This is a genomic window from Paenibacillus timonensis, assembly GCF_022427145.1.
Classification (GTDB): domain Bacteria; phylum Bacillota; class Bacilli; order Paenibacillales; family Paenibacillaceae; genus Fontibacillus; species Fontibacillus timonensis.
This window is the reverse complement of record NZ_JAKSXN010000047.1, coordinates 1-44,101: the sequence shown is the minus strand read 5'-3', so window position 1 is coordinate 44,101 and position 44,101 is coordinate 1. Positions and strand designations below refer to the sequence as shown.

At 55.5% G+C, this 44,101-nt stretch carries 43 protein-coding genes and 1 riboswitch; of the genes, 10 read left to right on the top strand and 33 right to left on the bottom strand.

Features of this window, described 5'->3' with window-relative positions:
• Window positions 1–226 precede the first annotated feature (226 nt).
• A complete protein-coding gene (locus tag MJ257_RS17850) occupies window positions 227–1,105 on the bottom strand; it encodes a nucleotidyltransferase-like protein (protein ID WP_240270502.1) in 879 nt (292 codons plus the stop codon).
• A 147-nt stretch (window positions 1,106–1,252) separates the two neighbouring features.
• Here MJ257_RS17850 and MJ257_RS17845 point away from each other — a divergent pair, with 147 nt between their 5' ends.
• On the top strand, window positions 1,253–1,633 hold the full coding sequence (locus MJ257_RS17845; RefSeq protein WP_240270501.1) for a YgzB family protein: 381 nt from the start codon (window positions 1,253–1,255) through the stop codon (window positions 1,631–1,633).
• 86 nt (window positions 1,634–1,719) lie between these two features.
• On the opposite strand, the gene MJ257_RS17840 is transcribed toward MJ257_RS17845, so the two are convergent.
• The 10 genes from MJ257_RS17840 to uptA all read right to left on the bottom strand — a co-directional run bounded on the left by MJ257_RS17840 (window position 1,720) and on the right by uptA (window position 12,265).
• Window positions 1,720–3,450 (bottom strand): glycosyl hydrolase family 18 protein, encoded by a 1,731-nt coding sequence (locus MJ257_RS17840; protein ID WP_240270500.1) that lies wholly within the window; start codon window positions 3,448–3,450, stop codon window positions 1,720–1,722.
• Window positions 3,451–3,588: 138 nt separating this feature from the next.
• Window positions 3,589–4,017, bottom strand: a complete 429-nt coding sequence (perR, locus tag MJ257_RS17835) for a peroxide-responsive transcriptional repressor PerR (protein WP_240270499.1) — start codon at window positions 4,015–4,017, stop codon at window positions 3,589–3,591.
• 144 nt (window positions 4,018–4,161) lie between these two features.
• The gene (locus MJ257_RS17830; protein WP_240270498.1) at window positions 4,162–5,979 is read right to left on the bottom strand and encodes a DUF4097 family beta strand repeat-containing protein; all 1,818 of its coding nucleotides are present in this window, start codon (window positions 5,977–5,979) and stop codon (window positions 4,162–4,164) included.
• 181 nt (window positions 5,980–6,160) lie between these two features.
• Complete coding sequence (locus MJ257_RS17825; protein ID WP_240270497.1) at window positions 6,161–6,625, bottom strand: GNAT family N-acetyltransferase; 465 nt, start codon at window positions 6,623–6,625, stop codon at window positions 6,161–6,163.
• Window positions 6,626–6,710: 85 nt separating this feature from the next.
• Window positions 6,711–8,150 carry an Asp-tRNA(Asn)/Glu-tRNA(Gln) amidotransferase subunit GatB gene (gatB, locus tag MJ257_RS17820; protein ID WP_240270496.1) on the bottom strand — a complete coding sequence of 480 codons (1,440 nt, stop codon included), beginning with the start codon at window positions 8,148–8,150 and terminating at the stop codon, window positions 6,711–6,713.
• A gap of 34 nt (window positions 8,151–8,184) precedes the next feature.
• On the bottom strand, window positions 8,185–9,639 hold the full coding sequence (gene gatA, locus MJ257_RS17815; RefSeq protein WP_240270495.1) for an Asp-tRNA(Asn)/Glu-tRNA(Gln) amidotransferase subunit GatA: 1,455 nt from the start codon (window positions 9,637–9,639) through the stop codon (window positions 8,185–8,187).
• A gap of 68 nt (window positions 9,640–9,707) precedes the next feature.
• Complete coding sequence (gene gatC, locus MJ257_RS17810) at window positions 9,708–9,995, bottom strand: Asp-tRNA(Asn)/Glu-tRNA(Gln) amidotransferase subunit GatC (protein ID WP_240270494.1); 288 nt, start codon at window positions 9,993–9,995, stop codon at window positions 9,708–9,710.
• A 183-nt stretch (window positions 9,996–10,178) separates the two neighbouring features.
• On the bottom strand, window positions 10,179–10,562 hold the full coding sequence (locus tag MJ257_RS17805) for an ATPase (RefSeq protein ID WP_240270493.1): 384 nt from the start codon (window positions 10,560–10,562) through the stop codon (window positions 10,179–10,181).
• 340 nt (window positions 10,563–10,902) lie between these two features.
• Window positions 10,903–11,529, bottom strand: coding sequence for an MBL fold metallo-hydrolase (locus tag MJ257_RS17800; RefSeq protein WP_240270492.1), 627 nt, complete (start codon window positions 11,527–11,529; stop codon window positions 10,903–10,905).
• A 124-nt stretch (window positions 11,530–11,653) separates the two neighbouring features.
• The gene (gene uptA / locus MJ257_RS17795; RefSeq protein ID WP_240270491.1) at window positions 11,654–12,265 is read right to left on the bottom strand and encodes an undecaprenyl phosphate transporter UptA; all 612 of its coding nucleotides are present in this window, start codon (window positions 12,263–12,265) and stop codon (window positions 11,654–11,656) included.
• Window positions 12,266–12,437: 172 nt separating this feature from the next.
• Here uptA and MJ257_RS17790 point away from each other — a divergent pair, with 172 nt between their 5' ends.
• Window positions 12,438–12,749 (top strand): dehydrogenase, encoded by a 312-nt coding sequence (locus MJ257_RS17790; RefSeq protein ID WP_240270490.1) that lies wholly within the window; start codon window positions 12,438–12,440, stop codon window positions 12,747–12,749.
• A 72-nt stretch (window positions 12,750–12,821) separates the two neighbouring features.
• Here MJ257_RS17790 and MJ257_RS24835 read toward each other — a convergent pair whose 3' ends face one another.
• Entirely contained in the window at window positions 12,822–14,456 is a 1,635-nt protein-coding gene (locus tag MJ257_RS24835) for an O-antigen ligase family protein (RefSeq protein ID WP_275693882.1), read from the bottom strand.
• A 55-nt stretch (window positions 14,457–14,511) separates the two neighbouring features.
• Here MJ257_RS24835 and MJ257_RS17780 point away from each other — a divergent pair, with 55 nt between their 5' ends.
• Window positions 14,512–14,775, top strand: a complete 264-nt coding sequence (locus MJ257_RS17780) for a hypothetical protein (RefSeq protein ID WP_240270488.1) — start codon at window positions 14,512–14,514, stop codon at window positions 14,773–14,775.
• 577 nt (window positions 14,776–15,352) lie between these two features.
• Here MJ257_RS17780 and MJ257_RS17775 read toward each other — a convergent pair.
• From MJ257_RS17775 to yyaC, 4 genes are all read right to left on the bottom strand, one after another.
• Window positions 15,353–16,534: a class I SAM-dependent methyltransferase gene (locus tag MJ257_RS17775; protein ID WP_240270487.1), complete on the bottom strand. Its 1,182-nt coding sequence runs from the start codon at window positions 16,532–16,534 to the stop codon at window positions 15,353–15,355.
• A gap of 41 nt (window positions 16,535–16,575) precedes the next feature.
• On the bottom strand, window positions 16,576–17,223 hold the full coding sequence (locus MJ257_RS17770; protein WP_240270486.1) for a DUF6483 family protein: 648 nt from the start codon (window positions 17,221–17,223) through the stop codon (window positions 16,576–16,578).
• A gap of 147 nt (window positions 17,224–17,370) precedes the next feature.
• On the bottom strand, window positions 17,371–18,177 hold the full coding sequence (locus MJ257_RS17765) for an alpha/beta fold hydrolase (protein ID WP_240270504.1): 807 nt from the start codon (window positions 18,175–18,177) through the stop codon (window positions 17,371–17,373).
• 546 nt (window positions 18,178–18,723) lie between these two features.
• Complete coding sequence (yyaC, locus tag MJ257_RS17760; RefSeq protein ID WP_178021982.1) at window positions 18,724–19,251, bottom strand: spore protease YyaC; 528 nt, start codon at window positions 19,249–19,251, stop codon at window positions 18,724–18,726.
• A 138-nt stretch (window positions 19,252–19,389) separates the two neighbouring features.
• Here yyaC and MJ257_RS17755 point away from each other — a divergent pair, with 138 nt between their 5' ends.
• Window positions 19,390–19,617, top strand: a complete 228-nt coding sequence (locus tag MJ257_RS17755) for a DUF1128 domain-containing protein (RefSeq protein ID WP_178021983.1) — start codon at window positions 19,390–19,392, stop codon at window positions 19,615–19,617.
• Window positions 19,618–19,640: 23 nt separating this feature from the next.
• Here the strand turns inward: MJ257_RS17755 and MJ257_RS17750 are convergent, their stop codons facing one another.
• On the bottom strand, window positions 19,641–20,651 hold the full coding sequence (locus tag MJ257_RS17750; RefSeq protein ID WP_240270485.1) for an asparaginase: 1,011 nt from the start codon (window positions 20,649–20,651) through the stop codon (window positions 19,641–19,643).
• Between the two features lie 170 nt (window positions 20,652–20,821).
• Here MJ257_RS17750 and MJ257_RS17745 point away from each other — a divergent pair, with 170 nt between their 5' ends.
• Window positions 20,822–21,043, top strand: coding sequence for a hypothetical protein (locus MJ257_RS17745; protein ID WP_240270484.1), 222 nt, complete (start codon window positions 20,822–20,824; stop codon window positions 21,041–21,043).
• 45 nt (window positions 21,044–21,088) lie between these two features.
• On the opposite strand, the gene MJ257_RS17740 is transcribed toward MJ257_RS17745, so the two are convergent.
• From MJ257_RS17740 to MJ257_RS17705, 8 genes are all read right to left on the bottom strand, one after another.
• Window positions 21,089–21,862: a sigma-70 family RNA polymerase sigma factor gene (locus MJ257_RS17740; protein ID WP_240270483.1), complete on the bottom strand. Its 774-nt coding sequence runs from the start codon at window positions 21,860–21,862 to the stop codon at window positions 21,089–21,091.
• The gene (rsbW, locus tag MJ257_RS17735; protein WP_178021987.1) at window positions 21,859–22,308 is read right to left on the bottom strand and encodes an anti-sigma B factor RsbW; all 450 of its coding nucleotides are present in this window, start codon (window positions 22,306–22,308) and stop codon (window positions 21,859–21,861) included. The genes MJ257_RS17740 and rsbW overlap by 4 nt, the downstream gene beginning before the upstream one ends.
• 18 nt (window positions 22,309–22,326) lie before the next feature.
• Window positions 22,327–22,665, bottom strand: coding sequence for an STAS domain-containing protein (locus MJ257_RS17730; protein ID WP_240270482.1), 339 nt, complete (start codon window positions 22,663–22,665; stop codon window positions 22,327–22,329).
• A 62-nt stretch (window positions 22,666–22,727) separates the two neighbouring features.
• Complete coding sequence (locus MJ257_RS17725; RefSeq protein WP_240270481.1) at window positions 22,728–23,591, bottom strand: sensor histidine kinase; 864 nt, start codon at window positions 23,589–23,591, stop codon at window positions 22,728–22,730.
• Window positions 23,564–24,718 (bottom strand): PP2C family protein-serine/threonine phosphatase, encoded by a 1,155-nt coding sequence (locus MJ257_RS17720; protein ID WP_240270480.1) that lies wholly within the window; start codon window positions 24,716–24,718, stop codon window positions 23,564–23,566. The genes MJ257_RS17725 and MJ257_RS17720 overlap by 28 nt, the downstream gene beginning before the upstream one ends.
• Window positions 24,719–24,952: 234 nt before the next feature.
• Complete coding sequence (locus MJ257_RS17715) at window positions 24,953–25,453, bottom strand: DUF948 domain-containing protein (protein WP_240270479.1); 501 nt, start codon at window positions 25,451–25,453, stop codon at window positions 24,953–24,955.
• Between the two features lie 165 nt (window positions 25,454–25,618).
• Entirely contained in the window at window positions 25,619–26,905 is a 1,287-nt protein-coding gene (locus tag MJ257_RS17710; RefSeq protein WP_240270478.1) for a C40 family peptidase, read from the bottom strand.
• 460 nt (window positions 26,906–27,365) lie between these two features.
• Window positions 27,366–28,235: a cation diffusion facilitator family transporter gene (locus tag MJ257_RS17705; protein ID WP_240270477.1), complete on the bottom strand. Its 870-nt coding sequence runs from the start codon at window positions 28,233–28,235 to the stop codon at window positions 27,366–27,368.
• A 230-nt stretch (window positions 28,236–28,465) separates the two neighbouring features.
• Between MJ257_RS17705 and MJ257_RS17700 the strand changes: the two genes are divergently transcribed.
• On the top strand, window positions 28,466–28,654 hold the full coding sequence (locus MJ257_RS17700; RefSeq protein ID WP_240270476.1) for a hypothetical protein: 189 nt from the start codon (window positions 28,466–28,468) through the stop codon (window positions 28,652–28,654).
• A gap of 108 nt (window positions 28,655–28,762) precedes the next feature.
• Here the strand turns inward: MJ257_RS17700 and MJ257_RS17695 are convergent, their stop codons facing one another.
• On the bottom strand, window positions 28,763–30,388 hold the full coding sequence (locus tag MJ257_RS17695; protein ID WP_240270475.1) for an ABC-F family ATP-binding cassette domain-containing protein: 1,626 nt from the start codon (window positions 30,386–30,388) through the stop codon (window positions 28,763–28,765).
• Window positions 30,389–30,756: 368 nt separating this feature from the next.
• Between MJ257_RS17695 and MJ257_RS17690 the strand changes: the two genes are divergently transcribed.
• The gene (locus tag MJ257_RS17690) at window positions 30,757–31,662 is read left to right on the top strand and encodes a transposase (protein WP_240270474.1); all 906 of its coding nucleotides are present in this window, start codon (window positions 30,757–30,759) and stop codon (window positions 31,660–31,662) included.
• A 261-nt stretch (window positions 31,663–31,923) separates the two neighbouring features.
• Here MJ257_RS17690 and MJ257_RS17685 read toward each other — a convergent pair whose 3' ends face one another.
• The 4 genes from MJ257_RS17685 to MJ257_RS17675 all read right to left on the bottom strand — a co-directional run bounded on the left by MJ257_RS17685 (window position 31,924) and on the right by MJ257_RS17675 (window position 35,513).
• Window positions 31,924–32,946, bottom strand: a complete 1,023-nt coding sequence (locus MJ257_RS17685; protein WP_240270473.1) for an MBL fold metallo-hydrolase — start codon at window positions 32,944–32,946, stop codon at window positions 31,924–31,926.
• A gap of 82 nt (window positions 32,947–33,028) precedes the next feature.
• On the bottom strand, window positions 33,029–33,130 hold the full coding sequence (cydS, locus tag MJ257_RS25005) for a cytochrome bd oxidase small subunit CydS family protein (RefSeq protein ID WP_416277384.1): 102 nt from the start codon (window positions 33,128–33,130) through the stop codon (window positions 33,029–33,031).
• 5 nt (window positions 33,131–33,135) lie between these two features.
• The gene (locus MJ257_RS17680) at window positions 33,136–34,167 is read right to left on the bottom strand and encodes a cytochrome d ubiquinol oxidase subunit II (RefSeq protein WP_240270472.1); all 1,032 of its coding nucleotides are present in this window, start codon (window positions 34,165–34,167) and stop codon (window positions 33,136–33,138) included.
• Window positions 34,164–35,513: a cytochrome ubiquinol oxidase subunit I gene (locus tag MJ257_RS17675; RefSeq protein WP_240270471.1), complete on the bottom strand. Its 1,350-nt coding sequence runs from the start codon at window positions 35,511–35,513 to the stop codon at window positions 34,164–34,166. The genes MJ257_RS17680 and MJ257_RS17675 overlap by 4 nt, the downstream gene beginning before the upstream one ends.
• A 286-nt stretch (window positions 35,514–35,799) precedes the next feature.
• Here MJ257_RS17675 and MJ257_RS17670 point away from each other — a divergent pair, with 286 nt between their 5' ends.
• Both MJ257_RS17670 and MJ257_RS17665 read left to right on the top strand, forming a co-directional pair.
• Window positions 35,800–36,945 (top strand): virulence factor, encoded by a 1,146-nt coding sequence (locus MJ257_RS17670; RefSeq protein WP_240270470.1) that lies wholly within the window; start codon window positions 35,800–35,802, stop codon window positions 36,943–36,945.
• A gap of 162 nt (window positions 36,946–37,107) precedes the next feature.
• Window positions 37,108–37,306: riboswitch (Lysine riboswitch) on the top strand.
• A gap of 135 nt (window positions 37,307–37,441) precedes the next feature.
• Window positions 37,442–38,914, top strand: coding sequence for an amino acid permease (locus MJ257_RS17665; protein WP_240270469.1), 1,473 nt, complete (start codon window positions 37,442–37,444; stop codon window positions 38,912–38,914).
• Window positions 38,915–38,980: 66 nt separating this feature from the next.
• Here the strand turns inward: MJ257_RS17665 and MJ257_RS17660 are convergent, their stop codons facing one another.
• Entirely contained in the window at window positions 38,981–40,114 is a 1,134-nt protein-coding gene (locus tag MJ257_RS17660) for a transglutaminase domain-containing protein (RefSeq protein WP_240270468.1), read from the bottom strand.
• Between the two features lie 296 nt (window positions 40,115–40,410).
• On the opposite strand from MJ257_RS17660, the gene MJ257_RS17655 reads away from it, so the two are divergent.
• On the top strand, window positions 40,411–40,608 hold the full coding sequence (locus MJ257_RS17655) for a hypothetical protein (protein WP_059040849.1): 198 nt from the start codon (window positions 40,411–40,413) through the stop codon (window positions 40,606–40,608).
• A gap of 71 nt (window positions 40,609–40,679) precedes the next feature.
• Here the strand turns inward: MJ257_RS17655 and trxB are convergent, their stop codons facing one another.
• Window positions 40,680–41,630, bottom strand: coding sequence for a thioredoxin-disulfide reductase (gene trxB / locus MJ257_RS17650; RefSeq protein WP_240270503.1), 951 nt, complete (start codon window positions 41,628–41,630; stop codon window positions 40,680–40,682).
• Window positions 41,631–41,796: 166 nt separating this feature from the next.
• Complete coding sequence (locus MJ257_RS17645) at window positions 41,797–43,743, bottom strand: heavy metal translocating P-type ATPase (RefSeq protein ID WP_240270467.1); 1,947 nt, start codon at window positions 43,741–43,743, stop codon at window positions 41,797–41,799.
• Window positions 43,744–44,101 lie beyond the last annotated feature (358 nt).

Here is a 44,101-nt window from a genome sequence, read left to right as displayed (position 1 = left end):
ACTTTTCATTTCGTCGCTGAATTTTGTTTCAGCAGCGACCTTTATAATATATCACAATTGCCTCTTTTAAGTCAAGAAGTTTTTTTCAAAGCCTTTCGGCTTTCGCCGATTTACGCTTCAGAACTTCACTGCCTTTTTAGGGGCGAGATATAATTTAACACAGATCCAATAGGGGCGTCAACCCGTTTGTCCCAGGTATAATATGGAAACCGGGATTCCGCCGCATTTACACTCTATACCTCAGCTCCCGGCTATCGCCTGCGCCCTCCTTATGGGCTTTAGTGATCTCTTGCGCCAAGGAACGGGTCACCATTTTACGAAGCAATAACGGAAGCTCATCCTTGACATGCTCCAGATCGGGGACCTGCGCCAATTCCTGAATACTCCACGCTTCCTTCCGGCTGCCCAATATCCTTAGCAGTAAACTGCAGCAATCCGCCATCTTACTGGCCAAAGTAAACTCGCATGCCAATAGAACAAGCTGAATCCGCTGCTCCAACGTTTCGGAATTTTCCGTCAGTTCATCAAACAACTTATAAACAACCGAATTCAAAGGGCGTACCTGCTCCCATACGCTGCTTTCCGGCAGGATCCCTTGCTCGATCAATTCGAGACGTGCATAATGCTTAAGTGCCTGCAGTACGCAAAAATAAGCATCCAGCAAATCCTGCTCCGCGGTATAGCGTTTAGCTTCTCCATAAACTTTAAGGAATTTGGCGAACTCCTTCAGCTTTCGCCGTTCCTTCATCGGTTCGCCGAACTCATTGATATAAGAACGAAATGCCGATAACTTTCCTTCAATGTCCCAAATGATCTCCCCGTGCAAAAAATATTTAACGGAATCCCGCTGATCCCCGATCAATATCCCTCGTTCAATGTCGCGGCTGCCGACATGCAGCAGTTGATAAGCCGCTTCGCCGCTCATGCCGTGTTCGATGCGCTGTTCCGTCTCCTCCAAGCCATGGTGCACAACCATAATGAGAAATTCGAAATCATGCAGCAGCGAGTCGTGGGAGCCGGATTGATCCAGGCGATATCCGACCGCTCCAATGGCCCCATGCCCGGCTTTCTCCTCGTCCAAGATCGAAAAAATGGTTGTTTCCACGGATACCCTCCCAGCTTGGCGTATTCCTGCCGATTCGTTATAATATAGTTCTACGCCTAGTCTGAGTTTCCTTCTTGTTTTTTGGAGCACTTGGAAAAAGTCGAGGGGATTCTCCCCTATGAATAGCTAAAGAATCGAGGTGGCCCAATGTTCTTTAAATCGAGCAAAATTAATGAATTTCGTTTATGGGGCTTGCTGCTGACCATGCTTGGAATGGGCTTGATGGTCCTGGGAACCGCCGGGATCGTGTTCTGGGGGCAATCGGGAAAAGTGGTAGCCGCCATCGGACTTGCCATCGGCTTGATCGCGATGCTGGCGAGCTTGGCCATCTATTTTTGGGCGGGCATGCTGTCCACCTCTGCGGTGCAGTTGGAATGTCCGGAATGCCACAAACTGACCAAAATGCTAGGCAAGACGGATCGTTGCATGTTCTGCAAAACCATCTTGACCCTGGACCCGGCGCAGGCGACGATCACCGCGGACCAATTGGAACAGCAGCAAACTTCAGGTGTTTCAAGCCAAAGCTAATCATCTAACCAGCCATGACCGGATTACAACGAAAAAAAGCGGACCCTGCGTATCAGCAGCGGTCCGCTTTCTTTAGGAGCAAGCCTCTATTTTTCAACTTGCCGCAGCGTCTCCCAGGCGTCGTCGGACGCAAAGCTGCGGTTCCAGGTGGCGATCCCGCCGAGCTTCAACGACTTGGCCAATTCCACGCGACGTTTTAACGATTCCGCATCCTCCAGCCAAATCCGGTGCAGCCCTTCCTTATCTTCGTATTCCACGTAATTTTGTCCCGTCTCTTCGGAGAAGCGCGGCTTCAATTTTTTCTCGGCAAGGATTTGCTGGGCTTTGTCCATCCCAATCGCTTTGGAATCGACCTCCGTTTTGCCGTCCTTTACGGTTTCCGTCCAGATGCGGGTGTAGAGCGGAATGCCTAGGATCAGCTTGCTTGACGGCACACCGTCCTCCTCCAGAATTCGGGTCACCGACGACCGTACCCAAGGCAGCGAAGCGACGGAGCCGGACACCGGGCTGGCAGCCCAGTGCTCATCGTAAGCCATCAAAACGAGGTAATCCACCACTTGGCCTAAGGCGCGTCGATCCAAAAACGCCGACCACATCTCGCTGTTCGATTTCGGAGTCACGTCGATCGAGACGATCAATCCCTGCTCCTCTGCCAACGGGCGAAGCTCTCGCATGAACTGGGTCAGATTGTCCCCGTCTTGGGTATAGACATTTTCATAATCGATATTGATGCCGTCCAAATCGTAGATTTTCGCGTAATGAAGCATTTGCAGGATAGTCGTCAGGCGATTCTCGAAACTGGACAACGCTTTGGATGTCAAATCCGGCTCAAAGCTGTTGCTGAATAATCCCCAGACCTGCATTCCCTGGCCATGAGCCCATTTAACATAAGCGCTGTCCGCTTTGCTCTGCACGTTTCCATTGCCGTCCACCAGCGAAAACCAGGTAGGACTAACCACGTTCACGCCCGGCAGCTTACCGATGGATGACGGTTTCGGGGCGACCTGATACACGGCTTCCCAGGTCATGTTGACCGTTTTGGACTGCCATTTCTGTTTAGCCGCGGACAATTCCAGCTTCAGCTCAGGGACGAAACGCTTCTCGCCCGTCACCACGCTCTTCTGGCGGACGTAACCGGTATACCCGTTGTCCAGTTGGACATAATACCATTCATCATCCGGCGCCTGCAAAATCCGCAGCTCGGTATCGGCCTTCATATCGGCCAAGATGGGCTGATGAATGCTGGGACCGGTTCGAAGCGCAACGGTGTCGTTCTTGCCGGAGCCCGCCTTCACCGCAGCAGGCATGATGCTCTCTCCCGCCCGGTACAGCAGCACGGCGCCGGAAGAAGCATCCTCGCGAACCTCGGCTCCGTACAATTCCTGGAGCAGATGTGCCGGAAGATAGAGAACGCCGTCTTTCTCCTCGGGAGCAAAACGCAGCTCTGTTGGCTTATTGTTGATTTTGGCGATCTTCTCGTCCGCCTTGAGCAAGACCAATTTCCGCGGCGTCGTCAAAATAACCGACTTGGTGTCTTCCTCGTAACGAATCGTTGGCTCAATGATCTGTTGGATGACTGGAAGCGGCAGCTTCAAGCTGTCTCCCGATCCGATCCCGGTCCCGTCCAGCAATTGCCCATCGGCAAATAAGGGCTTATCCACTTGGCCCAGCCATTCGGGTTCGACATGTTCGCGGTTGGGCAGCCATACCGATTGAGCCCAATAAAGTCCTGCTATGATAAGGATCAGTCCGAAAAACCACTTGGTTTTCCTTCTTCCGGTTCTTTTTCTTCGATACGTGTCTCTTCTGCTTTTCAAAGACAACCCTCCGTATTACAATCTCCGTCTATTAATAATAACTGATGAAGCCTGCCGAAAGTTACCGTAAAAATAAAAACGTGAAGAACTCCAGAAGGAATTCCGCACGTTTTCTGATTCTCGCAGGTTTCGTACTCTTTAATGTTCGATGCGGCACTCGCTGCATACCCCATGTAACTCCAGCCGGTGTCCGTGAATTTCAAAGCCGGTCGCCTCAGCCGCTTTATGCTCCACGTCCTCCAAGGAAGGGTACATGAAGTCCTCGATCTTCCCGCATTTCTCGCAAATCACATGATAATGGTTGGACACGTCGGCATCAAAACGGCTCGAATTGTCCCCGTATGTCAATTCCCGGACCATGCCGGCTTCGATTAGCATTTTCAAGTTGTTGTATACCGTAGCTACGCTCATGTTCGGGAAGCGGGGCTCCAAGGACCGGTAAATCTCGTCCGCGGTCGGATGGCTCATCGATTCCATGAGATACGTAAGTATGGCGTGACGCTGCGGCGTGATGCGGACACCATTGTTCTTCAGTTGGTCCAGGGCATGCTGTACGCGCGTTGTCATCTCGTCCACCGCCTTCTAAATGCTCATTCCTTATTAATAGTTATGCTAAAAAAGCTCGCAAGATTATTGTACGTTTAGGCCAAAACTTTTGTCAACGCAAGATCAACGCCAAGGCGCTGGTGCATCGCCTGATTTTTCCGGTGTTCAGCTTTTATTCACATATAGATCGCTATTGCCGTCAATCTTGAGCTTGTATTCGCCGTTTCCGAGCGTACCATGAATTTCCTTATGATCGACCGCAAAAGGCAGCTCGGTGAAAATATCGCCATACCCGCTGGAACCCTCCAGTTCGTAATTCCCTTCCTCCGGAAGCTCCAGCCGGAGTTCGCCGACCGCGCTGTACACGTCCCAATCGCCGCCAACGAGGCGAGAGGTGATATAAATTTTGCCGTTCAGCGATTCCGCCTGCAAATCTAACGGAACGCCGTCAATCCGGATATTTCCGTTTTTCGTATGCGCTTGAATGCCGTCCTGAGCATCGGTCAACGTAATATCGCCGACCAAGGTGGACAAGGATGCCTTGCCGGTAATCCCCCGTCCCTTGATGTTGCCGCCTTGCGTATCGACTTGGGCCGCCCCGAAGATCCGGTACAGTTCCACGTCCCCGTTCAGCGTCTTGGCCGAAACATCCCCGATCACGTCCCATAACCGTAAATCGCCATTCCCGGTTTGCAGCTTCGCCTGCTTCATCGTCTGGACGCCGGTTAAAGTGATCCCGCCGCTTGACGTCGTGATGTCCAGATCCAGAAACCGGTTTGCGGGGACGATCAAGGTCAAATTCACGCGCGGGTGGCGGCGGCCGGTCTCGCCGTATGCCTTGTCCTTGACGGATAAGCCCAACGTTTTGCCTTCGTCGGCTTCGACGGATGTCACGGACGCGATTTTACGGGCCTCCTCCGTACCCAACTGGTCGATCCAAACTGTGTAGCGGACGATGACGTGATCGATCTCCGCCTTGCGTACCTCGATATCCCCGTTCATCCCGTCAACGACGATCCGCTCGGTGTCCAGGTCGATCGGGATGTCCAGTTGAGGCTTTTCGACGCGATACCCTTCCGCCGCGCTATATTCCGCCCCCGCTGCCGTCAAATCCAGGCTGACCCGGTTCCATACGTGCATATATTGATCCTGCTGCGTTATCGCGAACACGGAGAAGGCCATAAACATGGAGAGCAGCAGCCCTCTTACGTCCACATGCGGCCGGCGTCTGGCTTGCGTCTTTTTCATCGCGCTCCATGCCATTATTAAAATATGCTCGATTCCCCATAAAACGAACGCCAACGGCCACCATTGAATGAGCAGCCGCATTTCGTCACGACCGGTCATCGCGTCGCGCAGGAGAATCACCGCAACCGCCAGCAGTAACGCGGCGGCAGTAAAGCGTCCCGACCGCAAGAACGCGCGTTTCGATTCGCGCAAAATCAGCACAACCGCCGCCAAGGCCAACGCGAACGAGACCAGGTAGGACCCGGCGTATTGCACCAACAGCTGCAACCAGAACGGCTTCATCCGAAACATGAACAAAACGGCACCACCGCCGATCAGCAGCGCTCCGGCTCCGATCCCTTGTTTGATGTTGCTGCCGGAGGGCGTGTCTGCTATGGGAGCCGGATTCCCCTCGAGTTCCTTTTTCAGGCGGGCATTATGCGCATCGGTGGATTGAAGGACATCATAGATGCTGAAGAAATACGCCGCAGGAATCAACAAGCCCAACCAGATTAACAGCGGTACATTAATCGCCATGCGAACCGAAGAGAAATAAATCAACGCCGAAGCATCGATCAAGACGAAATACATGAAGCAAAGGCCGCGTAAATAGAGACGCAAATACAAATGGCCCAAACCCGGAAGCAGGGCGGAAAGCAGGCAGGCCACCAGCTTACGCTTGCGCCGCCGGGGCCGATATCCTTGGGTTCGCGTCTGCATCGGCGTCTGGCCGATAGGCTGCATATCCGGCGTCATCTCCTCCACCCCTTTCTCTATCGTTTGGATTCATCTGCGCGGATATCCCTGTTTTCTTAATTTTAACCGAAATAAACTTCATCTGTAACGTGGAATGAACTGGACCTGCCGCCCCCCTACAATCTTTCATGAAAAAAAGCACGCCTTCAAACCCGGGAACGCGGTTCAAAAGCGTGCTCGATCACTCTAGCATGTCCATTCGAAATATCGTCAGTTCAACGCCTGCGGCGGAGTTCACCTGTTTCACCGGTTGAAAGCCGAACTTGCGGTACAAAGCCACCGCAGGGGCGTTCAGCGTACTAGCCGTTACGGTAAACCCTTGTTTGTCGCGGTGTACCGTAAGGACGTACTGCAGCAGCTTGGCCCCGATCCCCTGGCGCAAATGGCCCGGGTGAACCATCAAACGGGTGATCTCGAGGGTTCCGGGCAGCTCGTCGCGAACCGCAATCGCCCCGAGCAGCTCATCGTCCTCCGACAGTTCGCCGAAAAACACATCGCGGCTCGTGCGGATGGAGTCAAACGTATCCGGCAGCGGCGGCGTCTCCGTCAGACCAACAGCCTTGGCCTCCAGCCGGTAAGCCGAATGCTGCAGGCTCCACAGCTGTTCTACCATATCCGTGTCCTTCAGCATTAATTGCTTGATCACCGGCTGTCCCCCCTCGGATCGACCTTGGCCTGTCGAATACGCCCTCCGCAGTGAATGCGGCAAGCACTCCGTGCGCCGTAAGCCCTTAGCCCTTCAGCACTTCCACCAACAGTTTGTTGACCAACCCCGGGTTGGCTTTCCCTTTGCTTTGCTTCATGACCTGGCCGACGAGGAAGCCGATGGCTTTCTCCTTACCCGCCTTGTAATCCTCGACGGAAGCCGGGTTGTTTGCCACGACCTCTTGAACGATCGCCAAAATAGCGCCTTCGTCGCTGATTTGCACCAGTCCTTGCTCCTCAACGATCTGCTGCGGCAGCTTGCCGCTTTGCAGCATTTCTTTAAACACCGTTTTGGCGATCTTGGAGCTGATCGTGCCTTTCTCCAGCAGGCCGATCATCTCGCCGAGACCTTGACCGGTGAGCTTCACGTCGGACAATTCCAGCGAATTGCTGTTCAGGTAACCCAGCAGGTCGCCCATGATCCAGTTCGACACCGCTTTGGCATCCTTCGTATAAGCAAGGCTGCTTTCGAACAGATCTGCCAATGCTTTGGACGACGTAATGACGCCGGCATCGTACTCCGGCAAGCCGTATTCCGAAGCATAACGGGCCTTTCGGGCATCCGGCAACTCCGGAATCGTCTCGCGGATCCGATCTTTCCACGCCTGGTCGATATGCAGGGTGACCAGATCGGGATCCGGGAAGTAGCGGTAATCATGCGCTTCTTCCTTGCCGCGCATCGAGAAGGTCTTGCCTTGCGTTTCGTCCCAGCGGCGCGTCTCTTGCACGACTTCTCCGCCCTCGTCCAAAATCTCGGCCTGGCGCAGCTGTTCATACTCCAGTCCGCGAACCACGCCGCGGAACGAGTTCATGTTCTTGAGCTCGGCGCGCGTGCCGAACTCCTTCTGACCCTGCGGCCGCAAGCTGATGTTGGCGTCGCAGCGCATCGAGCCTTCCTCCATTTTCACGTCGGAAACCTCGCAATACAGCATGATCGCCCGCAGCTTCTCCAGATATGCCCGCGCTTCTTCCGGCGAGGAAATGTCCGGCTCGGACACGATTTCCACGAGCGGCGTACCGACGCGGTTAAAGTCCACCAGCGATGCGTACCCGCCGTCCACGTGCGTCAGCTTGCCGGCGTCTTCCTCCAGGTGCAAACGGGTAATCCCGATCCGTTTCGTCTTCCCGTCCACTTCAATATCGATGTATCCGTTCAAACCGATCGGCTGATCGTATTGGGATATCTGATACGCTTTAGGCGAATCGGGGTAAAAATAGTTCTTCCGGTCGAACTTGCTGACATCGCCGATTTCGCAATTCAGCGCCATCGCCGCTTTCATCGCGTAGTCGACGGCCTGGCGGTTCAGCACCGGCAATACGCCGGGATGCCCCAGGCAAACCGGGCAGGTATGCGTGTTGGGCGGAGCGCCGAACTCGGTGGAGCAGCCGCAGAAAATTTTCGTTTTCGTATGCAGCTCCACGTGCACCTCCAACCCGATCACCGTTTCATATTTGGATGTTGACATGGCCTATCCTCCTGCAAAACATTGATATGGAAACCTACAAGGCGGGACGTTGTTCGTGATGATCCGTATTCGCTTCAAAGGCGTGAGCCACGCGCAGAACCGTGCTTTCGTCGAACGGTTTGCCGATGATTTGCAACCCGACCGGCAGGCCTTCGGCAAATCCGCACGGGACGCTGATGGCGGGAACCCCGGCCAAGCTCACCGGTATCGTCAAAATATCGTTTAAATACATCGTGAGCGGATCGTCAACCTGCGAGCCCAACGGGAACGCGGTGGTTGGAGCCGTTGGTCCGAGAATCACGTCGTATTTGGCAAAGGTCTGATCGAAATCCTGTTTGATCAGCGTTCTGACCTTTTGGGCTTTCAAATAGTAGGCATCATAATAACCCGAGCTGAGCGCATAGGTCCCCAGCATGATCCGGCGTTTCACTTCCGGGCCGAATCCTTGGCTGCGCGAATCGTAATACAGGTCCAGCAGGCTGCCGGCATGGTCGGCGCGGACGCCGTAACGAACGCCGTCGAAACGCGAAAGGTTGGACGAAGCCTCCGAGGAAGCCAGCAAATAGTAAGCGGCTACCGCGTATTCCGTATGCGGCAGCGATACTTCTTCCCATACGGCGCCTAGACCTTCGAGCACGCGCAAAGCGTCCATGATGGAAGCCTTGACCTGCGGGTCAACGCCGTCCAGATATTCCTTCGGCACGGCGATGCGCAGTCCGGAAATGTCACCGGTGAGGGCGCTCAAATAGTCCGGCACCTCCACGTCGGCGGAGGTGGAATCCTTCGGATCGTGACCGGCGATCGCCTGCAGAACGTAGGCAGCATCCTCGACGTTTTTGGTAATCGGCCCGATCTGGTCCAGCGATGAAGCAAACGCCACGAGGCCGTAGCGCGATACCCGGCCATAGGTTGGCTTAAGACCAACCACGCCGCAATACGACGCGGGCTGGCGAATCGAACCGCCGGTATCGGAGCCGAGCGTAAAGAAGGCTTCGCCTGCGGCTACCGCAGCTGCCGAACCCCCGCTGGAACCGCCCGGTACGCGGCTTAAATCCCACGGGTTGCGCACGGGATGGAAACTGGAGTTCTCGTTGGAGCCGCCCATGGCGAACTCGTCCATGTTCAGCTTGCCGATCGTGACCGCTTCCGCTTCCTTTAGCTTGGTCACCACCGTAGCGTCATAAATCGGATCGTAGTTTTTCAAAAATTGGCTGCCGCACGTCGTCAGCAATCCCTCGGTTACCATGTTGTCCTTCACGCCTACGGGAAGTCCGAACAGCAACCCGCGGGCTTCCCCTTGTGCCAGCTTGGCGTCCAAACGGGATGCTTCCGCGCGAGCGCCCTCTTCGTTCAACGTCAAATAGGCGCCGATCTTTCCGTCGAATTCCCGGATTTTGGCGAAGGCTTCGCCGACCAAATCGGAAACGGACAACTCCTTGTTGTGAAGCCGATTATGTATCTCCTGCAAACGCAAATCAAAAAGCGCCAATCTAAGCTTCCTCCTTTGTGTACCCTAGTTATTTCAATAACGATCGTTGGTCTTCGTGACGATAGGGCCTATTCCAGTACGGCCGGCACCTTAAACTGCCCGTCTTCTTCGTCCGGCGCATTGCGGAATACCTTCTCCGGCGGCAGGCTGTCCTTCACCACGTCCTCCCGCATCACGTTGCTTAAATGAAGCACGTGCGTCGTCGGCGCGATCTCGTCCGTATTTAGTTCGTTCAACTTCTCGGCGTATTGTAAAATCGCGTTTAATTGTTCCGTGAACCTATCCCGCTCTTCGTCGGACAGGTGCAGGCGGGCCAGCTTCGCCACATGTTCAACGTCTTTCGTCTGGATACTCATGCCATGGATGCCTCCTTTAGTGATGCGTTCCCGCACTATTCGTACATTCTACCATGCTTGTACAATTGAATAAAATTATATTGTAGATTCCGGTTCAATTCAATCCGTTAAAGCGGAAAGGAGGAATCGGCGCCCTTCGTCCGCAGCAAAAAGAAAAAGAGCCGGCTTATGCCGACTCCCTTCTTATATCCATGCCCGCAGGTTCACTTGCTTAATGAACTCCGCTTGGGACATTACTTCCTTTGTTGGTTCCTGCTGCCCGTCTGCGTCGCTGTCCTCGCCATTCATGATTTGCTTGAACAGCTTCTCGTTATGCGTAGCCAGCGCGAAATCGATTAAAGCTTCCTGTGTCGCGCGTTCCGCTTCCTGCTCGATCAGCCGACTTTCGGATTCTATATCGCTCTGCGGAACGAAGTAATTCCGCCCCGTCTTCGGAGACCGGATGACGTAGTCAAAAGCATTGTCCGGATTGCGGTCGTAAGCAATAACGTAGCCATATTCCCCAACAGGAAGATTCTGCTCAAAAGCATCACCGACGATAACGATTTTCTCTCCCAAATGAAGCATCGTCTACCTCCCTGAGTTATTTGGTTGCTAAGATTCCTCATAAACTTGCATTGCTTTATATAATCCTACTAAAAGAGACGGAGATTGGTCAAGTTCTTCACCGGAATCCCGGATATGAATAGCGTATGCAGTTTGGCGGTCAGGTGTCCGTCCCTTAACCATCCGAGGGACAAAGCAAAAAAAAGAACGCAAACCGGGATGATTCCGCAGCTTGCGTGCTTCGCAAAGATTACAATGTTTTAATAAGTACATCCTATCAAAGGGTTGCACTTTTGTCCACTATTTTTGTACCTTTTCGTCGATTTTATTTGAATTGCGGCAGCCGGGGATCCATCCGTCTCTAGGAGACGTACGGATTGTTCGCCCGTTCGAAGCCGATGGTCGTTCGGGGCCCATGCCCGGGGTAGACCTTCACCTCGTCCTTCAGCCGATACAACTTCCCGCGAATCGAATTGTACAGGTCCGCTTCACGGCCTCCCGGCAAGTCCGTCCGCCCAACGCCGAGACGGAACAGCACGTCTCCGGAGAATAGGTCGTCCCCGCACAGAAAGCTGACGCTACCCGGCGAATGGCCCGGCGTATGGTATACGGTAAACTCGTGTCCGATGAGGTGTAGCTTCTGTCCTTCAGCCAAGTCGAATTCCGCCGGATCCGTTGCGACGGGCGGTCCCACCTCGGGCCACATCAGCGAGCCGTTCAGCTTCGGCGTCGTCAGCCAGTCGCTTTCCAGCGGATGGACATAGACCGGACAATTCTTCGCCTTGCGAATCGAGTCCAGGCCTCCGATGTGGTCGAAATGGGCATGGGTGAGCAGAATGGCCTCAATCTCCAAGTCTTCGATTTTGCGCAATAGCGGCCCCGGGTTCGTACCGGGATCGATAATAATCGCCCGCCCTTCGTCTTCTCCCCGCAGCAAATACGCATTGGTTTGCAGAGGACCCAAGGCAAAACTTTCGATTTTCAACATATCTATCGCTCGGAATAAGCTTGCGCCGTCTAATGACAGCAATCCAGCCTATTCCGCCTCCTCCCTCATAGGTTCTTAACCGGGTACAGCCTGTCCGGTTTATCGCAGCACGGAGCGCCGCGGCTTAAGCGTCGCCCTTCTTCCGGCTTCCGAAGGTTTTGACGATCAAATACACGATCAACAGCGCCAAAGCGCCTAACAATATCGGCATGATGTAAGGCCCGGCCTTCTCGTCAACATGCTGCCACTGCTCGCCCAGCAGCATCCCCAAATAAACGAACAGGACCGACCATGGAATAACTGCCAGCGTCGTGAGCAGCAGGAACTTGCTGACCGGCATTTTGGCCATCCCTGCGGGAATGGAAATCGCATGCCGCGCGACCGGGATAAACCGTGCGGTAAAAATCACCCCGGGCCCGTATTTCAGGAACCAGGCTTCGGATACGTCGATATGTTTCTTTTGAATCAAAATGTACTTCCCGTACTTCTCCAAAATCGGCCTGCCGCCGTAACGCCCGATCCAGTAAATGAACAGCTGGGCAATCACGCCGCCCACCGTGCCGAAAAAGACGGCTCCGATGAAATTGATATGCCCCTGATGCACGAGGTAACCGCCGTAAGCCAGCACGATTTCGCTGGGGATGATCTCGATCATCAGTCCCAGCATAATGCCGACATACCCCAATTGCTGCACCCAATCCAATAGTACGCTCACTAAATTCGATATCCAATCCACAGCTTCGTCCTCTTTCCCGTTAGCTTTCCATCCCGAAAGACAGCAAAATCTCCCTTTAATCTCAGTCTATTCTATCATAGCCGGGGACATGCGTTCTACTTCGCTCTTGCGCCCCGGTGACTCCGGGAAATCCGCCCGCATATGCTGGAGCAAAAGGAGGCGACTTAAAGCCATGACAAACTTACCGGCAAAACATCGGACTTCCCTCCCGACCCCGCGCAAGATTCGCCGCAGCTGCAGCAAAGAGCTGTACCGGACGGTCAAGCGGCTCGGCGTTTACATTCCGGAGGAACGGATCAAGCAAGGCGAAGCCTTGTATTACAAGAAGGTGATCGGCAACCTGCTGTGGATCGGCGAAAACATCAGCAACCGCAAGCTCTTGGCGGATTGGTGGGACGAGGCCGTCAGCGCCGAGCTTGCCGAATTATGGGAGATCGACCGCGAAGCGTTATCCTCAGCCTTTCGCGCGGCGTTCGGGGGCTAGGCAGTAAGCCGAATGGACGTGACTGGCGGGAATGCCGCTCCGCGAGCTTGGCATGTAGATAGGCGCAGATACCTACCTCAGGGCGTCGCTCGTTAAAGGGTGAGACGGCTGTTGCAGTTTCCGGCCCAGCTCCATGGCTTCCGCCGTCAACCGGAACGCTCGGTCATTACGCGGGGCAGGGGCATCGGCTAGCGCTTCGGCCAGACGCGAATAGTCTGCGTACAGGACGGCCCCGACCGATGCGGCGGCTTCGGCCTTCTCCAGATGACCGTTTGCTCGCAAGGTTTGAGTTAACTGCCACAGCTCGCGCAAGGCCGCCGTTTGCTTGACCCGGTCGAACCGGTCCAGCTCCACGCTTCGCCGCAGCGCCTCCGCGGCGGAGGGGTCTCCCTCCCGGGCCAGCGAGCGGCCCAAGGCTAGCCACAACTCGGCGCGCTCCGGCTCGTAACGCAGGCCCTCCCGCAGGAGCGCGGTCGCCTCCTGCGGCGCGAAGCGTTCCGCCAGCTCTACCCGTACCGATGTGCGGTACGGAGAAAGCGCCAGCGAGTGCCGAAGCAACTCCGTCGCCTCCCGGTTCGCCTGTGGCGGCCGGTCTAGGGCTTGGCGGTGCAGCCGCTGGCTTTCGGCATCGCGGAAGCCGGACACGCTAAGCACGAGCAGCGCGGCGGCAGCCAAGCCGCAGAGCAGCGGACGCAGCGAAGGCAATGAGCGCCGTGCGCGCAGGCGGGGCGCGAAGCGATGCTTAAGGCGGACTAGACGGGGGAGGAGCAAAGCGGCGCGGGTTTGCGGCGTCCCGGTAGGCGAGGCGGGGCTGAGCGAAAGAGCTAGGCGTCCGTCGCGCGCCTCGGCGATCCCGATGGCCGCCGCCCACAGCAGCAGCAGCCAGACGAGACCGTAGCTGAGGTCAAAGTCGATGGCGCTATGCAGCAGCAGCGCGAGGTAAGGCGGGAGCAGCGCGCTGCGGGTTCGCAGCAGGGGGATCATCATGACCCCCAGCCAGAGCAAGGCGAAGGCGAGCCCAAGCAGGCCCAGATCGAGCGCCAGGTCCAGGTATCCGCTGTGCACCTCGCTGCCGACGTAAGGCCGGCTTTGGACGCTGCGGAACGCGTGGCGCCAGACATCTCCGCCTTGGCCGAGCCACGGCGACCGCCGGAGCAGCTCGGCGGCGTCGGCGTACATCGTCGCGCGGGCGGACGCCGTTTCCGGGCGGAACCATCGCCCGAGGAAACCGGCGGACGCCGGCAGCGCGGCCAGCGGCGCCGTAAGCAGCAACGCCGCTCCGGCGCAGGCGCAAGCCGCGCGGTGCAGCCCCGCGGCGCGTGGGCGCGCGGGCGGCGCGAGGCGGCGCGGGGCGCTGCGCGGGCGCTGGCGCGGCGGCGCGCCGGCCGCGAGCCCGGACGCGAGCAGCGCTGCGGCCAGCACCGCGGCGAGTGCCAGCGCGCCGGGCCCCGGCGCCGGGGCGAGCTGCGCGGCCGCGAGCCAGCGCGCCAGCACGGCGGCCGCGCAGGCGAAGACGGCGCTGTGCCGGGCGTAGCGCCGCCGTTCGGCGCCGCGCAGCTGCGCGAGGCCTGCGGCCCAGCCGCCCAGCGCGGCGGCCAGCGCGCCGCGCGACTCGCTCAGCAGCAGGCCGAGGGCAAACAGCAGGGCGAGCGCCCCTGCCCTCTGCCCGCGCCAGCCGCCTTCGCGCGTAAAAGCGGCCCGCTCCATCCTCGCGAGCCGCATCAGCCGCTCCAGCAGGAACGCCGCCATCACCGCACCGAAGGTGTTCGGGTACTGGAGCAGCCCGCCCAGCCGGGACCCGGTCGCCGAAACGGCTGTATTCGCGGTGCGTAATATCGCTCCCGGCAGCGGCAGCACACCGTATACCACGGCCAGCGCCGTGACGGCGAGCAGCCCGCCGATCAGCAGCCAGCCGGCCTCCAGCGCGCGGCGGCCGAGCAGGGATTTAGCTGTCGCCAACGCACCTAGCGCCGCGGCGAATACGCCTAGAAACGCCCAGAGCCGCAGGGACTCCACCGTCGATTGAACCGACAACGGGCCGGCCGCGAGCCTGCCTCCGTACCCAGCCGCGATGGCAAAGGGGCCGACGGACAGTACAAGGGCGTATCGATTAACCGGCTCCGACCGCAACGGGCTAGGTTCTTTCAGCAGCGGACTTGACTTTGCGTTGCGGCCTCCCCCTCGCAGGATTACCCATCCTCCCGCAGCTACCGCTCCGGCGACCAGCCAGGCGGACGCCAGCAGCAGCGTTTCTGGACGATCCGTCCAGAACAGCCCTTGATTCAAGCAGACCCACACGCTGCTCAGCCAAACCGCCCCCGTTACTCCCCAAACTCGCCATTGCCCCACAGCCTCCACCTCACCCTCATATTTTGCCATTTCAACTTAGCTAGTTGACCTTAGTCCAACTCACTTTACTCATTCATTGGCAAGTTTAAGGCAGGGTATTCTCAGGAGGTGACGAGCAGCAAGCTGAAGCAAATGTCAAAGTACAGTTATTTTCCGACTTTGGCGGGTATTACCTCGTTTCATACTCCACCGACCCAACCAGTTAAAACTAAAAAAGCCGGTCGGGAACATCCCCGGCCGGCTACTCGACTCCATTATTTTCCCTCTGCCGCCTCCGGCAGCAGATCGCGACAAGCACGCTCCAGGTAAGGATCGGCGTTTAAAAAATCGCGGAACGCCATATACTCCCTCCAAAGCTCCGAAACGTTCGCACCGCCCGATTTCACGGCACGGATCAGAATGTTTTTCGGCGTATGCTCCATGTCGATGAACTCCAGCAGCTGCGTTTTGTAGCCCATCACATCCAGCAGCTTGGCGCGAATCGCATCGGTCGCCAGCGCGGAGAAGCGCTCCTTCAGGATGCCATGTCCCAGCAGCGGCTGCAGCACCTCGTTTTGCACTTGGTTAAACAGCTCATGCTGACAGCAAGGGACGGACAGGATGACCGAAGCGCCCCAGCGGACCGCCTTCTCCAGCGCAGCATCCGTCGCCGTATCGCAGGCGTGGAGCGTAACGACCATGTCAACCGCGCTGAGCTCGTCGTAATCGGCAATGTCGCCGACGAGAAAACGCAGGTCTTCATACTGCAGCTTGCGGGCTAACCCGCTGCAGTGCTCGATGACGTCGGCCTTCAGGTCCAACCCGACCACATTTAGTTTTCTCTGCTGCTGCACCGCCAAATAATGATACAGCGCAAACGTCAAATAGGATTTGCCGCAGCCGAAATCGACGATCGTCAACGGCCGGCCTTCCGGCAAATGGGGAAGGACATCCTGGACCATTTCGAGGAAGCGGTTGATCTGCTTGAACTTATCGTATTTTTTGGCGAGGACCTTGCCTTCCGCGTTCATGATCCCGAGCTCCACCAAAAACGGGACCGGCGTCCCTTCCTCCAGCACGTATTGCTTTTTCCGGTTATGGGTCAGCGTCCCCAGCGGCTTGCGGGACGGTGCTTTTTTCAGAATCGTCACTTTAAACTTCTTGCTGATCAATAGCTGAAAATCGGCCTCTGCCGTGCAAAGCAACCCTTGCCGGAACGTTTCCGCAAACAGCTTCGTCAGTTCGTCCGCAAACGCAGCGGCCGGAATGTTTTGATGCAGCACCTTGTTAGGGTAATGGTAAGCAAATTGATAGTGCAGATTTTTTTTGATTTCGACCGGCTTGATCTGCACTTTGCTGTATTCCGTATCCCCCGGTTTGCGGCGGCCGCTGATCGTGGCCGTGATCAGGGTGCCCTTCTCCGCTAGTTCGTTTGCGAGTTTGCGCAGTGATTCCATTTTTGTTTAACAGCTGCCTTTCTGCATATGAGTAGTTACGGTCAAAACCGGGCCTCCACTTCGGCAAGCCCCTCCTCGACTTCCTCTGCCGGCAAACCGCCGGCCGCAAGTGTATCGCGCGGAAGCGTCAGCAACCGCCGATAAAACCCGGCCGCGTCCTCTTTGGTTGCATGGCCCTCCTCCAGCAAGCGGTACAGCGCGTTTTCCGCTAGGTCATACCGGCCTTCGCCTTCTTCCCAGCGAAGCACAAGCCATTCGGTATCCGGAGGAAGACGGTAAGTTTTTAGCAGCGCTTGCAGCTCGGATATAGCAGCATACATGTCCCAAAGGGAACGATCCGCACCATGCAGCGCGGCGGTCAAGTAAAGATGGAGCGACTTGAGCCATCGCGAAGCCCCTTCGTCAGGCTCCCCGGAGTTCTCGTACACGTCGCCCTCTTCTTTGAGCAGCCGGGCCAGGCTTTGGAGCTTGTCCGCCTCTACCTCTCCGCCGCTTTGAAATAAGCGCACGATGTCTTTGGCGGAGAGGTTCTCCAGCAGTTGGGAGCTCAAGCGAAACTGCCCTTTAAACAGCTCGTCGAGAGCCCATAATGCCTCAACCTTCTTTTTCTGCTGTTTCAGCATAAACACTTTCCCCAACACTTCGGTCATTTCCTCGATCATCCGAACGAGATAATCCCTTCGCAGCATGGATACTCCCCTTTCGTCCCGTATTCAGGCACGGCTCCGCCAATTTTGAAAAAGCCGAAAACCGGAGATTCAAATGGAAGCTCCGGTTCCTTTTGGCTTCGGTTCAACTAGGTTAAAAATGCGAAACGTCCTCGAAAATGCTTAGCCTTAAGCTTCCTTCGGCTCTCCCGTTACGCTGCGCATAAAATCGGAGATGACCGCCGCCAACTGCTCCGGTGCTTCATACATGCTCATGTGACCCGCGCCTTTGATGACCGCTTTCGTGACGTTCGGGCCTTCGGTCGTAAACAGCCGGGCCATCGGCACGACGGCGTCGTCTTCACCAGCGACCAGCAGCAGCGGAAGCGGCGTATCCGCCATTACATCCCGGCGGTCGGGCCGCTCGCGCATGGCCAGCGCGGCTCCCGTCGCCCCTTGGGGCGGCGTCTTGTAGCCAATCTCTTTCACGCGATCTACATCGGCTCCAAGCTTGGTCACGTTGTCCGGAGAAAACAACCCCGGCACCAGGCCGTCCACAAAATGGGTGATGCCTTCGGATCGAATGCGCGAAACCGCCTCAAGCCGTTTCGCCTTCGCTTCCTCGCTGTCCGGGAATCCCGTGGAATGGATCAGACCCAAAGCGTTCAAGCGCGACGCATAACGCTGAGCCAGAGATAGGGCGGCATATCCGCCCATCGAATGACCTAGCAGCGTATATTGGTTTACCCCCAGCGCCTCCATCAGGCCTGCGACATCGTCGGCCATTTGATCGATCGTATAGGCGCCCATCGGCGCAGCCGTGGCCCCGTGGCCCCGAAGGTCGGGGGCGATGACCTGATATTGTTCGGCAAGCAGCGGCTGAACCTTCTCCCAGTAAGCGGAGCTGCCGCAGAAGCCATGCAGCAAAACTATCGTTTCGCCCTGTCCTTGCTGTTCATAGGCGATCGTTGTTCCGTTGACCGTTACTTTGTCCATTACGCTACCCACTTTCATCCCATATTTTAGAGGTTGTTCAAAAAGTCATCTTCGGTTCACGAAGCAGCTCAATGAAGGTGTATCGGCTTCGAATCTTGAATTCACCCGGGACTTCCGTTGCTCACGTAGATCTATCTACGCTCCGCTACTCACTCCCTAGCTTCATCCAACCTTCTCGGTGCTCCAAACCTGACTTTTTGAATCTTCTTTTGAACCGGTTGTTCAAAAAGTCATCTTCGGTTCACGAAGCAGCTCAATGAAGGTGTATCGGCTTCGAATCTTGAATTCACCCGGGACTTCCGTTGCTCATGTAGATCTATCTACGCTCCGCTACTCACTCCCTAGCTTCATCCAACCTTCTCGGTGCTCCAAACCTGACTTTTTGAATCTTCTTTTGAACCGGTTGTTCAAAAAGTCATCTTCGGTTCACGAAGCAGCTCAATGAAGGTGTATCGGCTTCGAATCTTGAATTCACCCGGGACTTCCGTTGCTCACGTACCCAAAACGTACGCTCCGCTACTCACTCCCTAGCTTCATCCAACCTTCTCACCGAAACGCCGATGCCGCGGCGCCCGCGATTTCATCGGCCATTTGCATGACCTTGTATAGCGAGGTCATCTGCAGCGTCCAATAAGGCTTGGGGCCTTTGACGTTGACGACTGCTGCGATGCTGTAGTGTCCGACCTCCGGCAAGCTTGCCCCTACGGACTGGGCCGGCTGCAAAGGCTGGCCGGAAACCAGGTAATACCCAACCGAATCCGCCATTCCCAGGCAGGCATCGATGGCGATGATCACGCGTCCTTCGGGAATCTCAGCCATGCGCTGCTCCAGATTCGTCGCGTCACACGGTTCGCGAAGCGTCCCGATCACGTGCCCGAACCCCAGCTCCGTCAATTTCGTCCCCACAAGCGGACCTAATGCGTCCCCCGTAGATCGATCCGTCCCAATACATAGAAAGGTGACGGCATCACGGATATGCCGGTCGCGAATGCCTGCAAAAAAAGCCTCCAGCTCTCCGGCGCTCAGCCTTTTCCGGTTCAAGCCCGCCCCCGGCCATCCCTTCTGTTCCTGCATGACCTAGACACGCTCCCTCCCGGTATTCCGTATCCTGATTGTAACGCATCCGGACAGTCGACCGCAAAACTTCATGAACCCGCTTCCCTCATGATACAATAGCTAATAACCCATAACCCGGAAGGATGAATAATAACCATGGATCTATCCACGAAAAGCCAGGAAAATATCGAATACATGATCGAAGCGATCAAAAGCAAGCTGAAAATGGCCTCCGGTGCGGCGATGTCGGCCTCCGCGTTCCACGTTAACCAATATGACGATATCCGCGACGTTTATGACATCGTCATGAGCAAAGAGCGGCTGAGCATCTCCGAGGTCGAAGCGCTCGCCCAAGAGCTTGGAAGACTGCGCAACCAAGCCTAAAGGAAAGCCGCCTCGGGTCTGAGTTAGCTTTCCAACCGAAATGCCGTTTCGGCTTGCCCCACTTGCCAGCCCTCATCATTCAAAATCGAAGACGGGAACGCTTCGCGCAGTTTTCGCAGCGTTTCCTCGTTTTCGTACCCCAGCTGCTCCAGCACGGACAAAGCGATCATTCCCCACTCTTCCTCGGAACCATCCTGAATTTTGAAAGTCACGCCTACGCGCTCGCGGCGCAGAGCAAATGCATAAACTCCTTTAAATCCACCCTTGGCGACGATATTCGGATCTCCCAGCAAGATCGAATCAATCCGCCCGGTACCGGCAACGAGCAAGGGATGGCGGTTCATTGCACCGGTAATGACCTTGGCCGCTTCGGCTGTCGCCGGATCTTCGATCAAATCCGGGCAAGCCAGCTTCAAATAGGCGGCAGCCAGAGCGGATAACGGCAGCGCAAAGACAGGGAAGCCGCAGCCATCCGTCCCCAACGAGATCTGCGCCTCGGAAATCCCCGCCAAACCGGCCAGCGTCGCCAATATTTCACGTTGAACCGGATGATCCGGGTGATTGTAGCTTTCCAGCGGGTATCCTTTCATTTGGCAGTAAGCCAAGACACCCAGATGTTTGCCCGAACAATTATGGAAAATCCGGCGATACGCTCCACCTTGACGGAGCAACCGCTCTTTGGCCGCCTCGTCCAAGGGCAAGCTGGGGGCACAGACCAGCCGCTCTTCAGCGAGTCCTGTTTTACCTAGCAGGCTCTCCAGCGTGCCAACGTGGATCTCCTCGGCCCGGTGGGAAGCGGTCATGATGGCAATCTCTTCGTCCGTCAGCCCGTAAGCCTCTTTGATCCCCGCGCGGATGCCCGGTATCGCCTGAATCGGTTTGGCCGAAGAACGGGTAAATACGGTTGCGTGGGGATTCCCGGCCCGCTTGGCGACTCTCCCTTGTTCATCAATGATGCAGATATGGCCATAGTGGGCGCATTCCAGCAGCCCTCCACGATATTCATTCACCAGTAACGCTTCGTTGTTGTTCATCTCTTCGTTCTCTCCTTAATCCGGTTCCGTTCCTTCACAGTATAGTACAGCGGAAGCCCGCTGGCTATAGAACCACCCGCAGGCCTGGCCGCCGATTCGCCGGTATATGAAGCGGGGGCATTAGCACAAACTATCTACGGTTTCAGACAAAGAGAAAGGAGACATCCCCTATGACCCAACCCGAAGACCGGCAGGAACAGTATGTTGCCAAGCAAATCCGGGCTGCCCAAGCCGGCGAATATCCGGAGCACAAAGAGATCGCCGAAGCCGAAAACGGATCCATGGTAAACGACATGGAAGATTTGATTCAGCTGGGAGAAGAGATGGAAGCTATGAAAACGAGCCGAGAGGACCTGGAGAAAAACGGCTTGTTGTCCGATCCGGGCCAATAGATCGTTTCAAAAAAAGCGCTGCCCCGAATTTCACAGGCAACGCTTTCAAGTGGTGTTCATATAATCCATGATCTGCTTCAGCTTCTCGGTTGCCCGCTTCTGGATCCGGGATACGCTCATTTGGGACATCCCCAGCTTCTGGGCGATTGCCCTTTGGGATTGTCCCTCTTGAAATGCCATCAACAGGACTTGCTGCTCCTGGGCCTTCAATTGGTTCAGCGCTTGCTGCAAATCCATCCGGTTCTCCACCGCATCGTAATCGTCGGCATCCATGCTGATCATCTCGCCCAGCGTTGCGGCGCTCTCGTCCGGCGACAACGGCGAATCCAAGGACACGTAATGATAACATTCCCGTCCGGCCAGCACCTCGACGGTTTCTTCAACCGAGAGCTCCAGATACTCCGCGATCTCCTTGATGTCGGGAGATCGCTCCAGCTTGACGGTAAGCTCGTCGATCGCCTGCTGGACCAACGCTCCCTTTTCCTTGATTCTTCGCGGCACCTGAATGTACCAGGACTTGTCGCGCAAATAGTTTTTCATATGCCCGATCATGCTTTTCATCGCATACGGTTCAAAGGGAATACCCAACTCGCTGTCGTATTGCTGCAGCAAACGAACCAAAGCCATTTCGCCTACCTGGTATAAATCCTCGTACAAATCCGGCCGATTGCGGGCAATTTTGCCGGCAGCCATTTTGACCATCGGATCGTATTTCCGGATTAACCGGGTGGCGATTTCGTTGTCCTTGGTTTCCTGATACAGCCGAATCAAGCGGGTTGACTCGTGAAATGACTCTTGGGGAGCCGTTCGATCGGTCATACCTTCTCCTCGCTCTTCTGGAGTCGGCGGACCATCATCACCTTCGTTCCTTTTCCGGCTTGCGTCTCCACGCTGACGTCGTCCATCAACGCCTGCATCAGATAGAAGCCTAGTCCCCCGATCGGAGCTTCGCTTAATTCCTTCTCGTGCAGCGTAACGCCGCCCGCCTGCCCCCACGGTTCAAAGCTCTCCCCTTCATCTTTGACCGTAATCGACAAAGCATCCGTTAATACTTCGAACGTAATTTCCATTTTCCCAATGTCCTGCCGGTAAGCATACAACACGGAATTGTTGCAGGCTTCCGATACCGCCACTTTCATGTCTTCAATTTCCTCATACGAAAATCCCATTTTCGAGGCTACGCCGTATAAATTCAACCTAACAATATCCACATATTCCGCTGTAGCCGGAAGGCTGATGACGATTCTCTCTACTTCCTCTATCATTAATACTCGATCCTTTCCTTATTGGGAGTTCTCCTGCTCCGCGAAAAACCTAGCTATCCCGGTCATTTCAAACAGCTTCCGGATGTGGTCCGGCACTTCCCGCACATAAAACCTCGAGTTCATTCCTTGTCTTGCTTTCAAGATGGACAGGAAAATCCCGATCCCGGTGCTGTCGATGTACTTCAATTCTTTCAGGTTCAGGACCAAATCGGCATCATCTTTTCCTACCAGCGGGTCCATTACCTTACGAAAATCAGGGGCTACGGACAAGTCCAGCTCGCCGTGCAAAGATACGGTGCAAATCCCGTTTTCCAGTTGTGTCGTGGTGGAAAATTTCAAACTTTTTCTCGTGTTCATGAAATACTCTCCCTGGAATAGGTTTTCTTAATACAACATAACCCAGCTTGTCCTCCGCTGAATCAACGGGTTTCGGCTTCACCGGGGGCCATGCTGCGAAACGTGAGCGCAAAAGTGAATGCCGTGCCGTTCTCCTCCAGCGGCTTCGCCTGAAGCTCGCCGCCCAGCAGGTTCACCAGTTTCCGGCAAATGGCCAGCCCCAGCCCGAGGCCGCCATATCTCCTCGTCATGGAGGAGTCGAACTGCGCAAACGGTTCAAACAACTGGAGCATCCGATCTGCAGGAATACCGATCCCTGTATCGCCGATCGTGAAGCTCAATCCAATGTTTCCGCTTCCGACAGGTTGGTTTGAGGCTACGACCATATAGATCCTGCCTTTATCGGTGAACTTGACGGCATTAGCCAACAAGTGAATCAGCACTTTGCGCAGCCTCCGGATATCGCCATAGAGCAGATCCGGTAGCCGCTCATCGATGAGGAAATACAGGTCCACCCCTTTGCCTATGGTCTCTTGCCGGAACAAGGAGAAGATATCCTGAATCGCTTCCCGAAGCGCAAACGGGGTTTCCTCCAATTCCAGCCGATCTTGACCCAGCCGGGTAAAATCTAGGATATCATTAAATATCGATAACAGGGTATTGGAGTTGGCAAAGATCAAGCTGGCGTATTTCTTTTGCTCCTCGGTCAGTTCCGTTTCCAGCAGCAGCTCGCTCATCACGAAAATTCCGTTCAGCGGCGAACGGATTTCATGGCCCACCATCGCCAGGAAATCCCGTTTGGCTTGTTCGCTGGCAGCCGCGGCCGCCTGAGCTTTCGCGAGCTCGCGGTTCAGGTGCTCCAATTCGCGTTTCTTTTGTTCCAGCTCCAATTCCGCCCGCTCCTTGCCGCCCGTATCCTTCATTTGAGCGAGATCCAGACCAGGCATTTATCGTCCTCCCTATTCCGCGGAACGGTCTCTTCAAAGAACAACCGGCTCATCGCGTCGCGGTCGAAGTCATGGCCGCAGGTGTTCAGTTGATTCTCCAGCCAGGCCTGCCGCGCCTCCGCCGATTCTTCCTGCGCATCAATCAACCCGTCGGTGTAGAGCACCAGATGGCCCGGTCCTTCGTAATGAAGCGTCTGCGGATCGGTTTCGATGCTGTCGAACAAACCTACGGGCGGACCCACCTTATCCAAACGGACGGATGGTCGGTTCTCCGTAAACAACAGGGCAGGCGGATGTCCGGCATTCACGTATTCGATGATTTTGCTCCGGGTATCTACAACGAGATAAATGGCCGTGAAATAATATTGAATCAATTTGCTTTCGATATGCAGCTGGATAAATCGGCGGTTGAGCTCTTGAATGACCTTCTCGGGTTCCACGAAGGTATGTACGGTATCTTTCAAAACGGAGGAGATGAACATGCAGAAAAGGGATGAGGAAATGCCATGACCCATCATATCAAGCAAAATAATCGCGTATTTCCCCCCTCCAAGCGAATACCAGGAATACAAATCTCCCGCCAGCTCGTAGGAAGGCTTGTAAATGGCGTCGATTTCGACTTCCGAATCACGGATTGGGGCGCTTAGAACGGCATTCTGGACAAGTGACGCCAGCTTCAATTCCTCCTGGATGCGTTGATCCCGGTTACGGTGCCAGTCCTTCTCCAGCTTAAGTCTTAATGCCAGGCGAATCCGCGCCATCAGCTCCACCTTATTGATCGGTTTCGTCACATAATCGACGGCCCCGGCATCCAACGCTTCCGCAAGCTTGTTGGAATCCCCTACTGCCGTGACCACGATGATCGGGATCTCCCGAAGATGTTCGGAACGCTGCAAAATCCGGCAAGCTTGAATCCCGTCCATCTCCGGCATCATCATGTCGAGCAGAATCAAATCCACGTCGGATGGCCCGCTCTCCTCAACTTTGTCCAGATTCTTCACGCCAAGCCTCTCGAACATCTCCCGGGCGGAAGTTACCGCAACCGTGTTCCGGTAGTTTTCCTTCTTCAAGATCTCGCGGATGATAATGGTGTTTGTCGGATTGTCGTCAACGATCAATATTCTCATGTTTATCTCCTTAGAATGAGCTTGAGCTATGAGTCATTTTAGTTCGGCGCAAAAACGCGCCCGTCCTGCCCGATAACGCAACCCGATCACACTCAGCAGCGAAAAAAGGAACGGGGCACTTGCCCCGTTCCATATTACTCGAATATCAACACGGGCAAGGCATGAGTAACAGGGTACATTACCCCTTTTCCCCCCGATTGAAACGGCCATCGAAGCCGCCGTGAAAGGATCGCCTTAATTCCGGTATTTCTGCCAGACGTCGGCGGCTACATCCACCCATTTGACCCAACCGGCGGATTTGCGGTTTGCGTCCGGTGCTGGAAGCTCCGTTTCGGCTTGAACCTCTCGGACCGGAGCCTCCGGCGCTGCCGGGCTTGCGGCCGGAACCTTACGTTTCGCCGGCCGAGGCCGACTTGCAATCCGGCTCGCCAAGGCGGCCGAAACCTGCTTTGTCGCCAGCGTGACTTCGTTCAGCACCTCGCCGGCATGTTGGACCGATTCCATCAACGGATCGAATTGCTTCAGTTTATGCTGGATATCGCCGGTCAAATCGTTCGCCTGCCGAACGGCGTGCCGGACCTCGGTTCCCAGTTCATCAATCGTTTTTTGTACTTCCCGCAGCGTCTCCGACGTGGTCTGGAGCGACCGCTCTGCTGCGATGAGCGTTTTGACCAGATAAACGACAAGCACCACAAAGGCAGCCGCGGCAACCGCCACACTGATCTCCCAAATCATACAACTTCCTCGCTTTCCGTCCGTATGCGTTACCCGTTCTTTCCTTAACTATACACGAAAATGTGCGGAAGAACAGTCGTTTCTTTATACGGTTTTAGCGAGACAACAAAGCCGCTTTGTCTTCCCCATAGACGGGAACAAACCAAAGCGGCCTAGTTTTTTCGTTTATTTTAAGACGCTGCCGCCAAACATGAAGCGGTGTACCCAGGAGCCGTCGAGCTGATCGACGATGACCCCGCCGGACTCCGTTGAGTACGTGTGGAGCAGTTGGCCGTTGCCAAGGTAGATCGCCACGTGGGTGATCCGCTGGCTTTGCTTGTCGATTCCCTCGTAGGATTTGGCCGAAGAGCCTTTATAACTCATGAAAAAGACCAAATCGCCTCGCTTTAAGCTGTCGATGCTGTAAACTGCGGTGCCGTTGTCTTTGATGTAATCCCCTTGCTGGCGGGAATCCGCCGGAAGCGTAAGGCCTAATGCATCCTTGAAGGCTTGTCTCACGAAATCGGAGCAGTCGAACGTTGACGTGTTACTGCGGCTCGAACCGTATTCATACGGCGTCCCCAGGTATTTCATGCCGGCCGCTATCACCTGTTCGATTTGCTGGCTGATCCCGTTCGATGGTGCAGGGGCTGGGGCTGGCGTTGGAACGGGTTCCGGTGCAGGAGCTGGAGTTGGAGTTGGCGCCGGCGTTTGGGACTCGCCAATTTCCAAATATTTCTCCATCGTGCTGACGTAACCTATCGTTCCATCGGACGTCTGTACTTTATAGAAATAATCATTGCTTTGTTCCAGGATCGTCAGCTGCGTGCCCGTACGCAGCATCGTGATGACGCTGCCCGAAGTGGACGGTTCATTCCGCATATTAACGCCGTACGCTACCGTGGCTGGCCAGCCAAGCGACGGTTGGGAAGGCGCAGGGGAAGCCGCATCGATCTGAAGGTATTTCTCGTTTGTGCTTACATATCCGATCTGTCCGGCGGATGTTTGCACTTTATAGAAATATTCGTTGCTTTGTTCGAGAATCTTCAGCTGTGTGCCTTTGCTCAGCATGTCGATAATCTTGCTCGAGGAAGACGGCTCATCGCGCATATTGACGCCGTATATAACCGTTGCTGGCCATCCCAAATAAGGTTGGGAAGGGGCGGTTACCACCGTTTCCACTTGAATATACTTGTCGTTGGAGCTGACGTAACCAACCGTTCCGTCCGCGGTTCTCACTAGATAAAAGTAGTTATTGCTTTGATCCAATACAGTCACTTCGGAACCCTCTTTAAGGAATCCGATCACTTTGCCCGAAAGGGAAGGTTGGTCACGAAAATTGACCCCGCCGACAATATGACCTTTGGTTATCGTCTGGGCGGTAGAGGTTGCGGCCGCAGCCTGATGAGGAACAGCTGTATAAGTAGAGAGAAGAATGGCACTCAACAATGTGATCGCTATGCTTCGTTTCATGTTTGATGTCCTGCCTCCTTAAGTAAAATCTGGTTGTTAACCTTCGTTCCAACGTTCTCCTTTCTTTGGTCTTGCCCCCATTATATCCCTTGTCGAAATTGGTCTAAATCAGTCGAAGATCACATTATAGGAAAGCGCATTCAACGACATTGGGCCTAGTTTCCATCATCCAAAAATAGAGGCAGTCGACCTATAAATTCAGGCTAAAACCAACCGATGAAAACGCCTCTCCTTGCAAAAACGCTTGATTTTTATAACGAAAGTACCTGATTTCGCTAAACCCTAAACAGGTTTCAAAATAAACCCATTTTATCCAATCGGCCTATTTTGTAGGGATAACCGCCCGGTTTTTGCGCAAAAAAAACCAAGCGGATAGGCCTGGTAATTGTTTCCTTTGGCCTGCCTGCTTGGGCAACGAATTGCCGCGATGGCTTGTCTTCTTATTTCCTATGTATGGGGCTTATCCTTCTTTGGGCTCCACATGAACGTGAACATGCATGACGTTTTGCTTGCTTCTCATCCGTTCCTCAACCCGGTCGCTGATTTTATGGCTTTCGATCACCGTCAGCTGCGGATCGACTTCAATGACGACGTCAACCAGCACATGATTGCCGTGAACGCGGGCCTTCAGATCCTTGATGCCTTCCACGCCTTGGGTCCTGGCAATCGTGCTGCGCAGGTCGCCCAGCTCCTTCTCGTCAAACCCGTCAGTAAGATTATGCGTCGACTGGCGGAAGATGTCCCACGCCGTTTTGCAAATAAGCAGGCCCACCGCAATCGCCGCCACTACGTCTAGCCATGGCAATCCGAATTGCGCCCCGATGATCCCGATGGCGGCACCTACGCTCACCATGGCGTCCGACAGGTTGTCCTTCGCAGCGGCCATTAACGCCTGGTTGTTGATTTGCTGGGCCAGTCTCCGGTTGTAGGCATAAACGCCGCCCATCGCCACGGCGCAAACAGCGGCAACCGCGGCCGAGAGAATGTCGGGCTGGCTATGCACGCCTGCAGCCAATGAACGGATCGCGTCAAGAATCACCTGAATGCCGACCATCGCCATAATAAAAGAGGCAACCAACGCGGCGATCGTTTCCGCCCGGAAATGACCATAAGCATGATCCGAGTCCGGCGGTTTCTGCGAGATTTTGAGGCCGATCAACACGGCCACCGAAGCCACGATATCCGTGAGATTGTTAAAGCCGTCGGCCAACAGCGCGTTGGAATTAAAATAAAACCCGCTAACCAATTTAAAAGCGGACAGCAGCAAATAAGCGGCAATGCTTACCCAAGCCCCGCGTTCCCCTTTGCGTATATCGTCGTAAATATCCAAGCCCCGCACCTCCAGACTTCTCCCCGAAGCCAAATACCTATTTCTTCGAAATCCCTAGATCTGCTTTCATGAAAAGCGTTTAATCATCGTAGCAAATAAACCCCGTGTAAGTCTAGAGAAACAGTGTTGCCTCCGGGAAAAGCAGCCTTCATCATTATTCCCGTTGTACGCGCTTTTAAAAACGTATAAAATAGGGACAGCCCCTTTCTACTTACGAGGAGATGATATCGGTGACGGAAGCGAAAGAACCGCGCAAAATCGATTTGGCCGAAGCGATGCGCCAAAAGCTGCAGCAGAAGAAACAACAGCAGCAAGCGGCGAACAAGCCTGGGATGAAGGACAATCTTCAAACCAAGGCGCTGAAGAGCCAAAATAATAAAAAGCCGAACAATCAGCGCCGCCGGACAGGCGGTTCGTAAAAAATCCAGGCAACGCAAAGAAGCCGCACGGAGCAGGTCCCCTAAGACCCGCCCGTGCGGCTTTTGTATGATCCGTTCATCGCAGCTTCGCTGCCGATTTTAGACCTTTTAGACCTCTTCCGGATACATCGATTTCCGCAGGTTTTGGATTTCTTCGCTCTCCAGGTACTCATCGTACGTCATGACGCGGTCGATGATCCCGTTTGGCGTGATCTCGATAATCCGGTTAGCGATGGTTTGGATAAACTGATGGTCATGCGACGTGAACAGGATCGTCCCGTCGAAATCGATCAGCCCATTGTTGAGCGCTGTAATCGATTCGAGATCCAAGTGGTTGGTCGGCTCGTCGAACAGCAGCACGTTGGCGCCGTTCAGCATCATTTTGGCCAGCATGCAGCGGACCTTCTCGCCCCCGGACAATACGCTCGCCTTCTTCAACGCCTCCTCGCCGGAGAACAGCATCCGTCCAAGGAAGCCGCGCAGGAACGTTTCATCCTGGTCGTTCGAATATTGGCGCAGCCATTCGACCAGATTCAGTTCCACGCCGTCAAAATAACGGGAGTTATCTTTCGGGAAATACGCCTGCGAGGTCGTAACCCCCCAGCTGTATTCGCCGCCGTCGGCTTCCAGTTCGCCCATCACGACCTGGAACAGTGTGGTTTTCGGCAGGCTGTTCGGTCCGACGAACGCAATTTTGTCGCCTTTGTTCACGACGAAGCTAACGTTATCCAGCACCTTGTCGCCTTCAACGGTTTTGGTCAGCCCGTCAACCGTCAGCAGCTGCTTGCCGGCCTCGCGTTCCGCCTTGAAATGCAGAAACGGATATTTCCGGTTGGACGGACGGATGTCTTCCAGCGTGATTTTATCCAGCTGCTTCTTCCGGGAAGTCGCTTGCTTCGATTTCGAAGCGTTCGCGGAGAAACGTTGAATAAACGCCTGGAGTTCCTTGATTTTCTCTTCCTTCTTCTTGTTCGCGTCCCGCTGCATTTGCAGCGCTAGCTGGCTGGACTCGTACCAGAAGTCGTAGTTGCCGACGTACATCTGGATTTTGCCGAAGTCGATGTCCGCGATGTGCGTGCACACCTTGTTCAGGAAGTGCCGGTCATGGGATACGACGATAACCGTGCCTTCATAATCCATCAGGAAGTTCTCGAGCCACTGGATCGATTCGAGGTCCAAGTGGTTGGTCGGTTCGTCCAGCAGCAAGTTGTTCGGGCGTCCGAACAACGCCTGCGCCAACAGGACGCGGACTTTCTCGTTGCCGCTAAGCTCGGCCATCTTCTTATCGTGCAGCTCGCGAGGGATTCCGAGGCCGATCAGGAGCGCTGCCGCATCCGGTTCAGCGTCCCAGCCGTTCAGCTCGGCGAATTCGCCCTCCAACTCGCCGGCGCGCATGCCGTCCTCTTCGGAGAAATCGGCTTTAGCGTAAAGCGCATCCTTCTCTTTCATGATCGAATACAACCGGCCGTGTCCCATGATGACCGTTTCCAGTACCGGATATTCGTCGTATTCGTAGTGGTTCTGCTTGAGGACAGCCAAGCGTTCGCCCGGCGTCATAAACACTTCGCCTTGGTTCGGCTCGATTTCGCCGGAAAGAATCTTCAGGAACGTCGATTTGCCCGCCCCGTTCGCCCCGATCAAACCGTAGCAGTTCCCGGGGGTGAATTTTATATTTACGTCCTCAAAAAGTGCCCGTTTTCCATACCGGAGCGTTACACCGTTAGTGCTGATCATGTTAGGCATTACCATCCTTTTATCATAGTGAGTGCGGACTATCCGAAATAGTCGATACTACTGGCGTATTATATCATAGATCGCCAAGGAAATTGAACCAAAAGCGAAGAAAGCCTTAAATTGGGCCCTAACCGGGTTGCTGCCCAGTGCTCTCTCTTGGTACCTCTTGGCACCTCTTGGTACCTCTTGGCACGATTATCCCTTTCGATCAGTAGGCTGGAGTAGAGTCGAGGTTGGGGGTGCAACATAGATAAGGTTGCAAAAATTACGGAATTTATGGAATTTTATTCTTGATAGGAGAACATATGTTTGGTAAAATAGTAACAAGCGAACATACGTACCTATTTCTCGTTTTGGAGGCCAGAGACATGGAAAATAATATGGGAGTGGAGCTTCATACAATCAGCAACCGCTACGCCAGCGAGGAGGCTTGCATGGAAGCGTTAATCGCAACGAAGTGGCCAAACGGCTTCGTATGCCCGCGCTGCGGTTACAACCGGTGTACCCGCCTGAGTTCCAGAAGAATCCCCTTGTTCGAGTGTGAAGGCTGCTCGCATCAAACGTCTCCTTTGGTCGGCACGATTTTTGAAGGAACGCATCTGCCCTTGTTGAAATGGTTTCAGGCTTTGGAGTTGTTTCTGCTCCCTGATGGTATCTCGGCGATGCGGTTAAGCAAGGTGATCCGGGTCACCTACAAGACTGCTTGGTTAATGCTGCACAAAATCCGCCATACGCTCGGAGAATTCGATGCCCGGAAGCTCTTGAGCGGGGAAGTGAAAGTGAATAGCGATCAATATGGGAAGAACCCATACCGGTGTTACCGGTTTCCTCATCCCTATGCCTCGGCGGTCGTTGCCGGCTGTTCGGTTACGGAGTCGGGTGAACCGGAGCATGTGAAAATTCACCTGGTGCCGCAGAAGCGGGGGAATGGAGCCAGAGCCACCCGTCGCGAACTCGCAGCTTTTATCAATGGACAAGTGGATGTCCAAACATCAATCATACAGTCTTACCCGCTGGCCTTTCGGCTTTATACGCCCTTGCGTAAAGTGGTCAGAGAAGCGTGGGAATCGCTGAAAAATACATACGTTGCCCTGGGACCGAAGTATCTTCAGGCGTACTTGAACGAGTACACTGGACGCCGGGAACTGCGGCTGCCCGGAATGGAGGAAGTAATGCTGCAGAAGTTGCTGCACATGGGTGTGGCGATTCCGACAATCACCTACGACAAGCTCATCGAACGTCAACCGAATCCGGCGTTTGCAGCTGCGGCTTGATCGCACATCAACGGATGTGCCAAAGGAAAGGGCTTGGCTTCGCGAAGAACAACCTAGTCAATAGTGGGATTAGCTAGTGGAATGAACTAGTAGAGTGAGCTAGTAGAATGAGCTAGTGCAATGAGCTAGTGCAATGAGCTAGTAGATTGAGCTACTAGTAACGCCGCCTGATCAAACGGGATAATCGTGCAAAAGAGGCTGGACAGCAAGTTTTGATCTGCCGCCCAGCCCAACTTTAATTATGGGGTTCATCCACTCAGATTATTTCATTCGTCCGCTCAACTGCGGAATTTTCTCCGTCACTTCCGGCGGCATCGCGGCTGGCGGTTGCGGCGTCAGATGAGGCAATCGCAGCGTTTCCCCATGATGCAGCAGCCGAATCTTATCTTCGGAGATGCCGCGCCGCCTCCGGTCCGCCTCCAGGCGGTCAAGCGCTTCCCGGGCGGTATCGTCAGCCAGGCGAAACGTGCCGTAATGCATCGGAACCATCAGCTTGGCCTTAACGTCGATGAATGCTTGAAGCGCCTCCTCCGGCGTCGTATGCTGGCTGGTCATGAACCATTCCGGCTCATACGCGCCGATCGGCAGCAATGCGGCATCGATATCGTAGCGGCTTCCGATTTCGGCAAAGCCGCGGAAATAACCGCTGTCCCCGGCAAAATAGATGACCGGCGGTTTCTCATTCGCCCGGGTCGCTGCAGGTTCCAAAACGTACCCGCCCCAATGGGACGTATTCGTATCGAACGGCGTCCGGCGCGTCCAGTGCTGGGTCGGGACGAACGAGATGTCGACCTCCCCGATCCGCACCCGCTCCCACCAGCTCATCTCTTGGACGCGGTGGAATCCCTTGCGCCGCATTTTTCGCCCAAGTCCAACGGGAACCAAAATCGTGGTCTCCCCGCCGTATAAGCGGCGAATCGAAGCCAAATGCATATGATCGTAATGGGAATGGGAGATGAGGATCACATCGATCGGCGGCAACTTGTCGATCGGGACGCCCGGTTCGCATAACCGGCGCTGAAATCCCATTCGCGTCGCCCAGACCGGATCCGTCACGACATTTAACCCCTGATACTGAATGAGAAACGTAGAATGGCCGATCCAGGTCATCGTGGTCTCCACGCGGTTTTGATGCAAGTAATCGAGCTGCGGCGGCTTGTTAGGGATAACGTAGGAATAGTCCTTCTTTTTTCTGCGGCGCTCTTCCCGCCATTGTCTGAACTGCTTCAACGTTTTGTCTGTGCTTACGTTATCAATGTTGTTGTAGCGCGTTCTTCTTGGCATCGCTCCAGTTGCTCCTCTCCGCATGTTCTTTCGCTTTTCTCCTATTTTAGAGTAGTTTCGGCGGCAAACCAAACTTCGCGTTTCATTCGGCCCGATCCTTATACTTCCAGGCATAGATAAACAGGAACAACACCGCCCCGGCAACAACCAGCTCCGGCGCCACCATCATCATGAACCACTCCACCGTCATCACCCTTTCCCCGGCGAGCTGCCCCGTACGTATTTGGCATCGAACAAAAACAAGCGCATCAGCAGAAACAAAGAAGGAATGAGGATGCATAACCCCGCGACGAAGGCGGTGATCAAGGCGACGGCCATCGTCTCGTTCGTGAAGCTTTCATGGATGCTGACCTGCTTATAGAGAATATAAGGAAGGTGGCTGCGGCCATATCCGTACCAGGCAAATGCGAACTGCAACATGACCAGCAGGAACGACCAGCCCAACCGTCGTTTTTTCCATACCAACGCAACGGCTCCCAGGAAGCAGGCTAACGAGGCGATAAACATCCACGCTACCTCCAGCATATGAGCGTAATGCTCCGGATTCTGCCGGTTGATTTGAAAAAAGGCGAACACACAGGCCAGAATCGTCGGCCCGCTCCACAGCAGCGCATAGCCGCGCAGCACTTCGAAAGCCCTGCGGTCCCCGGCTTTATCCGCGTAAAACGCAAGAAACATCGCCGAAATGTACAGCACGGACACGAGCGCCAGCAGGATAACCGACCAGGTATACGGATTGCCGAAGAAGGCCGTCCAGTCCAAAATCACCTTTCCCTCGGACTCGCCGATGATTCCGCCCTCCGATATCGCCAGGATCGTCGAAAGGGCAGCCGGAATCAGCAGTCCCGTCGCCCCGTAGATCCCCATATACGTTTTATTGTTCGCCTTGCTGCTGCCATAGGTGTTGTACGCATAATATGCGCCCCGCAAGGCGAGCAGTACGGTGACGAGGCTGCCGGGAACTAGCAACGCGGTGCCGTAATAGTAAGCGGAATCGGGGAAGAAGCCGACCAGGCCAACGACGAAAAAGATCAAAAACACGTTGGTCACTTCCCATACCGGGGACAGGTAACGCTGAATGATGTCGTGAATTTTGTTCTCGTGCCCCGTGATCACGCTGTAATAGCTGAAGAATCCGGCCCCGAAATCTACGGAAGCCACAATTAAATAGCCGAACAAAAACGTCCATAATACTGTAATGCCGACCAGCTCGTAGCTCATTGCCCGCCTCCTCCCTCAAGCTCGGCTTGCCGCAGCTCCGTTAACGCATCTTTGTTGCGGAACATTCGGGACAACACCAGAACGCAGGATAAACACAGGACCAGATACAACACGGCGAACAACAGCAGCATCGGTCCGACGCTTTCCGAAGTGGTGGCAGCCTCTCCCACCTTCATATAGCCGCGGATGATCCACGGCTGACGGCCGAACTCGGCAAACATCCAGCCCAGCTCAATGGCTACCATCGCCAGCGGACCCAGAGCGAGAATGCCGATCAGAAGCCATACCGGAACCCTTTTTTTGCCGCCGGGCAAGTAACGCCGCAGCAAATACAGGAACGGAATCAGGACGAGCAACGCCCCGATCGTGACCTTGAGATCGAACATATAATGGATCAGCAGCGGAGGGCGCACATCCTCTGGAAATTCCTCCAGCCCGATCACTGTGGTATTCGGCGAATTTCCGGCGAGGATGCTCAGCGCATACGGGATTTCCAGTGCGTATTTGACGTTCCCCGCTTCATCCAGTACGCCGCCGTAGATCAACGGGGCCCGCTCCATCGTTTCAAAATGCCATTCCGCGGCGGCCAGCTTCTCCGGCTGGTACTTGGCCAAAAACTTGCCGGAAAAATCGCCGATCACCGCGGTCGCCAGCGCGAACACGAAGGAGGATACAACCGTCAGCTTCAGCGCTTTTTTGAAATAGGCATGGTCCCGGCCTCGCAGCAGGCTGAAAGCGGCGATTCCGGCCAGGATGCCGGCGCTGACCGTATAGGAGGAAGCCAGCACATGCGCGACCTTGGTTGGCGTTGCCGGATTAAACATCGCCACGAGCGGGCGGAAATCGGCGATCACGCCGTTCTTTAGCGTAAATCCCTGCGGCGTGTTCATGAAGGCGTTCAGCGTGGTGATGAAGAACGCCGACGCGGAGGAGCCGATAGCCACCGGTATCAGCAGGAGCAGGTGCAGCAGCTTGTTTTTGAACCGGTCCCATGTATATAGGTAAATGCCTAGGAAGATCGCTTCCACGAAAAAAGCGAAGGTCTCCATAAACAGCGGCAGCGCAATCGCCTGTCCGGCGACCCGCATAAAAGTCGGCCATAACAGGCTCAGCTGCAATCCGATCGATGTGCCGGTCACGACCCCGATCGCCACGGAAATGACGAAACCTCGCGCCCAGCGACGGGCCAGCAAGGTATAATGCAGATCGGCGGCGCGGATGCCCCGCCATTCCGCGAGTGCAATCATCAACGGCACGCCGACGCCAATCGACGCAAACACGATATGTACGAACAAGGTCAGCCCGGTGAGCATCCGGCTTAACGTGACCGGATCAAGGTTTGCCATGACGAAGCTCCTTCAGGAGAAGTAATGGAGAAAACGGATAACGCTTTTGACGAAGGCGTACAGCATGATCACGGCCACTATGAGACATACGATTGCCAGGGTTCTCTCTTGTTTCTGGAACATGCTTTGGCCTCCTTGCCCAATTAGTGTGTCGCGGTTGTTCCTTTTTATTCCTATGAGGCTTGGGCAATGCAGCGCATTGAGGTACAATAAACAAGAAAATAATAAAAAATTAAAGAATCTGTGAAGGATGGAGTCACCTTAAGAAAGGAGTCGTGAGTATTTTATGAAGATCGTCTTTATCGAACCGACCCCCAGCCCGAATTCCATGAAGCTGCATTTGGATGAAAGCCTGGAGCCGGGGATTCGGAAAACATATACGCCCGACAACGAACGTTCTGCCCCAGCCTGGATCCGCGGGCTGCTGCATATTCCCGGGGTAAGAAGCGTGTTCCACACCGCCGATTTCGTTGCCTTGGACCGTAAGGGGAACGCCGATTGGGCGGCCATTCTGTCCGAAGTGCAGAAGCAGTTCGGGCAGGAAGGGGTCGAATCGGCCTGGAGCCCGGAAAGCGGAGAAGGATCGGGGTACGGGGAAGCACAGGTGTTTGTGCAGTTCTTCCGCGGCATCCCGATGCAAATCCGGGTGAAGGCGGGGAACCGCGAAGAGCGGATTTCACTGTCCGAGCGGTTCGTAAACGCCGTGACCGAGGTAGCCAGCGCCACGCTGATCAAGGAGCGCAAGCTCACCGATTACGGCGTACGCTACGGCGAGCTGCCCGACATCGCCCGAGAGATCGAGCAGGAGCTGGAAGCGGCGTATCCGCCGGAGCGGTTGAAGGGCATCGTCGCGCAAGCGATCGCCCACGGCCGCAGCGAGACGGAGTTCGTCGAGCAGCGGCGCGAGCTTGGCCTGGACGAAATCCGCGAGCGGATGAAGGATCCGGATTGGCGCGTGCGCTACGCCGCGCTGGAGGCGCTGCAGCAGCCGGGCGCAGAAGCGCTGCCGCTGCTGGCGGAGGCGCTGCGCGACCCGCAAATGCAGCTCCGCCGGCTCGCCGTCGTCTACCTTGGCGACCTGCGGACGCCGGAAGCGATGGAGCTGCTGTACGAGGCGCTGCGCGATGCCTCCGCCGCCGTGCGCCGTACCGCCGGCGACACGCTGTCCGACATCGGCGATCCCGCGGCCACGGGGCCGATGATCGCGGCGCTGTCGGACAGCAGCAAGCTGGTCCGTTGGCGCGCGGCCCGCTTCCTGTACGAGGTCGGCACCGATGACGCCTTGGAGGCGCTGCGCGCAGCGGTGGACGACCCTGAGTTTGAGGTTGGCCTGCAAGCGCGCATGGCCGTCGAGCGGATCGAATCCGGCGAGCAGGCTGCCGGAACCGTCTGGCAACAAATGGCGGGTCGTGACCGGGGAGACAGCAAATAACCCTTACTTTGCTGGATTTTATTTGACCACTTGTCATTAATTTGACATTGCTTGGCTATCTCTCATGCGCTATACTTTGAAAATGTGTTCACACATCAAATATAGATTCAAAAATCGGTTAGGGATTGACGATTTTTGAATTACCATATAAACCTCATCATTTGGTGGGGTAGAGGTCGCGATTGTGAAGAGTACACCGGAGGAGGCGCCAGAAGCCGCCCGTGAAGCCGGTCGAAAGGCACCGTCGCCGAAGCTTGGCTGCCCGCTTCTGTCGGCATCCGGCTGGGGCTGTTTCCGAAAGGGACAGAACTGTCACGGTATTCCCGTCACCCGGGGGATATCGTGGTGAGCTATCTTCATGGAATGGTGCGGATAAACGGTATAAATATGGCCGCGGAGTCCTTTCCGCGGCCTTTTTCTGTGAAGCTCATCGTCCGCCGGCGAATCGGAGGCGGGTTCCGGGGAAAACTACGAGCTTAGAAGGAGTGTTTCACCCATGAGTAAACCAAACCACACGGCGGACGATCGGCTGAAGCCGGGGCTTAAAGCCCGCCATATGACGATGATCGCCTTGGGCGGTTCGATCGGGACCGGCCTGTTCCTGGCGAGCGGCGGCGCCATTGCCTCCGCAGGTCCCGGCGGAGCGCTGCTCGCGTATGCCGCCGTCGGCATCATGGTCTATTTCCTGATGACCAGCTTAGGCGAACTGGCCACCTACATGCCGGATTCCGGTTCGTTTGAAACGTACGCCTCCCGCTTCGTCGATCCTTCCCTAGGTTTCGCCATGGGCTGGAACTTCTGGTACAACTGGGCGATCACCATCGCAGCCGAGTTGTCCGCGGCGACGCTGATTATCAAGTACTGGTTCCCCGACAGCCCGTCGCTGCTCTGGAGCGTGTTGTTCCTCGCCTTGATCGTCCTGCTGAACATCCTGTCGGTCAAAGGCTACGGCGAATCGGAATACTGGTTTGCCATGATCAAAATCGCCGTCGTGATTGTTTTCCTGATCGTTGGCGTGCTCATGATTTTCGGCATTATGGGGGGCGAGGCCGTGGGCTTCTCCAACTTCACGGTAGGGGATGCTCCGTTCCATGGCGGTTTCTTCACGATCCTTGGCGTATTTATGGCGGCCGGCTTCTCGTTCCAGGGAACGGAAATGGTCGGCGTGGCCGCCGGCGAGAGCCATAACCCGAGAGAGCATGTACCTCGCGCGATTCGGCAAGTGTTCTGGCGGATCCTCGTCTTTTACATCCTGGCGATCCTCGTCATCGGGATGCTGATCCCCTATACCAATCCGAATCTGCTGCAAGGCGGAATCGAAAACATCGGCGTCAGTCCGTTCACCCTTGTGTTCGAAAAAGCCGGGCTGGCCTTCGCCGCGTCGGTCATGAACGCCGTCATCCTGTCGTCCGTCCTGTCGGCCGGCAACTCGGGGATGTACGCCTCCTCGCGGGTGCTGTATTCCCTGGCCCTGCGCGGAAAAGCGCCGAAGTTCCTGGCGAGGCTGAACTCCCGCGGCATTCCGATGAACGCGCTTTTGATGACAACGCTCGTCGGGATGGTCGCCTTCTTCGCCTCTTTGTTCGGCGACGGCGTAGTATATAACTGGCTGCTTAACGCCTCCGGCATGTGCGGCTTCATCACGTGGCTCGGCATCGCCATCAGCCATTACCGTTTCCGCCGGGCCTACGTGGCTCAAGGCCGGGACCTGAACGACCTGCCGTATAAGGCGCGTTGGTTCCCGTTTGGTCCACTCTTCGCTTTTGCGCTGTGCTTTGTCGTCATCCTGGGGCAAAACGTAGCCGCCTTTACCGGCGAAACCATCGACTGGTACGGCGTCGCCGTCTCGTACATCAGCATCCCGCTGTTCCTGGTGGTCTGGCTCGGCTACAAATGGACCAAGAAAACGAAGGTCATTCCGCTGAAGGAATGCGATCTCGAGCTGCACCCGGTGAATATCGAGAAATAAATGCCAAATCAAAGAGCAGGAGTCTGGACATTCAATGTCGCTGACCCCTGCTCGTTTTTTTTGATCCTACTCCCAATGAATCTCGACCCTTAAATCCCCCGTTCCTTCCAACGGTTCCATCAGATAACGGATATTACGGATGCCCAGATCGTACAACCCGGCTAAGTCCTCCAATAGCTGCTCATCCGAACCGGCATAACGCACGGTTAACGAACTTTTCCCGTCTTTCAAACCGTTCTTGACCCGATCCGCCAGCCCTTTGGCGTTGGACACCGCCGCGTCGGCATCATACAGGTCGTAACCCAGCGCTGTTTTCAGGTTAAGATAAGCCTCCTTCTTGGTCCCGCCCGCCTCAATCAACGCTTGAAGCGTCTTTAAATAAGGCACGGAGGCCGGAGGATAATCCGCCGCGATCCAGACATGATCCTCCCGCATCTGCGCATCCGTTCGCAAATAATACGAATAGCTTACCCGCTTCGGTACATCGGGGACCGGGTCGTCCCAGGTCGTATCGAGATGGTACCAGCGGTTATCGAGACGCACGAGATTCCAGGCATGCAACTGGTCTCCGGCTGTCCCTTCGACCAAACGGTTCTCGATGCCTGCTTCCTTCAACAGCTCGTAAGTCAATAGGGCGTAGCCTTGACATACCGCTTCGCCGGTTTGCAGACCTTCGTACGCCGTATATTTTTGCAGATCGGTATCGTATTTCAGGTTCAACACGACATAATCGTGAATCGCTTTAATTTTCTGATGGGCGTTCATGCCCGGTTCAACCGCCTGCTTCAGGATTTCCTTTACCCGTTGGCGCACATAGGCGGTCTGCTGGGCCGTTTCGCGGTAATGGACCTGCAGCGTTATCTTGGCTGAACCCGTGGTGCCTCGCCAGGAATACACGTAACGATCCACGATATATTTCGTATAGGGATCGGCATCCAACGCATCGTTCACCGCCTGCTTCAGCTGCTTCTCCAAATTTTTGGTCGACCCCTTATATTTCAAGGTAATGGTCGTGCTCCGCGCCTCCATCCCTTCCGCCAGCTTGGTCTGCAGTTGCTTGGAGGTGGTAACCGTAGCAGGTTCCGTGGCCGCATGAACCGGAACGGCAATCCATCCCAGCGGTTCGCATCCTAGCAGTACGCCGCCGATCAACCCGGTTATGAGCCACCCCTTCGAAAGTTTCCCGATTTTCTTTCCCATCTGGCTTCCCTCACCTTCCGGTCAAGCTGCATAGAGTGTCCTTCTACCGGTCTTTCAAGCCCATTGTAACATAGTCGATCCCGCAAAAGCTTTCTAGTTTTGTCGAACGGACGGAAGGTTTCGGACAAATCCCGAAACGGGAATCCGTCGCAAAAATGACGTGATTCTGACGCCTAATTTTCACATTCAGCTTCTACAAATGAAAGCCGGGCTTATGTATAATAAAAAATATCAACTTGTGATTTATATCATTGCGCAATCATACAGATTTCCGTAGGAATGGAGAATCGGATCGGATGACTATCGTGAATATTTCGGATATATCCGTGGAATTGTTTATTGCCGTCATGTTTTTTTTGCTCATTGTTGCCCCTCTGGTCAGCCTTGGCGTGCTGCGATTATTCCAGGGGCGCAAGCGGTCCGGCCTCACGTTGATCGGAAGCGGCGTGTTAGGGTATTTCGTCTTTCAATTGATTGCCGGACTGTTCAGCTAACGGTGCATAACGATATAACGCGAAAAAAACGGCGATACAGGCTCTTACCTGTATCGCCGTTTCGCTATGCCTTATTTTCCGGCAGCGGCTACCGCCTCATGCTCGGTGCTCTCGATGAATTTCTCGCAATCGATGGCAGCCATGCAGCCGCTTCCCGCCGCGGTGATCGCTTGGCGGTAGCGGGTATCCTGCACGTCGCCGCAAGCGAAGACGCCCGGAACGTTAGTCTCGGAAGTGCCCGGCTTCACCACGATGTACCCGTTCGCGTCCAGGTCGATTTGACCGCCCAGGAACGAGGTGTTCGGTTGATGGCCGATCGCCACGAATACACCGCTGGCCGGAATGATCTCTTCCTCGCCTGTTGCGTTGTTGCGCACCTTCAGTCCGGCGACCCCATGCTCGCCGGCGATGACTTCAAGCGGCGTCCGATTTAGCGCCAATTCGATTTTCTCGTTGCTGCGCACGCGATCCTGCATGATCTTCGATGCGCGGAGCTCGTCGCGACGGTGCACCAAGGTCACTTTCGAAGCAAAACGGGTCAGGAAGCCGGCTTCCTCCAGCGCGGAATCGCCGCCGCCCACCACGATGATCTCCTTCCCGCGGAAGAAAAATCCGTCGCAAGTCGCGCAAGTGCTTACGCCGCGCCCGACATTGATCTCTTCGCCCGGAATGCCCAGGTATTTGGCCGTAGCTCCTGTCGACAATACCAGCGTCTCGGCAACGAGCTCGCCGAGTCCCTCCACCTGCAGCTTGAACGGTCGTTGGCTCAGGTCCACGCTGTTCACCCAACCGGTGCGGAATTCGGCGCCGAAACGTTCCGCTTGCTTACGCATATTATCCATCAATTCCGGGCCCATGATCCCTTCCGGGAACCCCGGGAAATTCTCCACTTCCGTCGTTGTCGTCAATTGGCCGCCAGGCTGCGGCCCCTCGATAATCAGCGGATTCATGTTGGCGCGGGCCAGATAAATCGCCGCGGTTAACCCTGCTGGTCCTGTGCCGATAATAATCGATTTGTACATATCCTCAAACCCCTTCAATGGATTCATCCGAATGAAATAGAATCATTATTGCTTGATTCTAATTATGTGAAGGCTGCGGCTTCCTGTCAATCTTTGTAACGGTTGGGTTCGGTGAAGGTTAAATGAAGGAATGATGAAGGAGCTCTATGGCCAAATGCGAGCACCTTTACCGCAGCAGCCGCAGCCCGTTTAGAATCACCAGCAACGTGCTGCCCTCATGACCCACTACGCCGAGCGGCAGCGGGATTCCCGCCGCAAAGTTGCTTGCGATCAGCATCAGGATGACCGCGCCGGCAAACGTCAAGTTCTGCTTCACGATTCGCCGAGCCCGCCGAGCGAGCGAGATCGTCTCCGCAATCCGCTCAATGCTGTCGTTCATCAGCACGACATCCGCCACCTCCAGCGCCGCGCCGCTGCCGCCGCCGCCCATGGCGATGCCTACGGTCGCCGCCGCCAGCGCCGGTGCGTCGTTCACGCCGTCGCCGACCATCGCGACGCTGCCGTAGCGCTCCCGCAGCGCCCTCACGTGCTCGACCTTCTCCTGCGGCAGCAGGTCGCCGTACACGAGGTCGACGCCGATCTCCCCGGCCAGTGCGTTTGCGGTCACGCTGCGGTCGCCCGTCAACATCGCGACGGCGAGGCCCAGCTCGTGCAGCCGGTCGATGGCCGCCTTGGCCTGCGGGCGAACCTCATCGCGGAGCGCGATCAAGCCGGCGTACCCGCCGTTCCGCTGGATGGCGGAGACGGTGTGGCCTTCGGCGATCCAGGCGCGAAGCTGCTCGGCCAGCGGTCCCGGCAGCATCGGATCGCCATCGTCCGCCTTGCCGACGCGCCACGTTGCGCCGAAGACCTCCGCTTCGATGCCCCAGCCGGGAAGCGCCCGCAGCTCTTCCGCACCGCGAATCGGGATCCCTTCGGCTTCAGCCTTGCGCACGATCGCCTTGGCCAGCGGGTGCTCCGACAAGCTCTCTGCCGCAGCGCAAGCAGCCAGCACCTCCCGCGGGTCATAGCCTTCGGCGGTGTACAGCCCGGTTACTACCGGCGAGCCCTCCGTCAGCGTCCCGGTTTTGTCGAAGGCGACGACCCGAATGCTGCCCAGATGATCCATATGGGCTCCGCCTTTGAAGAGGACGCCTTTGCGGGCGCTCTTCGACATCGCCGAGAGCATGGCCGGCATCACCGACGAGACGATGGCGCACGGCGAGGCCACGACGAGAAACACCATCGCCTTATAAAAGGCGAAGGACCAGCTCCATCCGGCCAGCCACGGCGTAAGCAGGATGAGTGCCAGGGTGGCGACCACGACTGTTTTGGCGTAAATGCCCTCAAGCCGTTTAATAAATCGCTGCGTCCCCGGAACCTCCTGCTGCGCCTGCTCGACGAGGGTGATGATCTTCGCGAACAAGGTGCCTTCCGCCGGGCTGGACACCTCGACGTAAATCGCCCCTTCTCCGTTTAGCGTCCCGGCAAATACGCCGTCGCCCGGTTGCTTATCCACCGGGATCGACTCCCCGGTGATCGCCGATTGGTTCACCGCGGAGCTCCCGGTCCGGATGGTTCCGTCCGCCGGAATCACTTCGCCCGGTTTGACCAACAGCAGGTCGCCGACCGCCAACGCTTCCACCGCCACCACCTCCATCCCGTCTCCGCCGACGCGAAGCGCGGTTTCCGGCTTCATCGCGATCAACGCGGAGATGTCCTTGCGGCTTCGGTCGCTGGCGAACGATTCCAAGGCGCCGCTCAAAGCAAAGATAAAGATGAGCATCGCCCCTTCGTTCCAATAACCGATCGAGGCCGCACCAAGCGCCGCGGCGATCATCAATAGATTAACGTCTAAGTCATGCTCCTTGACTAACGTGATCAAGCCCTCCCGGGCCTTCACGTATCCCCCGACCGCGTACGCGGCAATGTAAAGCGCCATCGATACCCATGACATCGTCCCCTGCAGTCCCCAGACCCAAGCGGCGAGCATCAATCCGCCGCTGCCCAGCGCGAGCAGCATCTCCTTATGTCGTAAGAGACGCACCCAATCGAACCGCGGCTTCTTGCCCGGGTTGGGCTGATGGGCTGTTTTTTGCGCTTCGCTTATCGTTCTTCTATGGACGGCTTCCATGACGAACTCCTCCTTTTGGTCGTTTGAGATGAGAATGAAAATTATTGTTAACCCCCTAAAAATGGCGCAAGCTGCCCCGGGATCTTCCCGGAGCAGCTCACAAATGAGAACGATAATCATTTTTGTATTAGGACAATAATTTTGGTTTAGAGAAACTTTATTCACTCCTATTGTATGCCGATTCTCCCGTCTTGTAAACACCAGGTTGACAGGTTGAAGGCCCCTTATTCCGCCGAGCTTGAACTCGGCCTGCCAATGTTGTATTTTGTGCAACTTTTTACGGTGAGTTCAGCCGATTGCGGCGATATGTTGTATTTTGTGCAACAAATTCGCCTCATTTGAATGGATAGCCCGAAAT

Excerpts from the sequence above, each read along its gene's own strand:
- MJ257_RS17845 (WP_240270501.1), top strand. The coding sequence starts at position 1,253 with ATGTTCTTTAAATCGAGCAAAATTAATGAATTTCGTTTATGGGGCTTG.
- perR (WP_240270499.1), bottom strand. The coding sequence starts at position 4,017 with ATGACAACGCGCGTACAGCATGCCCTGGACCAACTGAAGAACAATGGT.
- MJ257_RS17830 (WP_240270498.1), bottom strand. The coding sequence starts at position 5,979 with ATGACGCCGGATATGCAGCCTATCGGCCAGACGCCGATGCAGACGCGA.
- gatB (WP_240270496.1), bottom strand. The coding sequence starts at position 8,150 with ATGTCAACATCCAAATATGAAACGGTGATCGGGTTGGAGGTGCACGTG.
- gatC (WP_240270494.1), bottom strand. The coding sequence starts at position 9,995 with ATGAGTATCCAGACGAAAGACGTTGAACATGTGGCGAAGCTGGCCCGC.
- MJ257_RS17805 (WP_240270493.1), bottom strand. The coding sequence starts at position 10,562 with ATGCTTCATTTGGGAGAGAAAATCGTTATCGTCGGTGATGCTTTTGAG.
- MJ257_RS17800 (WP_240270492.1), bottom strand. The coding sequence starts at position 11,529 with ATGTTGAAAATCGAAAGTTTTGCCTTGGGTCCTCTGCAAACCAATGCG.
- MJ257_RS17790 (WP_240270490.1), top strand. The coding sequence starts at position 12,438 with ATGACAAACTTACCGGCAAAACATCGGACTTCCCTCCCGACCCCGCGC.
- MJ257_RS24835 (WP_275693882.1), bottom strand. The coding sequence starts at position 14,456 with ATGGAGCGGGCCGCTTTTACGCGCGAAGGCGGCTGGCGCGGGCAGAGG.
- MJ257_RS17775 (WP_240270487.1), bottom strand. The coding sequence starts at position 16,534 with ATGGAATCACTGCGCAAACTCGCAAACGAACTAGCGGAGAAGGGCACC.
- MJ257_RS17770 (WP_240270486.1), bottom strand. The coding sequence starts at position 17,223 with ATGCTGCGAAGGGATTATCTCGTTCGGATGATCGAGGAAATGACCGAA.
- MJ257_RS17765 (WP_240270504.1), bottom strand. The coding sequence starts at position 18,177 with ATGGACAAAGTAACGGTCAACGGAACAACGATCGCCTATGAACAGCAA.
- yyaC (WP_178021982.1), bottom strand. The coding sequence starts at position 19,251 with ATGCAGGAACAGAAGGGATGGCCGGGGGCGGGCTTGAACCGGAAAAGG.
- MJ257_RS17755 (WP_178021983.1), top strand. The coding sequence starts at position 19,390 with ATGGATCTATCCACGAAAAGCCAGGAAAATATCGAATACATGATCGAA.
- MJ257_RS17750 (WP_240270485.1), bottom strand. The coding sequence starts at position 20,651 with ATGAACAACAACGAAGCGTTACTGGTGAATGAATATCGTGGAGGGCTG.
- MJ257_RS17745 (WP_240270484.1), top strand. The coding sequence starts at position 20,822 with ATGACCCAACCCGAAGACCGGCAGGAACAGTATGTTGCCAAGCAAATC.
- MJ257_RS17740 (WP_240270483.1), bottom strand. The coding sequence starts at position 21,862 with ATGACCGATCGAACGGCTCCCCAAGAGTCATTTCACGAGTCAACCCGC.
- rsbW (WP_178021987.1), bottom strand. The coding sequence starts at position 22,308 with ATGATAGAGGAAGTAGAGAGAATCGTCATCAGCCTTCCGGCTACAGCG.
- MJ257_RS17730 (WP_240270482.1), bottom strand. The coding sequence starts at position 22,665 with ATGAACACGAGAAAAAGTTTGAAATTTTCCACCACGACACAACTGGAA.
- MJ257_RS17725 (WP_240270481.1), bottom strand. The coding sequence starts at position 23,591 with ATGCCTGGTCTGGATCTCGCTCAAATGAAGGATACGGGCGGCAAGGAG.
- MJ257_RS17720 (WP_240270480.1), bottom strand. The coding sequence starts at position 24,718 with ATGAGAATATTGATCGTTGACGACAATCCGACAAACACCATTATCATC.
- MJ257_RS17715 (WP_240270479.1), bottom strand. The coding sequence starts at position 25,453 with ATGATTTGGGAGATCAGTGTGGCGGTTGCCGCGGCTGCCTTTGTGGTG.
- MJ257_RS17710 (WP_240270478.1), bottom strand. The coding sequence starts at position 26,905 with ATGAAACGAAGCATAGCGATCACATTGTTGAGTGCCATTCTTCTCTCT.
- MJ257_RS17695 (WP_240270475.1), bottom strand. The coding sequence starts at position 30,388 with ATGATCAGCACTAACGGTGTAACGCTCCGGTATGGAAAACGGGCACTT.
- MJ257_RS17690 (WP_240270474.1), top strand. The coding sequence starts at position 30,757 with ATGGAAAATAATATGGGAGTGGAGCTTCATACAATCAGCAACCGCTAC.
- MJ257_RS17685 (WP_240270473.1), bottom strand. The coding sequence starts at position 32,946 with ATGCCAAGAAGAACGCGCTACAACAACATTGATAACGTAAGCACAGAC.
- MJ257_RS17680 (WP_240270472.1), bottom strand. The coding sequence starts at position 34,167 with ATGAGCTACGAGCTGGTCGGCATTACAGTATTATGGACGTTTTTGTTC.
- MJ257_RS17675 (WP_240270471.1), bottom strand. The coding sequence starts at position 35,513 with ATGGCAAACCTTGATCCGGTCACGTTAAGCCGGATGCTCACCGGGCTG.
- MJ257_RS17670 (WP_240270470.1), top strand. The coding sequence starts at position 35,800 with ATGAAGATCGTCTTTATCGAACCGACCCCCAGCCCGAATTCCATGAAG.
- MJ257_RS17665 (WP_240270469.1), top strand. The coding sequence starts at position 37,442 with ATGAGTAAACCAAACCACACGGCGGACGATCGGCTGAAGCCGGGGCTT.
- MJ257_RS17660 (WP_240270468.1), bottom strand. The coding sequence starts at position 40,114 with ATGGGAAAGAAAATCGGGAAACTTTCGAAGGGGTGGCTCATAACCGGG.
- MJ257_RS17655 (WP_059040849.1), top strand. The coding sequence starts at position 40,411 with ATGACTATCGTGAATATTTCGGATATATCCGTGGAATTGTTTATTGCC.
- trxB (WP_240270503.1), bottom strand. The coding sequence starts at position 41,630 with ATGTACAAATCGATTATTATCGGCACAGGACCAGCAGGGTTAACCGCG.
- MJ257_RS17645 (WP_240270467.1), bottom strand. The coding sequence starts at position 43,743 with ATGGAAGCCGTCCATAGAAGAACGATAAGCGAAGCGCAAAAAACAGCC.